Below are 53,514 nucleotides of genomic sequence, written 5' to 3'. Positions count from 1 at the left end.
TGTCTAACTTTTAGGGGTCACTTCAAAGTTTGTGCTCTTTTTATTTTGTAGGAATGAAGAAAACAGATATAGCTGCGATAAGACCTGCAAAGGAGAATAAGTAAAAATTCCATGCTAAGTCATATTGCATTGTCATAATAATACCGACGAGAATAGGGCCAGAAATTGCACCAACTCGGCCAAGTCCCAGTCCCCAGCCTAAGGAGGTAGCTCGGATATGTGATGGGAAGTATTGTGTTACATATGCATTTAATATTTGAGTAATACCGACTGATCCAATACCAGCAAGGCCAATTAAAAGATAAATGATTGTAACAGATGGTTTAATTGTTAATAGTCCGATACATATGGCTGCCATAAGATAAGAGATGCTAATAACAATTTTTGCTCCTATACGATCAGCAATTGCTCCAGCGAATAATGCGCCGATAGCTGCGGTAATATTTAGTATAAGTAGGAATGACAGACTAGATCCAAGAGGATATCCCGCCTGACGCATCATCTGTGGTAACCAAGTGTTTAAACCGTATATTAGAAACATTCCCATTATATAAGTGATCCAAAAAAGTAGCGTTGCTTTTATGTATTCTTTTGAGAATAAAGTGAAAAATCCATTTTCCTTTTGTATAGTAGATGGGGCTTGATGAGTTTTATTTTTTACATGAAATTCAATTTGAAAACGATTAAGAATTTGGTTCACTTCTTCTTGGCGATTACGTGATAATAAAAATTGAATGGACTCAGGTAAATAGCGAATAATGAAAGGAATAAGGAGTAGTGGAATTATTCCGATACCAAACATAATTCTCCATCCGAAATCTTCTAACATAAACATAGACAAAATAGCACCTAACACGATACCTAAAGGATAGCCCGTAAACATAAGAGCATAAATAAAAGATTGCCTTTTTGGGGGGGAATATTCAACAGTAAGTGCTGAAGCCGTTGGGATAACACCGCCTAATCCGATTCCTCCTATAAATCGAGACAATCCAAATAACTCAGGAGAAGGAGCGATAGCCGCTAAACCCATTGTGATAGAAAAAAGTGCTAAACAGCATATAAGCGTCCATTTACGCCCAATTAGATCTGTAATCGTTCCAACTAGAATAGCTCCAATAAACATCCCAAATAAAGCATAGCTTGCAATTGTACCAGCATGCGCTGGTGATAGCGCCCAGCTTTTGTCTTCTAGGAGCTTTGGTAGAACGGCACCGTAAATACCTAAATCATATCCATCAGCTAAAATGGCTAGCCAACAAATAAAAACAACAAGTTTTGTAATAGAGCTTGAAAAGATAGTTTCTGTAGATTCTAGATGAGGTGGAGCTGAAGGTTGCATAATATTCACCCCTTTTAATTTGTAGATGAATATATTATTTTATTTAATGTTAATATTTTCCTTCTTGGTGTCGAAATTTATCTGAAAAAGTTTTATTACAAATAAAGAAGTTCAACAGTAATTCTGTTGAACTTCTTTATTTGTTTACTCATTATCAACTCGTTTTAACGGTTGATCTGCTGGACCTTCAAGAACGTCTCCCTCAATTGAAAAACGAGAACCATGGCAAGGGCAATCCCAAGTACAATCACCATTATTCCATTCAACTTCACAGCCGAGATGTGTACAAGTTGTATCGACGATATGTAATTTACCTTCTTTGTCCTTATAAGCACCTGCTCGTTTACCGTTAACATGTACGACAGATCCTTCACCAACTTCGAGATCTTCTGGCTTACGTAATGCGGTTTCAATCTTTCCTTCAATTAAATGTTTCGCAACATCAATGTTCTGGGAGAGGAACATTTTTATATCTGGATTTGCATGGAAGCGTGATGGTGCATATAGTTCTTTATAGGGACTGTGGACTTTTAGGATGGAGTCCTTCAGTAGGTGAGCGGCAGCAGTTCCAGTTGTCATTCCCCATTTGCGATATCCAGTTGCAACAAATATATTTGGATTCCTTTCGTTAATATGTCCGATATAAGGGAGTTTGTCTAGAGTAATTAAATCTTGTGCTGACCATCTATAAGGAACTTCATCTACTCCAAAAGTTGCTTCAGCAAAAGAGTAGAGTGCTTCATAATGAAGCATCGTATTTATTCCTTGTCCTGTTTTATGACTTTCCCCACCAATCAAAATCAATTTTTCTCCATTATCTGTTATATAGCGTAAGGAGCGTTTTGGATCATCAATACTTAAATACATGCCACCTGGATAATCCGTTTTTGCTTTTATTGCAAGAGCGTAGGAGCGTTCTGCATACATTCTCGTAAAGAAAAAGCTATTCGCATCATAAAAAGGAAAATGTGAACAAGAGACGACATATTCACAAGTGATATGATGGCCATCCTTTGTAATTATTTGTGGATAATCCCCTTTTTCGACATCCATAGCTGTTGTTTGTTCATAAAATTTGCCGCCCATCTCCACAAACTTTTCTAAAAGTGTTTTCAAATAAAGGAGGGGATGGAATTGTGCTTGATTTTTCATGACAAGTGCAGATTGTACTGGAATAGGAATTGATAGAGATTGAACGTAGTCACAAGGTATATTTAATTTTTGATAAGCTTCATATTCTTTCGATAAATTTCTTAATCCATTATCAGTAGTTGTATATAAATATGAATCTTCATTTGAGAAATTACAGTCGATTTTATATGTTTGAACAGTTTCATTTATGAATTGTAGAGCCTGATTATTTGATTCATAGTAAAGCCCGGCCTTTTCTACACCGAAATGAGTTATTAATTCATCATAAATAAGATCATGTTGTGCTGTTACTTTCGCTGTTGTATGTCCAGTCGTCCCGTGTAAAATACGACCAGAATCAATTAAAACAACATCGATGCCTTCTTTTGCAAGTAAATAGGCAGTAGTAATACCTGTAATACCAGCACCGATAATAGCAACTTTCGTCTTTATATTTTCGGATAAACGAGGGAAAGTAGGAAACTGAGTAGATTCAATCCAATAAGATAGCGGCAGTTGTGGAAATGTATCACTTGTCATTGCAGAAACCTCCTGATTTTAGAACAATTTTCCTTTTAATATTTCCATATTATATGAAATTCATGTGTGTTGTTTTAGAAGTAGTCTATTTTTATTAAAAGAGGTTATAAATTATTTTAATATAATTAATTAGGTGGGGCATTATGAAGAAGTAGGATTTATATAAAACTAAATTTAAGTGATTCTGTTTGTTGATTACATAGGGAGTTATTGAATGAGATAGAATCTATGGCGTTTAAGGAAATGTCTATATATAGTGGGTAAATCCTTATGAAATCTATACATTTTCTTTAGTGAAATAAAGTATGATTATAAAAGTATAACCAACTTTTATTACTAGGTCATAAAAGTTGTTGACAATATAGAAATTCTATTGTTATGATTCATCATGTGGAAAGGTTGATAGAGAGTAAAAAGAGAAATGTTTTTCATTGATAATAAAAGCGAAAAATAAGTGACGATAGAGTGAGTATATTTTCCTTATAATAGATGCTTTTTGGATCATCTAGTAAAATCAATCTGGAAGCAAGAATTGATATATGTAAGTTGCGCAAGGCGCGGCATAAGAAAGGGGCAAAAGGATGAAGGAGCTTCATACGTTTGGGTGGTATGCAGCACGTGTATCACCACATTTGCCGAAAAAAGCATTTAAACCAGTGCCTACTCGTTTATTTGGTGGACTGGCTTATTTGCTTGTGGCATTGGCGGGGTTAATATCGATTGGTGTATTTGAATTGAATGTGTGGGCGAATCTAGGAATTGCGATTGTTCTTGGATTATGTTTTGCTTCACTTGGATTTTTAGGGCATGAAATTTTACATGGAACTGTTGTAAGAAAGGCATGGCTTCGTGACTTCTTAGGCGCGATTGCATTTATGCCATTATCAACAGGGCCAAAGCTTTGGAGAAAGTGGCATAATGCAACGCATCATGTTCATACACAGCATGAAGAGAATGATCCGGATGCATGGCCGACACTTGAGAAACTTAAGAAGAGTAAGTTTTTGAGTTGGGTATATCGTATGCCTCTACATGTACGTTCATTCTTTAGTTTTCTGTCACTAACAATTCAATTTACATTGCATTCGACTCGAATGTTCTTTCATTTTATAAAAGAGTTCAAGTCATCCAATCAAAAATCTGTATGGCTTCAACTTCTTTTGCCTTGGACAGTTTGGATTAGTTTATTGTTTATTATGGGACCTGGAAAATGGTTATTTGCATATGTCATTCCGTTGTTGATTGCTAACTTTATTGTAATGGCATATATCGCAACAAATCACCGCTTAAATCCAATTGTTCCAGTAAATGATCCGTTAGCAAACTGTTTGTCAGTAACAGTGCCGCGCTGGGTAGACGTTTTACATTTCAATTTCTCATATCATACAGAACACCATCTGTTTCCTGCTATGAGCTCTAAATACTATCCGTTAGTAAAAGAGAAGATTAAAGAAATGTGGCCGGAACGTTATCACGAAATGCCGATGACAAAAGCATTGGCAGCACTTTGGAATACACCACGTGTGTATTATCACGGAAGTGAATTAGTGGATCCGCATAGAGAGCATTTCTATGGTTCTTTAGGAAATGGACTAGATCCTCATAATATTTCATATCGTGAGGAACATATAGAGGAAGACGAGAGTATTAAAAAAGTAAATCAGTAAAAATTAATATATTTTTGCAGTGAAAAAGCAAGCCATCTCAGGCTTGCTTTTTCTTATAAAGAAACTTCCTTTTTGTTCTTTTTATGGACTTGGAAGGAGTTAGTTTCTTTTCGTTGTAATCGTTTTTCTAAAAGATTAACAAAATAAGTAAATAGAAGAACAAGTACGAGATAGTATGCACCAACGATTATGTAAGTATCTAATTGTTGGAAGTTACCTGCTGCAATTGATAAACCAGATCCCCATAATTCGGACAGTCCTACGTAAGCGACAAGTGAAGAGTCTTTTAATCCGATAATAAATTGGTTTCCTAGAGGAGGAAGAGACAGACGAAATGCTTGTGGTAATATAATCCGGCGCATAGCTAAAGGGTAAGGCATACCTAAAGAGCGAGCTGCTTCTAATTGTCCCCGGTCAACGGATTGAATAGATCCACGGAAAATTTCCGTAATATATGCACCGTTATGAATTGCTAAAGCGATTGCTCCTGCCCAAAAAGGGGTAAAAACAACAACGGATGTAATCCCAAAATAGAGAATAGCGATTTGAACAATTAAAGGTGTACCACGAATAATAGCAATATAGATATGAGCAATGCTATTTAAAACTTTGTTATTCGAAATTCGAAAGAAAGCGAATAATAATCCAATTAATGAACCGAGTACTAGGGAAGTTAATGTTAATTGTAATGTGACAATAGTAGCTTTTAAGAGTGTGGGATAGGAAGAGATAAAAATTTCAAACATGCGTTTCACCTCATATTGTATAGATTTTAGTAGAGAATGAAATGCCCCACATAAAATGAACACTTAATCAGTGGGGCACTGTTTATGAATCTTTTGAATGGCTAACTTACTTACTTCGTTTTTTCCTCTTCACCAAGAATATTACGCCCGAACCATTTTTTACTGATCTTTTCATACGTACCATCTTTAATGATTTCATCTAACGCTTTATTTACTTTCTCAACCATTTCTTTATCATCTTTGCGAATAGCAATTCCCATTTCATCAAGATTTAATGGTTTTCCGGCTTCTTTTATATTCGATTTTCCTTCTTTTATCATACGTAGACCAACCATTTGATCCGTAATTACTGCGTCAACACGCCCAGGCTCTAAATCCATAAGAGCAGTAATATCACTGTCATATTCTGTGATTTGATCTGTATATTTTGCAACAAGATTTTTAAAGGTACTAGCTTTTACAACACCAATTTTCTTACCCTTTAAATCTTCTGGAGAAGAGATAGCGGTATTCTTTTTAGCCACAAAAATTTGGGCGCCAGAGCGATAGTACGGATTTGAGAAACTAACAGCTTTTAAGCGCTCCTCTGTAATTGCCATACTACCCAGTATTACATCATATTTCTTCGCTTGAAGACCTTGAATTAGCGTTTCCCATGGGTTTGTAACTGGCGTAGCCTTCATGTTCATCTTTTTAGCAAGAGCTTCACCGATTTCTACATCAAAGCCGACAAGTTTGCCGTCATTTTCTTTATAGTTAAAAGGTTTGTATAATCCACTCATCGCATAGCGAAATTCTTTTTCACCATTTGATGAAGTAGTAGAGCTTTCTTTGCTACAAGCTCCTAGTATGAAGGATGTACATAGTGTAATGCTCGCAACAATGGTTAATAGTTTTCTTTTCATAAAACCCCTCCTATATATTGATCATACGGATGGTTTTAAGTATGTTGTTGAAATATTTTATTTGGATGATTAGTTGTGCACCGTATGAATGTATTCCTTTTCGTTTGAAACAGAAGTTACATTATAAAACGTTGCGTAAAAATTGTTTTGCCCGTTCATGTGATGGAGCTGAAAAGAATTGTGCTGGCGGAGCATCTTCTACAATCTTTCCATCGTCCATAAAGATGACGCGATCAGCTACATCTCTTGCGAAATTCATTTCATGAGTAACAATAACCATTGTCATCCCTTCTTCAGCAAGTTCTTTCATAACTTGCAATACTTCTCCAACAAGTTCAGGGTCTAAAGCTGAGGTAGGCTCATCAAATAGCATAATCTTAGGGCTCATTGCAAGAGCTCGTGCAATGGCAATGCGCTGTTTTTGACCGCCTGAAAGAAGATGAGGAGTTACATCCGCTTTATCTTGAAGGCCGACTTTTTGGAGAAGTTGATTTCCAATATCTTTTGCATTTGCTTTCTCTAATTTTTTTACGTGAATAGGTGCTTCTATGATGTTTTCTAGTGAGGTCATATGAGGAAAGAGGTTAAAGTGCTGAAAAACCATACCGACATTTTCACGGACTTTATTTAAATTTGAATGCTTTGGATCAATCCGCTCACCTTGTAAGTGAATTTCGCCTTCATCGTACATTTCTAAAAAGTTAAGACAGCGAAGTAATGTACTTTTACCAGAACCACTGGCACCAATTAAAACAACAACTTCTTTTTCTTTTACTTCTAAATCAATTCCTTTTAACACATCAAGTGAACCGAATGATTTTACTAGATTTCGAACTTGAATCATACAAAACCCCCAGTTAAAAATATATTTTACAAATGTTGCCCCTTATTTCTGTTATTAGTCATAAATTGTCAGAATCCTTTATTTTTTTCGTGCAATTTGATATTCAAAGAAATAATAATTTTTAAAATCTCTATATCCTTCTATAATGAAAATATGGATAATAATATATAGGTAGTATTTATATTGCTTATAAAAAGGGGGAAAGAGAAGATGGAAAAAGAAAGGAAAACATTTTCTTTTGGATTACGTACACAACTTATGCTATTCACTACAGTTTTAGCTTTCATTACATATTCAACAAGTATATTTTTTATTTACGTGATATACGATTATTTTCAAAGTTATGTAAGTCAAACTGTATATAATATTATCGTTATGCTATTAGGGGTAGTATGGTCTGGAATTTTAGCATATGGAGCAGCTGTATTTTTAATTAAACCGCTTCGAAAGTTAGAGGAGGCGGCAAGAAAAGCAGCTGAGGGTGATATTCGTGAAGATGTTCCATTACCGAAGACAGATGATGAAATTAAATCTTTAAGTGTTGCATTTAATATGATGTTAGGAAACTTAAGGGGCATGGTAAAAAATATTGATACAACATTTTCGTATACAAATAATCAAGTACAGCAGATTAGAAAACAAACAGGCGAAGCAACGAAACAAGCACAGGGTGTATCTGAGACACTTGCAGAGATTTCTTCAGGCGCTGAGCAATCAGCGGCATCAATTCAAGCGATTGTTTCTGCTGTTGATACAACGACGTCTATTGCAAGTGAAGTAGAAGAAAAAGCGAAGCAGTCTGATACGTTGTCTTCAGAAATGGTTCAAGCTTTAGGGCATAGTACTCGTGTCTTTACGTCTTTAATTCACGGTATTCAAACATTGGCAAAAGAAAATGAAGATTCAATGCAAAATGTACAGAAGTTAGAAGAACGAATGAAACAAGTAGAACATATTGTGTCTGTTGTGAGTGCGATTGCTAGCCAAACGAATTTATTAGCACTAAATGCTTCTATTGAGGCAGCTCGCGCAGGAGAGCATGGAAGAGGCTTTGCGGTTGTTGCGGAAGAAGTACGGAAACTTGCTGATGAAAGTGATCATTCTGCAAGAAACATATCGCAGTTATTACGGAATATGCAAGATGAAGTACAACAAGTTGCAATGAAAATGACAGAACAAGTGAAAATAGCTAAAGAAGAGGCGAAGCGTGGGGAAGCTACGGAATTAATTTTAAAAGAAATGTCATCAAGTGTTATGGAAGTAGCCGATGCAACTCAGCAAATTAGTAGTTATATGAATGAACAAGTGAGCCACATTCATCAAACAGGAGCACAAACAAAAGCTGTAGCAGCAATTGCTGAAGAAACTTCAGCTGGTTCACAAGAAGTGGCGCGTGTGACGCTACAACAGTCTAAAAATATGATAGTAATCGATCAATTATTAAAGGATTTAGAGAAGCAAGCAACCGATTTGAAACAAACAATTGAACGATTTTCAATGTAAAAGGAAGAACAGAATGCTGTTCTTCTCTTTTTTATTTAGTTTGATTTAATATTTACAGTTAAACTATGAACGTTTCCGCAACATTCTTTTCTCTCCCTTTCGGATGAAAATTATAGCGAGCTATAATATTAAAAGGGGTGTCTTTTATGAGAAAAGAAAAAAGACAACGGTTAATTAAACAATTTGTAAAGGAGTATGAAATAGATAAGCAAGAAAGATTAGTAGAATTGTTAGCAAAAAAAGATGTATTAGTAACACAAGCTACGGTTTCTCGCGATATTCGTGAGTTAAACTTAACGAAGGTACCTTCTCAAGAAGGATTAATGATATATAAAGTTTTCTCAGAAGAGCATTTACAAACTGATATAAAGTTAAAGAAAAAATTACGAGAGGTTGTTGTAAAAATTGATTGTGTAGATCAATTAATGGTTATTAAAACATTACCTGGTAATGCACATGTTATTGGTGTTTTATTTGATGAATTAGATTGGAAAGAAAAAATAGGATGTATATGTGGAAATGATACATGCCTTATAATTTCACAGTCGAAATCAGATAGGGAGATTATAGAAGAAAGGTTAAATTTAATTATTTAGATGCAAAAATCCTGTTTTTAATTTTATTAAAAACAGGATTTTTGTTTAAATACGGAAGTTAAATATTCAACATATATGCGTAATATATGTGTTTTTTATTGAAAAAGCGAGAGAGTTTGTTATAAAAATACAAATTCGTATGATTTTAAAAAAATAACTTGTTTAATATTTCACAATGATAATGTGGATGATTTCACAAAGATGAAAGTGCAGAGCATTTATTATGTACTTGTAAGACATCAAACATATTTAAAAGGAGGTACAACAAATGAAACATCCGATACATGTTACTTCAGAAATTGGGGAATTACAAACGGTTTTATTAAAACGACCTGGTAAAGAAGTGGAAAACTTGACGCCAGATTATTTGCAGCAATTATTATTTGACGATATTCCATACTTACCAATTATTCAAAAAGAGCATGATTATTTTGCACAAACGTTACGCAATCGGGGTGTTGAAGTTCTTTATTTAGAAAAACTAGCCGCTGAGGCGTTAGTAGACAAAAAACTTCGAGAAGAATTTGTTGATCGTATTTTAAAAGAAGGACAGGCCGACGTAAATGTTGCACATCAAACTTTAAAAGAATATTTACTTTCCTTTTCAAATGAAGAATTAATTCAAAAAATTATGGGCGGTGTACGGAAAAGCGAAATTGAAACAAGTAAGAAGACACATTTATATGAATTAATGGAAGATCATTATCCGTTTTACTTAGATCCAATGCCTAATTTATATTTTACTCGTGATCCAGCAGCTAGCGTGGGCGATGGCTTAACGATAAATAAGATGAGAGAACCAGCGCGTAGACGTGAATCATTATTCATGGAGTACATCATTAAATATCATCCAAGATTTGCAAAACATAATGTACCAATCTGGTTAGATCGTGATTATAAATTTCCAATTGAAGGTGGCGACGAGCTAATTTTAAATGAAGAAACAATTGCAATTGGAGTATCTGCTCGTACTTCAGCTAAAGCAATTGAACGTTTAGCTAAAAATCTCTTTAGCCGACAAAATAAAATTAAGAAAGTGTTAGCAATAGAAATTCCAAAATGCCGAGCATTTATGCATTTAGATACAGTATTTACAATGGTTGATTATGACAAGTTTACAATTCACCCAGCCATTCAAGGGCCAAAAGGGAATATGAATATTTATATTTTAGAAAAAGGATCAGATGAGGAAACTCTTAAAATTACACATCGTACTTCTTTAATGGAAGCATTAAAAGAGGTATTAGGCTTAAGTGAATTAGTTCTTATTCCATGTGGAGGAGGAGATGTAATTGCTTCTGCTCGTGAACAATGGAATGATGGCTCGAACACATTAGCAATCGCACCAGGTGTAGTTGTTACATATGATCGCAACTATGTATCCAATACGTTATTACGGGAACACGGTATAGAAGTGATTGAGGTGCTAAGTTCAGAATTATCTCGTGGTCGTGGGGGTCCACGTTGCATGAGTATGCCAATTGTTCGTAAAGATATTTAGTATAAATAACGGAGAAAGTAGGGATGAAGCATGTTAATGACTAGACCAAATTTAAAAGGAAGAAGCTTTCTAGCAGAAAAAGATTTTACACAAGAAGAATTGTTATATTTTCTAGATTTAGCAGCAGAATTAAAAGAGAAAAAGAAAAATGGTATCCCGCATCATTATTTAGAAGATAAGAATGTAGCGCTCTTATTTGAAAAAACCTCCACTCGTACGCGCTGTGCATTTACGGTAGCATGTACAGATTTAGGGGCGAATCCTGAATATTTAGGGAAAGGTGATATTCAGCTTGGGAAAAAAGAATCCGTAGAGGATACAGCAAAAGTGTTAGGGCGTATGTTTGACGGAATTGAGTTTCGTGGATTTAATCATGAGACTGTAGAATCTTTAGCACAAAATTCTGGTGTGCCAGTTTGGAATGGATTAACAGACATGTGGCATCCAACACAAACACTAGCAGATTTATTAACAATTAGAGAACATGTAGGGAAATTGAAAAATGTGAAGCTCGTTTACGTTGGAGATGGACGAAATAATGTTGCTAATAGCTTACTAGTTGGTGGAGCAATCGTTGGAATGGATGTACGTATTTGTACACCGGAATCTTTATGGCCTGCACAAGAAGTAATTGATTTAGCAAAAAAATATAATGAACAGGTAATGATAACAAGTAATGTGGAAGAAGCTGTTGCGAATGCAGATGTAATTTATACAGATGTATGGGTGTCTATGGGGGAAGAAGAAAAATTTGCTGAACGTGTCGAGTTATTGAAACCTTATCAAGTAAATATGAAAATGATTAAAGAAACAGGGAATGAAAACGTGATTTTCTTACATTGTTTACCTGCATTTCATGATGTTGAAACGATGTATGGCGAAGAAGTTTATGAGAAATATGGGTTGAAAGAAATGGAGGTAACTGACGAAGTATTCCGCAGTAAACATTCAAAAGTATTTGATCAAGCTGAAAATAGAATGCATACAATTAAAGCGGTTATGGCAGCTACTTTAGGAAACATGGAGTAAAGAAGAAAGGGAGTCTTCCTTTCTTCTTTCTCCTCCTTTAGACACTATCATTCACTATTGCTTTTGTATTGTTATTGCAATTAAAGAGAGGTGAGTGGAATGGGTGAAGATAAGAAATTAGGGTTGTTTACACTAACGGCTCTTGTAGTTGGGTCTATGATTGGCGGTGGAGCCTTTAATTTAGCGAGTGATATGGCAAAAGGTGCTGGAGCTGGAGCCATTATTATTGGCTGGGTTATAACAGGAATTGGGATGATTGCACTTGGATTATCTTTTCAAAATCTAACTGTAAAACGGCCAGATTTAGATGGTGGTATTTTTAGCTATGCAAAAGCAGGGTTTGGTAATTTTATGGGATTTAATAGTGCGTGGGGATACTGGCTATCTGCTTGGCTTGGGAATGTAGCTTACGGTACATTATTATTTTCTTCATTAGGATATTTCTTCCCGATCTTTGAAGGCGGTCAAAATGTAGAATCCATTATTGGTGCAAGCGTATTATTGTGGTGTGTTCACATGTTAATTTTACGTGGAGTTCAATCAGCAGCACTTGTGAATTTAGTAACTACAATCGCAAAATTAGTACCTGTATTTGTATTTATTGTCATAGGAATCTTTGCGTTTCATATTGATACGTTCTTAGATGGATTTTGGGGGCAAACTGGTTCTTTTTCATGGGGAGCAGTTGGCAGCCAAGTTAAAAGTACAATGCTTGTAACTCTATGGGTATTTATTGGGGTAGAAGGGGCTGTTGTTTTATCCAGTCGAGCAAAAAATAGAAGTGATGTAGGGAAAGCAACGGTTATTGGCTTAATTGGTACACTTATCATTTACATTTTAATCACATTATTGTCTCTTGGACTTATGCAGCAAGCAGATATTGCTGGTTTGAAAAATCCGGCTATGGCTTATTTATTTGAAAGTGTTGTTGGAAAATGGGGTGCTATTTTTATTAATTTAGGTTTGGTTATCTCTGTATTAGGTGCTTGGTTAGGTTGGACTTTGCTCGCTTCTGAAATTCCATATTTAGCGGCTAAAGATGGAGTATTTCCAAAATGGTTCGCAAAAGAAAATAAAAATAAGGCTCCAGTAAATTCATTATGGATAACAAATGGTTTAATTCAAATATTCTTGTTAACATTCGTCGTTTCTGATCAGGCGTATAACTTTGCATTCTCTTTAGCATCTTCAGCCATTTTAATCCCATATGCTTTTTCAGCATTTTATCAACTGAAGCATAGCTTAAAATCTGAAGAAGTAGATCGAAATAAAAATATAATAATTGGTTTGATAGCAAGTATTTATGGCGTGTGGTTAGTTTATGCAGCTGGTTTAGAGTATTTATTATTAACAATGACTTTATATGCGCCAGGTATTTTTATTTTTTACAATGTTCAAAAGCAAAAGAGTTCGAAGCAAATATTTACTCGAGTGGAATTAGCATCATCCGTAGCAATTGGTGCTTTAGCATTCTTTGCGATTTATGGATTAATTACAGGCAGTATTACTTTATAAAGCGCTGTGAAAGCGAAATCAACTGGAGGGCTGGAATATGGCACGAAGAAAAATTGTAGTGGCACTAGGAGGAAATGCGATACAGTCTGGAGAAGCTACTGCGGGAGCGCAGCAAGAAGCGTTGGAAAAAACGGCAGAACAACTTGTGAAAATAATGGAAAATGATGTGGATATAGTAATTGCGCATGGAAATGGCCCACAAGTGGGGAATATTTTATTACAGCAAAAAGCTGCAGAAACGGAAAAGACACCTGCAATGCCATTAGATACTTGTGGGGCAATGAGCCAAGGGATGATTGGATATTGGATGGAAAATGCGATTGAAAAGGCATTGAAAAAACGGAATATACAAAAAGATGTAGCAACGGTTATAACACGCGTTGTTGTGGATAAAAAAGATGAGGCATTTAAAAATCCAACTAAACCAATTGGTCCTTTTTATACAGAAGAAGAGGCCAGAAGATTAATGGATGAAACAAAAGCAGTGTTTAAAGAAGATGCTGGTAGAGGATGGAGACGTGTTGTTCCATCACCGAAGCCTGTAAGTATTCATGAACATAAAGTTATTAATTCTTTGGTCGAAGATGGAAACATAGTGATAGCTGTTGGCGGAGGGGGAATTCCAGTAATTGATTCCGAAGAAGGGTTAAAAGGAACTGAAGCGGTTATCGATAAAGATTTCGCTGCGCAGAAATTAGCAGAATTAGTAGATGCCGATACGCTCGTTATTTTAACTGCAGTTGATCATGTGTATGTAAATTATAATCAACCGAATCAAAAAAAATTAGAGCATGTCACAGTGAATCAACTAGAAGAATATATGGAAGAAAAACAATTTGCTGCGGGAAGCATGCTTCCAAAAATTGAAGCTGCGATTAATTTTGTTAATACAAATCCAAAAAGAAAAACAATTATTACGTCTTTAGAAAAAGTATATGAAGCACTAGAAGAAAAAGCTGGTACTATTATTTCAAAACAGAATGTATGCATGTATGTTTAAATTATTATGTACGCTACTTAGTAGTAAAAAAAGAATGAGGTTAATAACTTCATTCTTTTTATTTATTAATATTTTTTGTACTCATTGTTCATAAAGTTTTCATGATGAAATCTGAATATATAAGTTAATTATGATAAAATTCAAATTGAATACGCTTTCTTGATTTTTCGCTCCAACATACAGCAAGAGAGAGGGAATTTTATGAATAGACGGAACGTAGTTAAGGACTTAAAGCAGTTCGAATTATTTGCTCATTTAACAGAAAAAAAATTGAAAGGCTTAACAGAGTTTGTTTATTGGCGAACTTATAAAAAAGGTCAATTTTTATTTTTAGAAGGAGATTCAAGGGAAAGAATCTACTTCATGTTAGATGGTTTTGTAAAGTTAGAGCGGGTTAATCAAAATGGGAACTTATTATACGATGACTATGTAAAGCGGTATTCTATTTTTCCTTATGGTGGTATGTTTACAGACAGAGGATATAACTATACAGCAGAAGCAATGACGGATGTGGAAGTATATTATATTCCAACGGTAATTTTTGAAGATATGGTAAAATCCAGCAGAACGCAATTGATGTACGTTGTTCAGCAATTATCATCTATATTAAAATTGAACGAAAATCGAGTGCAAAATATTACAATTCCTAATGCACAAGATCGTGTTATCCAAACGTTAAATTATTTAATGCAGGATTTAGGAGAACAGAGTGGGGAAAAGATTGTAATTTCATGTCCGCTTACAACAATTGAAATATCCAAAATATCTGGAACATCTCGAGAGACAGTTAGCAGCGTATTAAAACAATTAAAAAATGATAGCATTGTTACAATTTTAGATAAAAAAATTACAATACATGATCCAACATATTTTGAAGAAATCTCTATGTGAAAATGGTATATTGATTTTTTAATTCATAATGTATATTAATAAGGTTCTTTATATATTTATAAGGAACTTTTTTACGTTATCCTCTATAAAAAGATTGTATAGTATGGTAATAATAGCTAAAATCGATAATAAAAAACAAAGTGAAGGGGAGAAAGAATGATTCGTATTGAGTATGATCGATTAGTAGCTATTTGTTACAGTATAGGGGTTTTGTTATTATTAAAAATTCCAAATGATAATGAATTAATTGGGGAAAAATTATTCAATGTCTATAAGGTTCCGATACATACGTATGTTTATATGGATTATAAAGTCTCAAATATATTGATTGTTTCTTTCACACTACATGTAATTGCATTTATATTATTTTTAAAATGGCTAGGAAAAAAGGAGTCTAGTACATTTAGAAAAATGAATAAGATAAAAGTAGTAGGCATTAGTATATTGATTTTAATGATGCCGTTTATTTTAAATAACATCATCCAAACATTGAATAAAACATGGTACTACGCAGGAAAAACAGGGGTAGAAGCAATAGAATATAAAAAAGAAGATAGCCAGTGTAGGATGGAGAAAAATGGAGAGGGTATCGAACCAAAGTGCATTGTTACTTTAAAAAATTATCGTAATCATTCACAAGCATTAAAAGTTGTTTTATATGATAATGCAAATGAGAATTCAAAAGGTTATCCAGTACCGAAACCAGTCTATTTACAAAAACATGAGACAAAGCAATTCGAATTTCAAGTTCCTGTTTCTTATAATAGAGGTATTGAAAAAGATAAAGTACCAAATATTAAATTACATTCATTGCATGAAAATGATACGAAATACAATTAATCTGTAAGTAAAAGTTTATGAGTAGGAGCAAGAATTTGAAACGATATAGAAAATCAACTTGAATCATCCAACATACTGTGAGGTAACGGCATATTGGATGATTTTTTTATGTTATCCCCTTGTTTCATGTATGAAAAGGAGGAATACTTTGTTGGAAATGAAAAACATCACAAGGATCATACATGGTTTTCACCTTACGCAATCTGTGAAAGTTAGAGCCATAATAACTAGTTTGCCAATTTTTAATGTCGATATCGGGCCAGTTCACATAGTCACCTAGTGTATAAGGATCTAAGCTTTCTCGTAAATCTTTAACCCAGCGTATATTTCGATTTTCTTCATCATCGTATTTCCAAGAGGTAATGTATTCTTGAGCAATAATTGCTTTACGATGAAAATAAGCCGTTTCATTCGGCTGAATATTTTCAACAGCACCTATGAGCGATTGATGCCAAATACTAGCATCTTTATTTGGGGCATGAGAAAGAAAGTATTGCATGAGTTGAATGCCTTTAAGGGGAATAGGTTTATAGACATAGGAACCAGAGCGCTTGAAATTTTCAGGGATGTTACCGCCATTAAAAAATTCAACAGCCTTTATATAAGGAACTTCTTCTATAAAGAGAGAGGGGCTACCAGTTTCAAGAAGAGGGGATAATAGGGAATGGAGTTCAGAGGGAGAACCGACAAACTCGCCTTGTGCTTCGATTTTATTTTGTTGCTTGGCGAATAATTCGATCGATGAAGTGAGACGTTCATCTATATAAGGTGCCCAGTTTTGCCACGCTTGAAATGCAGCAATAAAGTCTTCCCATTCCCATGTAATTGAGAAAATTGATACATTTTTTATCGGGTGGACTCGAAAAGTTAAGGAGGTGACAATTCCGAAGTTTCCACCACCGCCACCACGGCATGCCCAAAAAAGGTTAGAATTTTCTTGTTCATTTGCACGAATGAGTTTTGCACCAAATTTTCCACACGCTTGTACCATTTCCACTTCCATTAGTTGATCACATGTTAATCCAAATAAGCGCGAAAGCATACCAATACCACCGCCAAGTGCTAATCCAACAATTCCGACGCTTGCACTTGTACCAGCAGGAATTGTAACACCGTAATTCCAAAGCTCTTTATAAACAGTGCCAAGATTTGCACCAGCCTCAATTGTTGCTGTTAATTTATCTGTATTAACAGTAATGCGATGCATTTCACTCACATCAATAATAAGTCCTCTATTTAAAAGAGAAAAATTTTCATAGCTATGACGTCCGCTTCTTAACCGAAATGGTATATGACGTTCACGTGCCCATTTTAAGGCGTTACAGACATCCTTGTTATTTTGACAAAAAACAATAATACAAGGGAGTTTTGGAATACTTAAATTTAAATTCATTCGGGCTACGTCGTAGTCAGGATCTGTGGGAACAACGATACGACCTGTTAATTTTGTTTGCTTCAATTTATTACTCCTTTCTAAAATAATCAGAGCTTTTTATTAATATATGAAAAATATCTGTAATACGCGTGGACAAGGAGAGGTGAAGAATGAGATTTACCTTTGTGAGAAATAAATAAAGCATAAGAATAAAGAATCTACATAGAGTTCAATGAAAACAGTTGCAAACTGTTCATATTTTGTTATGATAGTGTTACGAAAACGTTTGCATAAAATTTCCGATGGGATGCAAAAGGAGAGAAGGACTATGAATAAGACATGGTGGAAAGAAGCGGTTGCTTATCAAATTTATCCACGAAGCTTTATGGATTCAAATGGTGATGGTATTGGAGATTTACAAGGTATTATTGCAAAACTGGATTATTTAAAAGATTTAGGTATAGATGTAATTTGGATTTGTCCAATGTATAAGTCACCTAATGATGATAATGGTTATGATATTAGTGATTATCAAGATATTATGGATGAGTTTGGTACAATGGCAGACTTTGATGCTTTACTAGATGAAGTTCATAAGCGTGATATGAAGCTTATTATTGATTTAGTTATTAATCATACGAGTGATGAACATCCATGGTTTATTGAATCACGTTCATCTAAAGATAATCCGAAGCGTGATTGGTATATTTGGCATGATGGTAAAGATGGTGCGGAGCCAAACAACTGGGAAAGTATTTTTAATGGTTCGGCATGGGAATATGATGAAGAAACAGAACAATATTATTTACATTTATTCTCACGTAAACAACCAGATTTGAACTGGGAGAATAAAGAAGTTCGCGAAGTACTATATGATACGGTTAATTGGTGGCTTGATAAAGGTATTGATGGTTTCCGCGTTGATGCGATCAGTCATATTAAAAAAGAAGAAGGCCTCAAGGATATGCCAAATCCAAAAGAGTTAAAATATGTGCCATCTTTTGATAAACATATGAATGTGAAAGGTATTCAACCTTTATTAGAAGAGCTAAAAGAAAGTACATTCTCTAAGTACGATATTATGACTGTTGGTGAAGCAAATGGCGTTAAGATTGAAGATGCTGAGCTTTGGGTTGGAGAAGAGCAAGGTAAGTTCAATATGGTATTCCAGTTTGAACATTTAAGTTTATGGGATGCAGAGAAGAAGAAAGACCTTGATGTTGTAGGATTGAAAAAAGTATTAACGAAATGGCAAAAAGGATTAGAAAATAAAGGATGGAACGCTTTATATATTGAGAATCACGATAAGCCACGTATCGTTTCAACATGGGGAGATGATAAACAATATTGGCGTGAAAGTGCAGCAGCTCTAGGAGCGATGTATTTCTTTATGCATGGTACACCGTTTATTTATCAAGGACAAGAAATTGGTATGACAAATGTTCAGTTACCAAATATTGAAGATTACGATGATGTAGCAATTAAAAATTTATATCGCGAGAAAATTGCAGAGGGCGTACCACATCAAGATATGATGGAGATTATATGGGCTTCTTGCCGCGATAATTCACGTACACCTATGCAATGGAATGATGAGGTGAATGCTGGTTTCACAACAAGTACACCTTGGTTTAGCATGAATCCAAATTACAAAGAAATTAATGTTGAAAAGCAAAAAAATGAAGAAAAGTCTATTTTCAATTTCTATAAGAAAATGATTGCCCTGAAAAAAGAGCACGATGTACTGAACTATGGTACGTACGATTTACTTTTAGAAGACGACCCACAAATTTATGCATATACACGTACATTACAGGATGAAAAAGTCATTGTAATTAGTAATATCTCAAAAGAGGAAGCTGTGTATAATGAGGGTTCATTTGCACTAGAACGCAAACGTTTGCTTTTAAATAACTATGAAGTTGCGGAACATGAAGAAGTAACAACAATTGCTTTAAAACCTTATGAAACAAGGGTTTATCGCATTTCATAATAAAAAAGGATGCTCTTTGAGCATCTTTTTTTATGAAAAAAAATAAATTTCTATTGCAAAGTGAAAACGCTTTTATTAAAATAGATTTATGAAAACGGTTGCGTAAAGATAAAAATAAAGTAACATAAGGAATCGTTTTCATAAAGGGAACAGAAATTATAATTTAAATCATTATGTTGTTATAAATAAAGGGGAGGAAGAACAGATGAAAATTACGTCTTTTGATTTTTGGCAAAAGTTCGGGAAAGCGTTATTAGTTGTTGTAGCCGTAATGCCAGCAGCTGGTTTAATGATTTCCATCGGTAAGTTAATTGGTATGTCTGCTGGGGATATTAACGCAGTTCACACAATCGCTCGCGTAATGGAAGACATCGGTTGGGCAATCATTACAAATCTACACATTTTATTCGCAGTAGCAATTGGGGGATCTTGGGCGAAGGATCGTGCAGGTGGTGCATTTGCAGCACTATTAGCATTCGTCTTAACAAACCGAATTACAGGAGCTATATTTGGCGTAAACGCTCAAATGTTAGCGGATTCAAAAGCGACAGTTTCTTCAGTAATAGCAGGAGATTTACTTGTAAAAGATTACTTTACTTCTGTACTTGGTGCACCAGCATTAAACATGGGAGTTTTCGTGGGGATTATCACAGGTTTCTTAGGAGCTAATCTATATAACAAATATTATAACTATAATAAACTGCCACAGGCATTAGCATTCTTTAATGGAAAACGATTTGTACCATTCGTTGTAATTCTTTGGTCTACAGTTACTGCGATTGTATTATCACTTCTATGGCCATTCATCCAAAGTGGGTTAAATGAATTTGGTCGCTGGATTGCAGCTTCAAAAGATAGTGCACCAGTTGTTGCACCGTTTGTATATGGAACGTTAGAGCGTTTATTATTACCATTTGGTTTACACCATATGTTAACGATTCCGATGAACTATACAGAGCTAGGCGGAACATATACGATGCTAACTGGTTCAAAAGTTGGACAAGTTGTAGCAGGACAAGATCCATTATGGCTTGCATGGATTACAGATTTAAATAATTTATTAGCAAATGGAGATACGAAGGCATATAACGATTTATTAAATAACGTTGTACCAGCTCGTTTCAAAGCTGGACAAGTTATCGGCTCAACAGCAGCGTTAATGGGGATTGCATTTGCGATGTTCCGTAACGTTGATAAAGAAAAGCGTGCAAAATATAAACCAATGTTTTTATCAGCAGCATTAGCAGTATTCTTAACAGGTGTAACAGAACCAATTGAATTCATGTTCATGTTTATTGCTCCAGTATTATATGTTGTATATGCTATTACAACAGGACTTGCATTCGCGCTAGCTGATTTAATTAACTTACGTGTTCATGCATTTGGATTTATTGAGTTAATTACTCGTACACCAATGATGGTTAACGCAGGTTTAACAAGAGACTTAATCAACTTTGTTATTGTTTCATTAGTGTTCTTCGGTCTTAACTTTACACTATTTAATTTCTTAATTAAAAAATTCAATTTACCAACACCAGGGCGTGCAGGTAACTATATTGATAATGAAGATGAGGCATCAGAAGGAACAGGAAATGTACAAGACGGTTCATTAGCAACAAAAGTTATCGATTTATTAGGTGGAAAAGAAAATATTGCTGACGTAGATGCTTGTATGACACGCTTACGTGTAACAGTAAAAGACTTAGATGTTGTTGCACCAGAAGCACAGTGGAAACAAAATGGTGCTTTAGGGCTTATTGTAAAAGATAAAGGTGTACAAGCGGTATATGGTCCGAAAGCTGACGTATTAAAGTCAGACATTCAAGATATGTTAGGTGCGTAATAATATGAAATTGCTAACTTTAAACTGTCATTCTTGGCAAGAAGAGAATCAAATAGAAAAGATACAATACCTTGCTAAAGTAATTCAAGAAGAAGAGTACGATGTCATCGCATTGCAAGAAGTAAGTCAGTCCATACAAGCTGAAAATGTATGCGGTAACAAGAAAGAAGATAATTTTGGACTTTTACTATTAGAAGAGTTAAAAGCGCTACATGTAAAAGATTACAATATTACTTGGGATTTCTCTCATATTGGTTATGACGTGTATGAAGAAGGATTAGCGATTATAACGAAGCATAATATTATAAAAGAAGATACGTTCTTCATTTCAGAAAACGAGGATACAACGTATTGGAAAACGCGTAAAATTGTAAGTACAACAATTGCTTATAATGGTAAGAATATAACGTTTTACTCTTGCCATCTCGGTTGGTGGAATGATGAAGAAGAGTCATTCGAAGGTCAAGTCGATCGTTTGATGGAGCGTGTAGATAGCAATAAGCTCGCCTTCTTAATGGGGGATTTTAATAACAATGCTCGCTTGGAAGGCGAAGGTTATGAGTATATGATGCAAAAAGGGTTGTATGACACATATGAATTAGCAATAGAGAAGGATGAAGGAACGACTGTCCAAGGCGAGATTGCTGGTTGGGATGAAAATAAACATAATTTGCGAATCGATCTAATATTGTGTAACCAAAGTAAAAAAGTTCATTCTTCAAAAGTTATTTTTAATGGTACAAACAGAAATGTAATTTCAGATCATTTCGGTGTAGAGGTTCAATTGGATATATAATAGAAGAAATCCTCACAGAGAATAAAAGCTGTGAGGATTTTTTTTAGGAATACAAGTATTTCCAAGAGAAAATACTTGTATTTTTTATGACATTTCATATATATTTGTTATTATTGAATGTAAAACCGATTTGGTCATTTTGTATTCATACTTTGACTCACTTCGTTATATAATAAAGTAAGTGAAAGTTAATGGGAAAAAATAGTACGTTTTTGGTTAATACACGATGTAGAAAGTGATATAATTGCAAAATGCATGTATCATTTTCTAAAGAAGGAAAAATATATAATTAGGTGATAACTTCTATGAAACAGATTTGGCGTATTTATAAGACAGATTTACGGAATGTAGCCAAACATTGGGCTGCAATTGTTATTGTTTTAGGATTAATGATTTTACCATCGTTATATGCATGGTTTAACATTAAAGCTTCTTGGGATCCGTATGGAAATACAAAAGAGGTTCCCATTGCAGTTTCTAACCAAGATGCAGGTTCTAATTTAAGAGGGAAAGATATTAATATCGGGAAAGAGATTGTAGACTCCCTTAAGAAAAACAAAAATCTTGGCTGGAAATTTGTAGATGAAAAACAAGCAATTTACGGAGTTGAGCGTGGGGATTATTATGCAAGTATTACGATTCCAAAAGACTTCTCTGAAAAAATTGCAACTGTTCTGGATGAAAATCCTAAAAAACCAGAACTGGATTACTATGTGAATGAAAAAGTAAACGCGATTGCACCGAAGATTACAGCAAAAGGTGCATCAGGTATTACAGAAGAAATTAGTAAAAACTTTGTAAAAACAGCAAACGGTGAGATTTTTAAAATTTTCAATGACCTTGGAATCGATTTAGAAACAAATTTACCAAGTATCGAAAAAGTAAAAGATCTTGTATTTAAGTTAGAAGCGCAGTTCCCAGAAATGAATACACTCATGGATAAGGCATTAGATGATGCAACTCGAGCAGAAGATGTTGTGAAAGTAGCGCAAAAAGATTTACCTGTTGTAGAGAGTGTAATAAATGATGGGCAGGAAGCATTGGCGAATTTAGATAAGTTCTTTGCAAGACAAGATCAAACATTAAAAAATGCTCCAGGGACGATAAGAAATGATTTAGTGGCAGCAAAAGGCGTTATGGATAGTGCAGCTGCATTTACTGACTTTTTAATGAATCCAGGTGTAGAACTAAATATTCCTGACTTGTCTGGAATGAATGGATTACCTGAATTCCCAGCGAGACCAGATCTTTCTAAGTTGAATAGTGATGGTTATAAGAGTATAGCGCAAAATATTAATCAAACAGTAAATAATGTTTTAAGTTCATCACGTGCAGGAACAGCTTATGGGAAAAGTGTTTTAAATGGATTGCAAAATGGTCAGTTTGATCCAGAACAAGCAAAGAAAGATTTAAATGCGGTATCAGAACGATTACAAACTGGTACAGATGGTATTTCATATCTTATTAATTTCTTTACTGAACTTCAAAAATCGGCGACTACTGATTTTGGTCAAAGCTTTTTCCAAGGGCGAGTGAATCACTTAACTAATGTTAAAAAAGGTATGGAAAATGCAAATAACGGTATTAAAGATATTGTAAATGTTATTGGCAAAGGACAAGAAGTAAAGAAAGATGTAACAGATGTAGCGAATCAAAAATTAGATGCAGCAAATGGATTAATTGATCAAGCTGAAAAAGATTATAATGAAACGTTTGTAGCAGATTATAAAAAAGCAGTTAGCACAGTCGATCAAGCCAAAGTTGATGCAAATGCAGTATATGATAATGCAAAAGCAGATTACGATAAAGTAAAAAATGGTATTGAGGGTGCAAAAGCAGATTTACAGAAAGCAAAAGAAGATGTACAAAATAGAGGTATTAACGGTTTAGATTCAACGAAAGTAGCTTTAAATAGCTTAAATGGTCAATTCCAATCTGGAATCGGTTTAATTGATGATATGATTCCAGTTCTAGAAAGTACAAATAAGGTTTTAGCGGATGTAAATAGTGATAAAAACCTTAATAATGGAATCGCAAAATTAAACAAAGCGAAAAGCAGCTTACAAAAAGGTGTAGAGGCAACGAATAAGGGAATTACACTTCTTAACAATGGCCAGAAACCTACAAAAGATGTAATTGAAAGTATTAACAATGCTGCGAAGGGCGGATCAGCTCAATTAACAGATGTATTATCGACGTATGATTCAGAAATTGTACCTAATTTCAATACAGCAATTGCTCGTACAAAAGAGATGTCGAAAAATACAACTCAAATTTTAAATGATGCAGACAAAAAGCTTCCAGATGTTAAAAAATTACTAGAAGATTCATCAAAAGGCTTAGTAGACGGTAGAAAGAAATTAGTAGACATTAAAGCTGAAATGCCGGAGACTGAGAAAAAGATTAAAGACTTAGCAAATAAAATTCGTGATTTTGAATCTGAAGAAGATATAAAAGACATCATACGCTTATTGAAAAACGATGTTGAAAAGCAAAGTGATTACTTTGCGAATCCAGTAAATTTAAAAGAGAATAAATTATTTGCGATGCCGAACTACGGTTCAGCGATGTCACCATTCTATACAGTGCTTGCACTATGGGTAGGCGCATTATTAATGGTTTCATTATTAACGGTAGAAGTGCATGAAGAGGGCGCGAATTATAAGAGCCATGAAATTTACTTCGGACGTTTATTAACATTCTTAACGATAGGTCTTTCACAAGCGTTTATCGTATCGATGGGAGATATATTCTTACTCGGTACGTACGTAGTCGATAAGTTCTGGTTTGTATTATTTAGTTTATTTATTGGTGGAGTCTTCGTTTGTATCGTATACTCACTCGTTTCTATTTTCGGAAACGTTGGGAAATCGATGGCGATCATTTTACTTGTATTGCAAGTAGCAGGGTCGGGCGGAACATTCCCAATTCAAATGACACCGAAATTCTTCCAAGCAATTTATCCGTTCTTACCGTTCACATACGCAATTAGTGCAATTCGTGAAACGGTTGGCGGAATGCTTTGGGATATCGTAATAAGAGACTTACTTGTGTTAAGTGTTTTCGTAGTAGTTATGATCGTTGCTGCGTTATTACTGAAAACACCAATTAACAAATCAAGTGAAAAATTTGTTGAGAATGCAAAAGGAAGTAAAATTATTCATTAAGAAAAAGGTTCCTACCGAGAGCGGTAGGAACCTTTTTGTTTAATCGAACTTTAATTTTTTTAATGCGTCTGCGAACGGGTTGTTTAATGGTTCTTCTTCTTTTTTCTGTTGTTTCATATATTTTTGAACGTCACGTTTATCAGCTTTGTTTCCAGATTCTTTTTTACGTCGCTCTTGGAATGTTGATAATTTCTCGCGATAGCCACATTTACATGCAAAGATTTGACCTGCACCTTCACCACGTAATTCTAATTTCTTCTTACATTGCGGACAGCGAGCGTTTGTTGTACGAGATACATTTTTACGATGACCACATTCACGATCTTGGCATACGAGCATTTTTCCCTTTTTGCCGTTTACTTCTAGCATTGGTTTGCCGCAGTCTGGACAAGACTTCGTTGAAATGTTGTCATGTTTATATTTTTTATCACTCGATTTAATTTCAGAAACAATTTCTTTCGTATAGTTCTTCATTTCCGAAATGAATACTTCTTTCTTGAGTTTTCCTTTTGCAATTGCCTCAAGTTTTTGTTCCCACTCACCAGTTAGTGTAGGTGATTTTAATTCTTCTGGTACTAAATCAAGTAATTGACGACCTTTTGATGTAATGTGAATATCTTTACCACGTTTTTCAATTAAGAAAGAGTTGAAAAGTTTGTCGATAATATCTGCACGTGTCGCTACAGTACCTAATCCACCAGTTGACTTTAACGTATCAGCAAGTTGTTTATTTTGAGTATCCATATATTTTGTAGGATTCTCCATTGCTGAAAGTAAAGTTGCTTCATTAAAGCGTGCAGGTGCTTTCGTTTGACCTGATGTTTGCATAATTAACTTTACAGTTAATGTATCGCCCTTTTCAATGCGAGGTAGAAGCTGCTCCTTTACGTCATCAGTTACATCATCGTCTTCAAATCGATTTTCGTATACTTCCTTCCAACCAGCATGTAAAATTGTTTTTCCGCGTGCAATGAACGTTTCACTACCAACTTTAGTACGTAATGTTAGTTGCTCGTATTCGAATGCTGGGAATAAAACAGCTAAGAAACGTTTTACAACTAAATCATAAATTTTGCGTTCTTTATCTGTGAATGCTGAGAAGTTAACGTATCCTTCTGTTGGAATAATCGCATGATGATCGCTTACTTTACTATCATCAACAAATGATTTGTTAGGTTTGATAGGCTTTTGTAATACTTTATGTGCGAAGGGACGGTATTCTCCAACACCACATGCTTTTAGACGTTCTGGAAGTGTTCCAACGATATCAGATGAAATGTAGCGTGAATCTGTACGAGGGTACGTTAGCACTTTATGCTGTTCATACAATTTCTGCATAATATTTAATGTTTCTTTGGCAGAGTAACCGAACTTTTTATTTGCATCACGTTGCAATTCAGTTAAATCGTAAAGACCAGGAGAGAATGATTTCTTCTGTTTCTTATCAATTTCCACAACAGTAGTATTTTGTTTATCTAAACTTTTTACAATACCATCAATTTTTTCTTTATTAAAACTACGGCTATTGCCATTTGTATCTTGCCAAGTAAGTTTGAGTTTCTCCATTGTTTGAGCTTCGATGCCGTAGTAAGTTTGTGCTTTGAAGTTCTTTATTTCATCCTCACGACTAGCGATCATAGCAACAGTAGGAGTTTGCACACGGCCGCAATTTAACTGGGCATTAAAGCGAGTTGTTAAAGCGCGAGTTGCATTAAGACCGATATACCAGTCAGCTTCTGAACGTGCAACTGCTGAAGCGTATAAATTGTCATAGGCTTTACCTGGTTTTAAATTTGCAAAACCATCTTTAATTGCTTTATCGGTTACAGAAGAAATCCATAAACGTTTGATTGGTTTATTTAGCTTAACTTTATCGATAATCCAGCGTGCGACTAATTCCCCTTCACGTCCAGCGTCTGTTGCTACAATAATTTCATTTACATCTTTTCTAAGTAGCTGACTTTTTACAGCATTAAATTGTTTACCAGTTTGTTTAATAACCGTTAATTTCAAACGCTCCGGTAGCATCGGTAAATCTTCTAAATTCCACTGTTTATATTTCACATCATAGCTTTCTGGATCTGCTAATGTAACGAGATGACCTAAAGCCCAAGTTACAATATATTTACTACCCTCAAGATAGCCGTTTCCTTTTTTATCACACTTCAGTACACGAGCAATATCTCGTGCAACGGAAGGTTTTTCAGCGATTACAACGCTTTTTGACATATTAAAAACATCCTTTCAAATTTCCATAAGTTAAATATAGCATACATCTTCTTGAGATTCAGTTTCGCTCCATATTTGAGCTGTTTTTAATGGAATGAACAAAACCCCCACTGATTAAAGTTTCACTTTATCCCGCATTAACGGGCAGTAAGATCCCCACCTCAAAATTCAACGAAAGCAAATAAGTTAGGTGGGGGAACAACTGCCCGTAAAAGCCTTCACTTTATCAGTTGCTCCTATATTAAATAGAAAAGTAAAGAACTTGTTATTTTACTAGAATAAGAGTAGACTTTGAAGTAGATGAATAAGAAACACATGGGAGTTTGTGGATACAAACTGAGAGGATGACTACTAGTCCGTCATTGACCATTTGAACCTGTTGGATAATGCCAGCGTAGGGAGAGTGTAAAAGCACATGTTCAGGCACTTTGCGTACGCGCAAAGTGTCTTTTTGTGTATCTCCCATCATTATAGTTAGGAGATGAAAAGGATGAATATGAAAGAAATTAGTAAAGTAGTGGATTTGGTGAGAGAATCTAATCCGTTAGTTCATAATATTACAAATGTTGTTGTAACAAATTTTACTGCTAACGGTTTGTTGGCACTTGGGGCATCGCCTGTAATGGCGTATGCAAAAGAGGAAGTAGCAGAAATGGCTAGCATTGCTGGAGCGTTAGTATTAAATATGGGGACACTTCGTCCTGAGGAAGTAGAAGCGATGTTACTCGCTGGTAAATCAGCAAATGTGAACAATGTGCCAGTACTATTTGATCCAGTTGGTGCAGGAGCAACTTCGTATCGAACAGAAGTTGCGAGACATATTCCGGCTGAAATCGATTTAGCAATTATCCGCGGAAATGCGGCTGAAATAGCAAACGTTATTAATGAGAAATGGGAAATTAAAGGGGTAGACGCTGGTACTGGAAATGGAAATGTTGTAAGTATTGCAAGGCAGGCAGCAGATGAACTAAATACAGTTGCGGTCATTACTGGAAAAGAAGATGTTGTTACAGATGGAGAGCGAACTGTTCTTATTCGAAATGGTCATCCTATTTTAACAAAAGTTACGGGAACAGGGTGTTTACTAACTTCGGTAATAGGAGCATTTGTAGCAGTTGAAAAAGATTATGTAAAAGCAGCAGTAGCCGCATTAACGTTTTATGGTGTAGCTGCAGAACTGGCAGCTGCTAAAACAGTAGAAAAAGGGCCAGGTAGTTTCCAAATTGAATTTTTAAATCAATTAGCGAATACAACTTCAGCTGATATGGAGAAGTATGGGAAGATTGAGGAGTTAGAGTAAGGGGGATGAAACACATGATGCGCATTGAAACAAAGAAAATGTCTAACCTATTACAAGTGTATTTTATTATGGGAAGCAATAACTGCACGAAGGATCCTTTAACTGTATTGAAAGAAGCGTTAGATGGTGGAGTGACACTTTTTCAATTTCGTGAAAAGGGGGAAGGTTCTTTAATTGGAGAGGATAGAGTGCGTTTTGCAAAAGAATTGCAGACTCTTTGTAAGGAATATAGTGTTCCTTTCATTGTAAATGATGATGTAGAATTAGCCATTGAATTAGATGCAGATGGTGTTCATGTAGGACAAGATGATGAAGGAATTACATCTGTTCGTGAAAAAATGGGAGATAAAATTATCGGTGTATCTGCTCATACAATTGAAGAAGCACGCTTTGCAATCGAACATGGAGCAGATTATTTAGGCGTTGGACCTATTTTCCCAACGAGTACGAAAAAAGATACGAAAGCGGTTCAAGGAACGAAAGGATTAGCTTATTTTAGAGAACAAGGAATTACAGTGCCAATCGTTGGTATTGGCGGGATTACAATTGAAAATACAGCGGCAGTTATAGAGGCGGGTGCGGAAGGTGTTTCAGTTATTTCAGCAATTAGTTTAGCTGAATCTGCGTATGAAAGTACGAGAAAATTAGCTGAAGAAGTAAAGAGAAGTTTGTAGGGAAGGACGTGTAGTATTTTAAGTGCTACATGGAGAAATGGACTGCCCCAAATTTTAAACAAACGTTTGATTAAAAAAGCACAAACCTTTTTAAATAAAGGTTTGTGCTTTTTCTTTAAAACATAATAGAAATTAAAAGCATTCCAATGCCGATAGAAGTAAATGTTGCGATTAAACCTGGAATCATAAAGCTATGATTTAATACGTATTTACCGATACCTGTTGTACCAGTACGGTCAAAGTTAATGGCAGCAACGATTGTTCCATAGTTTGGAATGAAGAAATATCCGTTTACTGCAGGGAACATCGCAATCAGTAGTGCTGGTGGAATACCAAGGGATAGTCCAAGTGGCATTAAGGCACGTACTGTTGCTGCTTGGCTGTACAGTAAAATAGATAGAATGAATAGCGCGATGGCAAATAGCCAAGGTGCACTTGTTACTAAATGCTGAATGGATCCTTGAATCATATTTAAGTTTCCGTTAAAGAAAGTATCTCCCATCCAAGCGATACCGAAAATAGCAACAACTGCTGTTGCCCCTGCTTTAAAGACGTTACCAGACACAATGCTTTCTACATTTGGTTTACAGAAAATAATAATAAGAGCCGCGATAGTTAACATAACCATCTCAATTGTGTTCGGCATGGAAAGACGAGCTAACTTCCCATCAACTATCCATCCTGGACGAAGTGCTTCAAATGAACCAAGAAGTACAACAAGGAAGGTTCCAACTAGGAAAAGGATAACTGATAATTTGGCGCCTTTTACACCTACAAATTCTTTTTTCTCTTCAAGTTTAGGAATCATTCCTTCGTTTAATCGTTTTAAGTATTCAGGGTCTTCATTTAATTCTTTTCCCATCTTACTAGCAACGAATGCTGCTAACATACAAGCAATGAAAGTAGAAGGGATACTTACTTTTAAAATATCTAATAAGGTAATTTTATAGTCAGCGAACATTGCTAAAAGAGCAACTGTGGCAGCTGAAATCGGACTAGCTGTAATTGCTTGCTGAGAAGCGATTACGGCAATCGACATTGGGCGTTCCGGTCTAATCCCTGATTCACGAGAGACTTCTGCAATAACAGGAAGTACAGAATAGGCAACGTGACCAGTACCTGCACATAGTGTGAATAAATAAGTAACAATTGGAGCAAAAAAAGTAATACGCTTTGGATTTTTTCGCAATGCTTTTTCAGCTAGATGAACAAGATAGTCCATTCCTCCAGCAGCTTGCAAAGCACCAGCAGCTGTAATTACTGCCAAAATCATGAGCATTACATCAATAGGAGGCGCGGTCGGTTGTAAGTGGAAGACAAAAACGAGTATTGCCATACCAACTCCACCCATTACTCCTAAACCAACTCCGCCTAGGCGTGCACCAATAAAAATACAGAGTAACAAGGTAAGAAATTGTAGCCAAAACATGATAAACTACCTCCGAAATTCATTAATTAAGATATATTCGAATAGTTTAATTTGAATGAAAATTAAATAAATACCCGAAGAAATCCTTGTTATTTATACATTTTTTATTATATAACACAAAAAAAGTAACATTCACGTACTTTTTGAAATTATTTCGAAAAAGCAATGCGTTAAAAATTTGTATTTATATCTCTAAATAAGTAGACATTTTGATTTATATGTTGTAATCTTTGAAAGAGAATAAATTAATTCTCATAGAACTCCCATATCGTTCAACTCGTTCAGCGAGAAAGGCAAACTGATGGAAACATGAGGACGCAAAACTACAGGAGCTAAGGTCGAAAGGCTATGCTAGCCAGTTACCGGACGGATAGGGTTGGTCTTGGCCAATGCTTTTACATTGGCTTTTTTTTATTCTCGAATATATTGAGAAACATTTTCAAACAAAATATTCGTATATTTTGTTTTTTTGTTATGTTAATTAAGGAAGGTGGATATTAATGAAAAAGTATTGGCATAAGTTAACGTTTCTTCAAAAGAACGTCTTATTAACCGTACTAGTTATTTTGACGCTTGTTGGAAGTATGGGCGCGTTAAGTTTCAACATGTTTCAAAATAGTATGATGTCTTTATTTGAAAGACAGTCTATTGAAACAGGAGATACTGTAATAAATCAATTAGACGCAGAATTAGTGAAAGATCTTGCGAAAGATCCTACAGCCCAAAAGGAGAAGAAGGAAAAGTTAAAAGAGCAATTAGATGAAGTGACAAAAGATTTAAAAAGTGTTGGACAAACGTATATTACGGGAGCAAAACCCAATGACAAACGAGAATTACAAATCGTTGGTTTGACTACAGAGTTAACAAATGCAGTACCTGTAAAGCCGGGTGACTATTATGAACAACCAGCTCATTGGATGAAGGCATACGATAAAGTGATAGATACGAAAAAGGCACAAATGACAGAAGTATATGAAGATGAACTAGGCTCATGGGTGACAATATTAGAGCCCATTACGGATGGAGAAAAAAATATTGTCGCAATTGTTGCGGCAGATGTAGATGCTTCTGTTATTCCAGATACAAAGAAGAAATTTATGATGCAAGGTTTACTATTCATTTGTATTTCATTAGCTATTGCGACTGTTATTCAATTCTTTATTGTTCGTAATTCGTTAGCCCCATTAAAAGACCTAAGAGAGGGATTACGTAAAGTTGGTGAGGGTGATTTAAGTATTAAATTAAAAGAAAGACCAGATGACATTGGTATTATTAATACTTATTTCAATGCAACGATTGAGAAGTTTAAAGGAATTATAGATAAAGTAAAACAAACTGCAGAGCAAGTTTCTTCTTCATCACAAGAATTATCGGCAAGCACTGAGGAAAACAGTATGGCAGTTCAAGAAATTGCAGGTTCCATGGAAGGTTTAAGAGTAGGAGCACAGTCTCAAGAAACTTCAGTACAACAATGCTTAGGAATTGTGCACGGAATGGAAAATAAGGTGGAAGAGATAACTGGGGCTGCGAAACTGGTTGCGGTTGCCTCAGAAGGTATGGAGCAACATTCAATTGAAGGTAATGAAGTAATTGGACAAATTATTAATCAAATGAATTTAATCCAAAATGCAGTAAAAGATTTATCTTCGATTATTTATTCATTGGAAACAAGATCGAAGGAAATTAGTGATATCGTAACCGTAATTACAGGTATTTCAAATCAAACCAATTTACTTGCGTTAAATGCTTCTATTGAAGCTTCACGTGCTGGAGCTGCTGGAAGAGGATTTGCAGTGGTCGCTGATGAAGTACGTAAATTAGCTGAGCAAACTGAAACGTCAGCGAAAGATATAGCTAAATTAATTGGGGAAACACAAGCTGAAGCAGAAGAGGCTGTAGTTTCAATGCAAAAAGGTTCAAAAGAAGTAGAATCTGGAATTACTCTTGTTCAAAGTAGTGGTGCGTTCTTCGAGAAAATTTCAAAATCAGCACATTCTGTTACGGACCAAGTTAAGGCGGTTTCTAGCAACTCAGGTGATATTTTGCAAAATAGCCAAAATATCGTTCAAGTTGTAAATGAACTATCACATATTGCAAATACGTATGCGAATAGTAGTGGTAATATTGAAGAGAGTATGAAAGAACAGGAAATGTCAGTACAAGATATTGCAGAATTAGCTACTTCTTTAAGCTGGCTTGCACAGGAGCTGCAAGAGTTAATTGGGGAATTTAAAAGTTAATAGAATAATATAAGGTGTAGATTTAATCTACACCTTAATCTTTTTTTAAAATGAATAATTATATATTTATATCTAATGATATACGGTTGTGATTTTAATCATTGGTGGAACATGTCCTCCAATGATCAAAGTTTCATTTTTATATTATGGAGAGTGAGAGGATTCAGTATGAGTATTTTCTTAAAACGTTCATATGTGGAGAGATATGAACAATTTTCGCAACAAAATTATGAACCGTTTATGATACCAAAGGATATTCAAGTAAATGAATATACTCAAATGAAAATTAAGGATATACAAGCGTTTGAACGAAATAAATTAGATTTAATCGCAGCTACTTTTGTATGGCTATATCATGTTAGTAATGAAAAACGTATAGTGATACCTTATTACATGAGACAGAGTAGTTATCCGTTATGTATTACAATTGAACAAGAACTTTCTTATGAAGAGCTAAGGATAGAAATTAATGATCAAATCATGCAGTTAGAAAGTATGGAAGAAGAACGGAAGATATTGTTACAATATGATGAAGAAAAATGGGGGAAACCTGCAGTTACAGTAGGAAAAGAAAATAGAAATAGTCAATTAAACTTTATTGAATTAAAGGATAGTTGTTTTGAAGTTTCTTATAATGAAAAGCAATTGAAAGAAGAAACAGCACTTCGCTATATAAAGCAAATTCAGTATGTAATTCAGCAAGGTATAAAAAAAGAGACGCAATGTGTTGTAGATATGAATATTATTACAGAAGAAGAATTAGTGATATATAAAGAAATAAATGACACAGAAGTGCTATACCCGAATAAAAGTATTGCGGATATGTTTTGTGAAACAGTAAGGAAATTTTCAAAGCGTATAGCTTTATCTTCGGTGGAGGGAACATTAACATATGAACAACTAAATAAAAAAAGTAATAAAATTGCTCACATGTTATTACATCATGGGGTGAAACAAGGTGATTATGTCGGTATCTTTATGAAGCGAAGTATTGATACGGTAGTCAGTATATTAGCAGTTTTAAAAACAGGTGCAGCTTATATTCCGATTGACCCAGATTATCCAGCAAATCGAGTGCAATATATTATCGAGGATAGCCAATCAAAATTAGTTTTAACGAAAGAAGCGAAAGTACCGTTTGAGGATATTCGAGAATTATCTCTTTACGATATTGAACAATTTTCAGAAATAGATGTGAACGTGGCAATTGATCTTGATGATATCGCATATATGATCTATACATCCGGTTCTACGGGAAATCCGAAAGGAACAATGCTTGCGCACCGCGGAGTAGTGAATTTATGTACATGGATGCAAAGGCATTATGAATTAAGTGAAGAAGATATTTTCGCGCAGTTCCCTTCATTTAGTTTTGACGCATCTATTTGGGAGTTATTCGCGTCATTATTCTGCGGTGGAAATATATATGTGTTATTGGATGAACAAAGGCTTTCGGTAGAAGCTTTTGCAAATGCAATTTATAAAGCAAAGGCAACATCTATTTTAGGCTTAGCTACAATTTTCCTACAACAAGTAGCAACATATCTTCCAGATGAAAGTAAGTATAAGCTCGATTCATTAAAGAGGATTGCAGTTGGTGGAGAAATGCTTACTGCTGAAGTGGTAAAACTATGGCGAGAGAGAATTGGTACTCACGTTCAGTTAAATAACGCGTATGGCCCGACAGAATGTACAATTACAACAACGACATATCCAATTCCAGCGGAGTTAAACGATCAACTTGCTAGTATCCCAATCGGGAAGCCAGCGGATAATTATAAAGTTTGGATATTAAATGACAATATGAAAGTTTGTCCAATTGGTATTCCAGGAGAATTATATATAGAGTCAGTAGGTTTAGCAAAAGGTTACTTTAATAAGCCGGAAAAAACAGAGGAAGTATTTATTCCACATCATGAAAAACATGATAGTAAGATATATAAAACAGGTGATATTGTTAAAATATTGGAAGACGGAAATATTGAGTTTTTACATCGTAAAGACAATCAAGTGAAAATTAGAGGACATCGAATTGAATTGGGTGAAATCCAAAACACAATTGCAAAATATGAAATGGTAAAAGATGCAGCTGTATTTACGAAGAAAGGTGAAGAAGGTAGTCATTACTTAGTTGCTTTCTATACAACTAGTAATGAAGTTGCTATGGAAACTTTAATACATGATTTAAGAGAACGATTACCAGATTATATGGTACCGTCTAAATTAATTTATATTAATGAACTGCCACTTACACCGAATAAAAAGGTTGATTTGAAGCGATTAGCACAACTAGAAGCAGACTATGAACCACTTCGTTTACAAGAATATATTGCACCATCTACCGAAGCGGAAGAAAAAATAGCGAAAGCTTGGATTGATGTATTAGGAATCTCAAAAATTGGTGTTCATGATGATTTCTTTACAATCGGTGGGCATTCATTGAAAGTATTGCGAGTTTTAACTTTGTTGAAAGAAGACTTTCCGTATTTAACAATTCAAGACTTCTTCCAGGAACGAACGATATATGGGTTAGCACAAATTCAAAGAGAATTAAAAGTTGAGGAAGAAGAAGTATTCCATGAATATAAAGTTATACATGAGCCAGATCCAATTTCCCGTATAAATGAAGTGACAGACAGCAAAGTTTCAAATATCTTTTTAACGGGAGCTACAGGTTATTTAGGTTCACATATATTGTATGAATTATTAAAAGATACAACAGCACATATTTATTGCTTAGTAAGACCGACGCAAGATATACAACAAAGAATTGTTAATACATTAACAAATTACTTTAAAGATATAAGTCAAGAATGGTTGCAACGCATAACAGCAGTACCTGGTGATCTTGGGGCAGAGTATCTTGGTATGGATGAGGATAAATTTAAATTTATTCACTCCAAAGTTGATACGGTGATTCATTGCGGTGCAGATGTAAGACATTTTGGAGATGTAGCCCAGTTTGAAAATGTGAATGTGCAAGGAACGAGTCGTATGTTAGCCCTAGCGGAAGAAGGAGCATCATTCCACTTTATTTCAACAATTGGTATTCCGATAGAATTAGCAATAGAGCAATGGGACACATATGTGGAAACAGGTGATTTTAATTACGATGTAGAGTTAGAGAATGTGTATTCTGATAGCAAATTACAGGCAGAAAACCTTGTTCGTAAAGCGATACAAGAGGGTGTCCGTGGAAATATTTATCGTGCAGGTAACTTAGCGTGTCATTCAGAGACAGGTGTATTCCAACAAAATATCGAAGGAAACGCATTCTATCGTCTTATTAAAGCGATGCTACTTATTGGACAAGCTCCTAATGTGAAATGGGGAATCGATTTCACACCAATTGATTTTGCTAGTAAATCAATTGTAACGTATGTACAAGATTCACAAATAGATGGAGAAACGTTGCACATCTGTCATCCACATCAAATTGAGTTTGAACAATTTATACAGCTAATTGGAGAGTGTGGATACAATCTTGAAATGGTTCCACTTTCAGAATATGTAAATACCGGACTTGAATTAGCGAAGGGAAATGAAGTAGTAGCTGAGTTAATTGCTTCTCAAGTTGCAGGAGATGGAGCGCAGCAATCTGAAATTGTAATGGGTACACGTAGAACGAATGAATGGATTAAGAAAAAAGAATTGATAGTACCAGCAATCAATAAAGAATTTATACAGCAGTTATTAGCTCATGGTGAAAAAGTTGGATATTTTCCAAAAATAATGAAATGATTATGCATGCTTTTGTTTGTTCAATAAAATAAATCATGCTACAATGAAAACGAATTAAGGACCGGGGAGCCAATTGGCTGAGAGGATGTAAGTAAACATCGACCCTCAACCTGATCTGGATAATGCCAGCGTAGGGAGTTACTTAAAGTGATGTAGCATATGTTATTCTATAATAACTTGCATACAAGGCTTTCCTACGCAGTAGGAAAGCCTTTTCTTATTTTTGAAATTTAATTTTATAAGGGGGATTTTATTATGTCACAACAAGTTACAATGTCATTTTCAGTAGTACCACAAGCGAAAACGAAAGATGTATATTCTGTTGTCGATAAAGCAATTGAAGTTGTGCAACAATCGGGAGTTCGTTATGAAGTAGGGGCAATGGAAACAACTTTGGAAGGAGAATTAGATGTACTTCTTGATGTCGTTAAACGTGCGCAACAAGCTTGCGTCGATGCTGGAGCAGAAGAAGTGATTACTTCTATTAAAATCCATTATCGTCCAAGCACTGGTGTAACAATAGATGAAAAGGTTTGGAAGTACCGTGATGAATATGAAAAACCAGAAGCAATCTAAACTTATTACAACTATTTGGCTTATCCTTCTCATTGCAATATGGGAAGGATCTGTTTCATTATTTAAAATCGAACCGTGGATTTTACCAAAGCCTTCTGCCATTGTTCAAGAATTAATTGGGATGAAAGATTTACTATTACCAAATACGATGCAAACACTGCAGGAAGTTATAATTGGACTATTCTTTGCAATTTTATTGGGGACGAGCATCGCAATTATTATGGACGTTATACCGTTATTTCGTATTTTAATAAATCCATTGCTCGTTATTTCGCAAACAATTCCAATCGTTGTACTTGCACCGCTATTTATTATTTGGTTTGGATATGGGATGTTGCCAAAAGTAATGGTCGTAATACTCGTTTGTTTCTTCCCAATTGCGCTTAGTATTTTAGAAGGTTTTCAAACAGTAGATAAAAACATGTTGAAGCTGTTACAAACAATGAAGGCGACAAAGTGGCAAGTTTACCAGAAAGTAAAATTTCCAGCAGTGCTCCCATACTTTTTCTCAGGTTTAAAAATTGCAGTTACATATAGCGTAATGGGGGCAATTATCGGAGAATGGCTCGGTGCAAGTGAAGGATTAGGGGTTATGCTTACGAGGGCTACAAAATCCTTTTTGACTGCCCGAGTATTTGGTGTTGCAGCAATCATCGTTATGGTGACATTATGCCTGTATTTTATCGTAGAGTTTATGGCAAGAATAACAGCACCATGGATATATAGAAAGGACGGCAGAAAATGAAAAAAGGTTTAAAAGTTATGTTAGCTGCCTTATTAGCAGTAGGTGTGGCTGGATGTAATCCGGCGAAGAAAGAAGAAAGCGCAAGTAAAGATCAAAAAGTAAAAGTAGTATTAGATTGGTTTCCAAATACGAATCATACTGGCTTATATGTAGCGCAAGCGAAAGAGTATTACAAAAAGCAAGGATTAGATGTAGAAATTATTCAACCAGGTGACAATGTAACAGCAGAGCAAATGATAGCATCAGGAAAAGCTGACTTCGCAATAAGCGCACAAGAAAATGTAACGTTAGCTCGTGTGGAAGGGATCCCTGTTGTGTCTGTAGGCGCGATTATTCAGCATAACACTTCAGCTTTTGCATCGCTTAAGAAAGATAATATGACGTCACCGAAAGCTTTTGAAGGTAAACGTTATGGCGGCTGGGGAGGACCAGCGGAAGAAGCGACATTAAAGACGATTATGGATAAGCATCAAGCTGATTTTAATAAAGTTGAAAAAATTATCTTAGGACAAACAGATTTCTTTAAATCAATCGGCCGTGATGCAGATTTCGAATGGATTTATTACGGTTGGGATGGTATTGAAGCGAAGCGTCAAGGAAAAGAGTTAAATACGATTATGGTGAAGGACTTAGATCCAGCGCTTGATTTCTATAGTCCTGTTATTATTACGAGTGAAAAACATACGAAGCAAGATAAAGACTTTGTGAAAAAGTTTATGAGTGCAACGACAGAAGGTTATAATTTTGCAATTAAGGAACCGAAAGAAGCTGCTGATCTTCTAATTAAAGCTGTTCCAGATGTAAATAAAGATTTAGTTGAAGAAAGCCAGAAATGGTTAAGTACGAAGTATCAAGATGATGCTAAAGCATGGGGAGTACAGAAGGAAGAAATTTGGACGAATTACATGAATTTCTTATATGATAACAAAGTTATTAAAAAGAAAATCGATGTAAAAGATGCTTTTACAAATGAATTCCTTCCAAGTGAAAAATGAGCGGATTACAAATGAAAAATATAGTGAAATCTTTCGATGGAAAGAATGTATTAGAGAATATTAGTGCCTCTATACAAGAGGGAGAGTTTGTTTCTTTTGTAGGCCCGAGTGGTTGCGGGAAAAGCACATTATTAAATATGATTGCAAATGTTGAAAATCCAACAAGTGGGAACGTAACATATAACGATAAGCAAGTACAAGAGCAAGATGTTGTTAGTTATATGCCACAACAAGATTTATTACTACCGTGGAGATCGGCTTTGCAAAATATCGTTCTACCATTGGAAATCGAAGGGAAACCGAAAAAACAAAGACTAACAGAAGGAATGGAAGCATTAAAGCAGTTTGAGTTAGATGAATATGCAAATCATTATCCAGACGAATTGTCTGGTGGTATGCGCCAAAGAATTAGTTTTCTTCGCACATATTTATGTGAAAAGCCAATTATGTTACTTGATGAGCCTTTTGGAAAGTTAGATGCATTTACAAAAATGGAAGTACACAGTTGGCTTTTAAACTCTTGGCACCAAGAGAAGCAAACAATCGTTATGGTTACACATGACTTGGATGAGGCAATCTTGCTTTCGGATCGCGTATTTATTTTATCTCAAAGACCAGCATCAATAGTTGGCGAGGTACAAGTGAAATTACCTAGGCCGAGAACGATGGATATGTTAACATCACTCGAGTTAAAAAAGGATAAGGAAGAGATTTTAAGTGTGTTAGCTCCTTATATGAAAAAATAGAAAAAGCCTTTTAACAGTTTTTGATATAATTACTGTTAAGGGGTTTTTTTTTAGAATATGAAAAAATGGAGAAGGAACAAAAGGAAAAATAGAGAATAGAATATAACAGAGTAGTTTATACTCTTAATATAACAAATGTTAAAGGAGTGAAAGGATAAAATGACTTTATCAACTGTTCTTCAAATGGTTTTAGCTTGATATGGGAGAAGTCTGCCTATTTTTTAAGATTAAGCTAAATTGAAGACAGCAGGTAAAGAACCTTAATCCTTTTTTACGATAATATGTAATGGGTAAGGTGTATTCACCTTACCCATTTTTATATGCATAATTAAATAAGGCTTCATACTGTTGGTCTCTCTATTTAGCTTATGGACGATAAGTAAAGGAGAGAAAAAAATGAGTATATTAACAGTAGAAAATTTAAATCATTCGTATGGTGAGAAAACCATCTTATATAATGCATGCTTTCGATTATTAAAGGGGGAGCATGTTGGGTTAGTAGGGAAAAATGGGATTGGAAAATCAACACTGTTAAGAATTTTAACAGGAGAACTTATACATGATGATGGGAACATTGAATGGTTTCCACATGTGAAGGTTGGATTTTTGCAGCAGCATATAGATTTACAAGAAGGGACAACAATTGAAGGATACTTTCAAAGTGCATTTTCTAACTTGTATGCGATTGAATACGAAATGTTAAAAATTGCAGAAGAGATGGCTGGAGCAGTAGAAGTAGAAGTAGAAAAATTGTTAGTAAGGTATGGAGAGTTACAAACTATATTGGAAAACTCTAATTTCTATCAAATTCATACAGAAATTGAAGAAGTAGCAATTGGTTTAGGATTGTTTGAAATAGGATTGGAAAAGGATGTTTCAAAGTTAAGTGGAGGACAGCGGACAAAGCTATTACTAGGAAAGCTTCTTCTAGAAAAAGCTGATGTTTTATTGCTAGATGAACCAACAAACTATTTAGATACAGCACATATAGAATGGTTGCAATCGTACTTGAAACTGTACGAAAAAGCTTATATTATCATTTCGCATGACGAAGTATTTTTGAACAATATTACGAATGTCATTTACCATCTAGAAGAACGAAAAGTTAAGCGGTATGTAGGGGATTATGAAAAGTTTTTACAAAGTTATCAATTGCAAAGGAAACAATTACAATCGGCGTATGTGAAACAACAAAAAGAAATTGCTCAGTTAGAAACATTTATTCAAAAAAATAAAATTCGAAAAGCAAAACAGGCAAAAAGTCGAGAGAAAGTATTAGAGAAAATGCAAAGGGTTGAAAAGGTAAATAATGTGCCTCAGTCCCGTTTTGCTTTTACTGTTTATAATGAACCAGTAAGTCGTATATTACAGGCTGAGAAACTAAGAGTGGGTTATAGTGAGCCGTTATTTCCAGACTTGAATTTACAAGTGAAGAAAGGAGACAAGATAGCTATTGTTGGTCATAATGGTATTGGAAAAACGACAATATTAAAAACGTTATTAGGTCAAATAAAGCCGCTAAGCAGCTCAATTTTTGTTGGGGACCGAGTGAGTCCAGCTTATTTTGCACAGGAAGAGTTTGCTTCAGAAATAACACCATTAGAGAAAGTTTGGGCAGAACGACCAGATATGACAAAGAAAGAAGTGCGCCAAGCATTAGCGAAGTGTGGATTGAAAGAAGAACACGTATTAAAACCTATTCGTTTATTAAGCGGTGGAGAGCAAACGAAAGTGCGTTTATGTGAACTTATCGTAACGAAAAGCAATGTTTTAATTTTAGACGAACCGACTAATCATTTGGATGTAGAAACTAAGATGGCTTTACAGGAAGCGTTACAACAATACACAGGAACAGTTTTAATTGTCTCACATGAACCTTCTTTCTATGAATCGTGGATAACAAAAGTATGGAATATAGAAGATTGGAATGCTGAACAATATGAATAAAGAAAAGGCATTAGCTTTTATGAGCTAATGCTTTTTCTTTGTGATTAACATGATTTTCGAGAACTCTTACATGAGAATTGTATGAAGAAGCACTCTTATGGTGCGCTTATAAGCGTGCTTTTTCTTTTGTTATATTTATAATAATACGAAAGCCTTTCCCTAACAGGTGACTATCTTTCTTTGTATATATAGATAGCTCGAAATGGAATGAAAATAATTCCTATATGTAAAGGATAATGTGGATATTATAGGAAGACAATAGAAATTAAAGGAAATTCATGTAAAATTCAAATGAACTTCATATAAACTTCATATTAGAAACTAGATATAATTATAATAGGTTAATATGATATTTTGATTTTTCATAAAATTAAAAGTTTGAATTTAGGAGGTATTGCTCAAACCTAAATTCAAACTTTAGTGAAATAATTAATGGATATTACGTCTAGTTTTCGCTAATGACGGCATTTAAAAGTTCGGCAGGATTACCCGTTCCTGCACCACCAATTGTAATAGATCCACCAGGAGGAATTTCGCCATTCCATCCTGCGTTCGTAATTACATAATGATTATTTGTTTTACTACTAATTTTAGAATCCCAAACTTGTGTTAAATTGCCGCTATAATCAAATTCTAATTTCCAATTTTTAATAGGAGTCGTTCCGTTATTTTTAATTATAATCGAGAAGTTATAACCGCTTCCCCAATTCGAAGTGACTGAAAATGTAGCAGTGCCATTTCCATCAGGAGGTGTTGTATTAGCTTCATCCGTTTTGACGGTAAGAGTGGTAGGGTGTGATTTATTTCCAGCAGCATCTTTAGCAATTACTGAAAATGCGTATTCAGTATTAGGTTTTAAGTTTTTAATTGTAATGCTATTGGTTGTTGTACTCCATTTCTCTTCTCCAGCAGTAATTTCATATTCCGTAACTGCTACGTTATCAGTAGATGCAGTCCAGTTTAATTGAACTGAGTTTGAATTTTTATTCGTAACTACAATGTTTTTAACATTCGTTGGTGGCTCAGTATCTTTTTGACTAATAGGTCCACCAAGTAATTCTTTTACTAGCGTATCAAGTAATTTTGGACCACTACAACTATATTTTGGACTTGTACGGCAATCCCCGCTTAGTTCCCAAAACATTGCTCCACTTAAACCTTTCGTCTTTATATAGTCTGTTTTATATTTCATAGATTCATTGTCATCGTAGCTAATAAATGTGCCTGTAGTCGTATTATATAAGTAAGGGACTTTAGCTGTGTCATTCCAGTAGCGTACAAAACCATTTTTATTAACGTAATTGGCTGCTAAATCACCGTAATCATACACACCTGTGTCACCGGTAGAATAATCATCCCAAGTACCTTTAGAAGCAAGTTTCCCATCACTACCTGGTTTGCAAGGTTGATATTGTCCGTTATTTTCTTTTCCACAACTTTTCCAGCCACGTCCGTAAAAGGGTACGCCTAATACTAGTTTATCGACTGGAACACCTTCATTTGTATAAACATTTATAGCGCCATCTACGTAAAAATTCGTATTTGCTGCTGGGTCATTTGGATCCTTATATAGAGCTGCATTATGATTAGAAGTAGCTTCCCATCCGCCGTGGAAATCATATGTCATAATATTAATCCAATCGAGTATTTGAGAAATTTTCTTTAGCTCTGTATGATCAGCGTAGCGTTGGCTTGCACCTGAAGCGATTGTTAGTAAATATTGTTTGCCATCTTCAGTACCTGCTTTATTCAAAGCATTTCGGACGTCTTGAAGAAGAAGAGTGAAATTTTGTTTATCTTCAGGACGATAACTACCACCAGGAATCGTTTCAACGCCCGGATATTCCCAGTCTAAATCTACGCCATCAAACCCATATGCGCGAAGAAAAGCTACTGTAGATTCAGCAAATACTTTTCTTGTTTTTTCATCAGCGGCCATATCAGAAAAGCGGTTAGACCAAGTCCAGCCACCAACGGAAATAATTGTTTTTAAGTGAGGATATTTAGCTTTTAATCGTTTTAGTTCTCCGAAATTTCCGCAACGGGCATATTTATCGCAATCTTCCCAAGTTGTCCCTGAGCCAGGATACGATTTGGTAACATCAGCCCATGGTTCCCCGAGTACGAGAGTACCATTAGGAACCTCTTTATTTTGCAATGGTACACCAGATTCTTTACAGTTCCACGTTTGTTTATTTGGATTATCAGGATGAGTAGAAGGGTTTCCATGTTTTCCATTCCAACAAATATCCGCGAAAGCATAGTTAAGGTGAGTAAGTTTTGATGCATCAATGTCAGCAACTTGATAATTACGTCCGTAAACGCCCCACGAAGGAAAGTACCCAACAATTTTTTGACTTTGCTTTGGTGAATCTGCTAATGCGAGATTTGGAGTAATAAAATTTGTGAGAAAAAGAGGTAAGAAAAGTAGTAGAGATAGTAATAGCAGTGTAAATTTTTGAGACCTCATAGCCATTTCTCCTTTCAAAATAAAAGATATATTTAAAGGCATACGCCAATAAATCAAAATGAATCTAGACGTATGAAACGTCTAGATAAAATGATCAGACATCACGAAGTCTATACAAGGGAACTGGGGGTGATTAAATCGTAACAAATGTAAGATTTAGTGTAAACGCTTTATTCAGTTGTAAAAGACTTTCTCAATACAAAAAGGCTTGAATACAAACTATATATGAAAACGAAAGATCGGTATGGGAGGAAATAGCTCATTATAAATAAATTTGAGAAAAAATTGTATGGAGCCAATTATTAAAGACGTAGAAAGATAAGGAAATATCATGTAAAATAATAGTAAAAATATGTAAAGGAGGGAATGGTGTGGATGTGTTTTTGAACATTGCTGAAGAAAAAATTCGAAAAGCAATACGGAATGGTGATCTTGATTATCTTCCGGGAAAAGGAAAACCACTACAATTAGAAGATTTTTCAATGGTACCTCCAGAACTTAGAATGAGCTATAAAATTTTAAAAAATGCGGGAATGATTCCACCAGAAATGGAACTACAAAAAGATATATTAAAAATAGAGGATCTAATTGCTTGCTGTTATGATGAAGAAGAGAGAAAGAAATTAAGAGAAGAGTTAACAGTAAAAACGCTTCGTTTTCAGCAGGTAATGGAAAAGAGAAAGATTAAAGATAGTTCAGCTTTTCGTATGTATCAAGACAAAGTATTTCGTAAATTACGCTAAGAGGGATAAGATGACTACATTTAAAACGATAGAAGAATTAGCGACCTATATCGAAGAACAACAATTGGTACTTCTGTTTATTAAAACGGAAAATTGTGGTGTTTGTGATGTTATGGTAAGAAAAGTAAATTGCGTATTAGAGAATTATGATTACGTAGAGAAAATAGAGATATTACTACAAGACATGCAAGAGATTGCGGGGCGATATGCCGTATTTACAGGACCGACAATTTTATTATTTTATAATGGAAAAGAGATCCTTCGAGAATCGCGCTTCATTTCACTTGAAAATCTAGAGAGAACCATTCAATTATTCGAGGAATAAGGGAGGCTTTTATATGGAATTTATTATTGTCATACTATTATTTGTTGTAGTTGGAATAATCGTAACAGCAGTTCGATCGAACAAAAAGAAGGTAAATCTTACAAAACAAAATAACATTCATAATTCATCTAACAGCTCATCACCATTATTTTTCTTTGCTGGATCTGATAATGATAGCTCGCATGATGGTGGTTCACATGATTGTGGAGGGTCTTTTGGGGGAGATAGCGGAGGAAGCTGCGGTGGCGGCGGTGGTGATTGATGAAAATGCGCCTTATATAGGCGTATTTCTTTTTAAACAAACGTTTGATTAGTCGGCTTACATATGCATAAACACAGTTAAACAAACGTTTGATTAATATTTTTAACATACTAAGGGGAATGGAAATGAAAAGGGAACCGAAAGTGAAAAATAAGGGGAAAGTAGTGTTGTTTTTATTAGCTGCGGGAGGTGTAATTCTTGTTAAATTAGCATTTAAATTTGGAACAATACATATGATTCGAACTTGGTTTGAAAGTACGTTTTCTTAAATAAGGAATATAGCCTCTTGCGATAGAGGTTTTTGATTTGTTATCATTAGACTGAACGGTCGGTTTAAAGAGGTGTGAATATGAGAAGAAGCGCAGAAGAGATAAAGAAAGAAATTGCATATAAAGCAGAAAGTCTATTTTCACAGAAGGGCTATGCAGCTACATCTATGGAAGAGATTTGTGAAATTACAGAGCGAAGTAAAGGAAGCATTTATTATCACTTTAAAAGTAAAGAAGAATTATTTTTATTTGTAGTGAAACAGCATACGTATGATTGGGTTGAAAAATGGAATGAAAAAGAGAAGTTGTATAGCACTAGTACTGAAAAACTATATGGTCTCGCGGAATATCATGTAGAGGACATACAGCAACCAATTTCAAATGCAATAGAGGAATTCTCTATGAGCCAAGTTGTAAGTAAAGAGATTCTGGATGAACTGTTAGCTTTAACTAGAGAATCATATGTTATGTTTGAGAAATTAATTGAAGCAGGTATACAGTCTGGAGAGTTCCGTGAAGATAATGCTCGTGATCTTATGTATATTGTGAACGGATTATTATCAGGGCTTGGAGTACTTTACTACGAGTTAGATTATAAAGAGCTGAAACGTATTTATAAAAAGGCAATAGATGTATTGTTAAAAGGAATGGCAGCTGAATAATAAGTCAGTTGCTTTTCTTACAAAATAAATTAGACCGAACGGTCGGTTTATGGAAGGAGAATGAAAGTGAAAGCTTTATTTAAAAACCGAGCATTTATGCTCGTTATGGCATCTGATATTTTACAACAATTTGCAATTTGGATTAGAAATATGGCTCTTTTATATTTCATAATGGAGCGGACAAATAATGAGCCAGTTTCAGTGTCTCTATTATCTGTCATGGAGTATGCACCTATCTTTATTTTCTCGTTCATTGGTGGTGCATTAGCAGATCGTTGGAATCCGAAAAGAACAATGGTTGCTGGAGATGTGTTAAGTGTACTGTCTATTATAGGAATTGTCGTATTGTTAAAATTTGATTATTGGCAGGCTATATTTTTTGCAACACTCATTTCCGCGATTGTAGGGCAGTTTTCTCAGCCGTCATCGTCGCGTATATTTAAGCGCTATGTAAAGGAAGAAGAGGTAGCAAATGCGATTGCATTTAATCAAACATTACAGTCCTTATTTATGATTTTTGGGCCAGTTGTAGGATCAATTGTGTATACACAACTTGGCTTATTTACATCACTATATAGCTTAATCATTCTATTTTTGTTATCGGCTATCATCCTTTCATTTTTACCAAAATGGGTTGAACAAGAGCAAGTGGCAAGAGATTCATTAAAAAATGATATAAAAGAAGGATGGAAATACGTTCTTCACACGAAAAATTTACGTATGATTACGATCACTTTTACAATTATGGGTTTAGCTGTTGGATTAACGAATCCATTAGAAGTATTCCTTGTAATTGAACGTTTAGGCATGGAAAAAGAAGCTGTTCAATATTTAGCGGCAGCTGACGGAATAGGTATGTTAATCGGTGGTATTGTTGCTGCAGTTTTCGCTTCAAAAGTGAATCCGAAAAAGATGTTTGTATTCGGTATGAGTATATTAGCGATGTCATTTTTAGTAGAAGGGCTATCTACATCATTTTGGATTACTAGTTTCATGAGATTTGGAACAGGTATTTGTTTAGCTTGTGTTAATATCGTTGTCGGTACGCTTATGATTCAACTTGTACCAGAAAATATGGTTGGAAGAGTAAATGGGACGATTTTACCACTGTTTATGGGGGCAATGTTAATTGGAACTTCACTAGCTGGAGGATTAAAGGAACTAACTTCACTAGTTACTGTGTTTTGTATAGCGATGGCACTTATTTTATTAGCGATAGGGCCAGTTCTACGTATGCAAATAAAGAAAGAAGCTGTCGCTAATAAAGAGGAACTAACAAATTCGTTAGCTTCGAAATAACTATTTTAAGGGAGCAAAATTGCTCTCTTTTTTTTGAGGAACTTTTGACAACTATATGAGCCAATTATATACTGATGTTGTAAAAACGATTTTACAAGTTAGGAGCAATGGTGTGAAAAATCAAATCTATGAATTACGCACTGGAAATAATATTTCACAAGGCGCATTAGCTGATAAATGCAAGGTTTCTAGACAAACGATAAATGCAATTGAGAATAATAAATATGATCCAAGCTTAGCGTTAGCATTCCGTTTAGCTGAAGTATTAGGAACAACTGTTGATAAATTATTTTTGTACAAGCAGTAGAGTCGTTCATTATAAGGCGCACCGTTAAAAATAAAAAAGATCCTCTTCTTATGAGAAGAGGATCTTTTCTTATAGCGTTTTAGTCTTTGGACTAGGTGGTGTAACGGATGTATTATTTTCTGGAACTCTAGTGAGTAAGAATCCACCGATAATAAACAATACAATAATACTAAGAACACCAGCGTTTGTTTTTCCTGTTAATTGCGTTGTAACACCGACTAATACCGGGCCCATAATTGCGGCGAACTTACCAAAGATATTATAAAATCCGAAGAACTCATTAGCAGATTCTTTTGGTACTAGTTTTGCAAAGTATGAACGACTTAGTGCTTGAATACCACCTTGAGATGTAGCAACTAACATTGCTAAAATCCAAAAATCAAGTGTCGTTTTTAAGAAATAAGCATATGTGCAAATAATGATATAAATAATGATACCGACATATAACATTTTTTTACCAGTAAATGTTTCAGATAGTTTTCCATATAGTAACGCAAATGGACAAGCGACAATTTGTGTTACAAATAATATGATTAATAGATTCGTTGCACTAATACCGAGATCGGTTCCGTAAGCTGTAGACATAGTAATAATTGTATCGACTCCGTCAATATAGAAAAAGTAAGCAATTAGAAACATAAATACAGTTTTATATTCTTTAATATTTTTAAAAGTATCAGCAAGACGTTTGAAGCTCATTTTAATAGGTCTTGGATGACGCTCAATATAGTGTGTTTGCTCTACGTTTTTAAGCATTGGAATTGTAAATAACCCCCACCAAAGAGCAGTTATCGCGAATGAAATTTGACTAGCAATGCCAACTGATAAAGGGATAGTTCCTTTTTGAGCAAGAATAATAAGAGCGATACAACCGATAAAAGGAATAGTACTCCCAATATAGCCTAAAGCGAAACCTCTTGTAGAAATTCGATCCATTCTATCTTCAGAAGTGACATCTACTAAAAATGCATCATAAAAAATGTTTGCCCCAGCAAAACCAACTAATGCGAGCATATAGCATCCTAATAATAAGTACCATTGAGATGTTGGAACGACTGCTAACATACTTGTAAATACGATACCAAGTCCAAAGAAGAATGTGAAAAATCGTTTTTTAAATCCTTTATAATCAGCAACTGTGCCGAGAATAGGAGCAAGTATAGAAATTAAAAGTGTAGCGAACGAGTTTGCATATCCCCAATATGCTGTTGAAGTTGCACCAGATAGCCCGGCTTCTTTTGCAGCTGCTTTAAAGTAAATTGGAAATAATGCAGTTGTAATGACGAGCGAATATACCGAGTTCGCCCAATCGTATAATATCCAGCTTTTTTCTTGTCTGGACATTTTTTTCATATAGTGTTCCCCCTTAAATTTGTTCTACTAACAGTGTACAAAAATAAAAATTATAAAAAGAGAAACAGTGATGATTTTTACAGAACTTTTACATATATACACAGTTCTTTACAATTGGAGTAAATCCTCTACAATTGATCCGTCTGTTTCGCCTAAGTGTAAACCGAGTAGTCTAGCGATAGTTGGACCTTCATCAATAAGTCTCATATACGGGACGGTAACGCCGGTTTTTATTCCTTTTCCAGCAGCGATAAAAATTGTTTCATAGTTAGGTTTTGTTGGAGAGTATCCATGCGTACCAAATGTATATTTTTTACTAGGCGTAACATCTTTTTCAGTAATTTCTTTTATAAAATCTCCTGTATAGTTTTCAGTGAAATAATACCCCTCTTGCGCTTCTAACATAAATAAACAATTACCATCTGCACCGCAGTCTTTCGCAGCTTCATCATGAAGTATAAATTCAATTCCATTCTGTTTATTTTGCAGCAGTTCTTCAAGGAGTAGTTGTACTTCTCGAATTGTATCCGTATCATTTTTGTCTTTCACATATATATAGGCAGACCCGTCGCAACTTTGACAATAGGCCTTCCAATCTACTAATAGCCCTTTTTTATTTATAGATACGAGGCCTTTTTGTTGGAATAGCACATTTAATTGAATTGCTTTGTTTTCACTTAAAGCGCTATGGTCACCAAGAGCGATAATTGTACTCTCTTCGTATAGGTCACTGTCTTTTAAAGTTTGAATAATTTTCCCTAGCCGCTCATCATGTCTATGAATTGCAGCTATTGTTTCGTTAGATTCAAAGCCATGATAATGTCTTTGCGTGTCTAAATCAGTGAAATGTACGAACATAACATTAGGCTTTTTCGTCTGAATGGTGTGTACAGCAGAGGCGAGGACGAAATCATCCAGCTCTGGTTGTGATAAACCATTTCTTATATGGCCGAAACGACGATTTAAATCTAATTGGTATAGTGGGCTACCGCTAAATAAGGAAACTAACACTTGATTTTGCCACGGTCTATTGGGGAAAATTTCTGGTAAATTGTAATCAATGTTTGCTCTCCCAGTAACAGGCCATAGAAGGGCAGCTGTCGTTAAATTTGCTTTACGCGCTTCATCATACAATGTTGTTCCTTTTATCGATTTTCGGTACCAATGCCAATCAGGTGATTCACGTCCTGGTTGAAGTAACGTATTACTAACAACACCGTGCTTGTTAGGGTAATTACCGGTTACGATTGTTGAGTGGCTTGGATATGTTACAGAAGGATAAATTGGTTCTACTTTTTCGACAACCGTGCCCTTTTTTATTAGAGATTGGAAATGAGGTAGTTTTTGTAGTATAGGAAAATCTAAAGCTGATAAACAGTCGAATGATAAAATAATGACACGATTCGTTAATGCTTTATCCATAAAGTAATCCTCCTAATTATATAAAACCTATTCTTATATATTACTATTAATACCTAGTAATAAAAATATGTTTTCGAATAAAATTTATTGTTTATTTTCAGAAAAATTAAACATATAATAAGTATAAGGGAATCTACGGACGGAGGGAATAGTATGGACTGGTTAGATGGATTCGGTATATTTTACATCATTGGTGGCATCACAATTCTCCTTGTATTTGCTATTTCATATTTACTAAAGAAACGTTTTCCAGACAAACAGTTTGATATTATATTTGCACTGATTGTAATACTTCTTTGCTTAGCATCATTTCCTGTTACCATGATGGTTATTGGTGGGTGGGAAGGAATGGGATATGGATTTATTGGTTTCTTCGTTCTACTAGGTACACTTATTGGTATGATTGCACATCAACTTGTAAAAATCTCTCGAAAAAGCTACGTATAAAACTGTAAAAAATGAAAAGAATATATAATAATAAGAAAATTAGCTATTGTTTTAAAAAAGAATTTGTATTATGATAATCAACAAATTTATTTCGTTATAACGATGAAAAAGGACTAGTACATATTCAACCTTTTTAGTAGAGAGAGAATCCGCCAGGCTGAAAGATTCTTAAAAAGGCAATATAGAACCTGCCTTTGAGTTCTGCATATGCAGCGGGAATTTCCCGTTATCAAAAAGAGAGCATGCGCAATTTTTGTGCATGAATCAGGGTGGTAACGCCGGCAAAGCTCGGTCCCTATTTAGGGACGCGGGCTTTTTTGTATTTTCTAGAAGGAGGAAGACTGACTATGGCAAAAGAACAAGTGCAAGCCATTACGAAGATGGAAGAGGACTTTGCGCAGTGGTATACCGATATTGTAAAAAAAGCCGAACTTGTTGATTATTCAAGTGTAAAAGGGTGCATGATTTTACGTCCGTATGGTTATGCCTTATGGGAGAATATGCAGAAGGTGATGGATGAGAAGTTAAAAGAAACTGGCCATGAAAATGTATATATGCCAATGTTTATCCCAGAGAGTTTATTGCAAAAAGAGAAGGATCATGTTGAAGGATTTGCTCCTGAAGTAGCATGGGTTACGCATGGCGGGGATGAAAAGTTAGCGGAAAGACTTTGTGTACGTCCTACATCTGAAACTTTATTCTGTGAGCACTTTTCAAAAATTGTGCAATCCTATAATGATTTGCCAAAGTTATATAATCAGTGGTGTTCAGTAGTTCGTTGGGAGAAGACAACTAGACCATTCCTTCGTACGACTGAATTTTTATGGCAAGAGGGTCATACAATCCATGAAACGGCAGAAGAATCGCAGGCTGAAACATTAAATATTTTAAACTTATATGCTTCTTTCTGTGAGGATTATTTAGCGATACCAGTTATTAAAGGACAAAAAACAGAAAAAGAGAAGTTTGCTGGAGCAAAGGAAACTTATACAATTGAAAGTTTAATGCATGATGGAAAAGCGCTTCAAACAGGAACCTCTCATAACTTTGGGACGAATTTCTCAGAAGCATTTGATATTAAGTTTTTAGATCGTAACGGTAAATGGCAATATGTGCACCAAACATCTTGGGGTGTATCAACAAGAATGATAGGCGGGCTAATAATGGTTCATAGCGATAATAATGGACTTGTAATGCCACCAAAAGTCGCTCCAGTGCAAGTTGTTATTGTACCAATTGCTCAGCATAAAGAAGGAGTTTTAGCAAAAGCAACAGAGTTACAAGGACATATTCAAAAGGTTGCACGAGTAAAAATAGATGCTAGTAATAAAACGCCTGGTTGGAAATTTAATGAGTATGAAATGAAGGGTATTCCAATTCGATTAGAAGTTGGCCCTAAAGATATTGAAAAGAATCAAGTTGTACTTGTAAGAAGAGATACGAAGGAAAAAGAGTTTGTACCGATGGATCAATTAGAAGAACGTATTCCAGCATTACTTGAAGAAATTCATAGTTCTTTATTTAATAAAGCAAAAGCATTTCGCGATGAGAATACGTATGCTGTGACAAATTTCGAAGAGATGAAAAAAGTAGCTGACGAAAAGCAAGGCTTTATTAAAGCAATGTGGTGCGGGGAATTGGCTTGTGAAGAGAAACTAAAAGAAGAAGTGGGAGTATCATCACGTTGTATGCCTTTTGAGCAAGAGCATTTAGCTGAAGAATGTATTTGTTGTGGTAAAGAAGCTAAACAAATGGTGTATTGGGGAAAAGCGTATTAATACTCTTTTGATAGGTGATAAAAAGGACTTTAGGCTGCATAATAAAATGCAATCCAAAGCCCTTTTTAGTTTTATACAGTATTTCATGTATTCTTTAGATGGAAGGATGTTGTTCTTATTTTACGTTTTTACGACGAATAAACAGTAACATACCAATTAGGAATGTTGAAAGACCCATTAAAATAGATATAGGGTAATGCGTTGCAGTATTAGGTAATTTATCACCTTGTTTTTTTGTATTATCTTTTACATTACCACCTTGAGAACCGTTGTCCTTCTGAGAATTGCTATCGCCTTTAACACGATTGCCACCTTGAGAGCCGTTGCCACC

At 34.9% G+C, this 53,514-nt stretch carries 43 protein-coding genes, 3 riboswitches and 1 other annotated feature; of the genes, 31 read left to right on the top strand and 12 right to left on the bottom strand.

The features are described 5' to 3' along the window. Positions 1–40 precede the first annotated feature (40 nt). Positions 41–1,342 carry an aromatic acid/H+ symport family MFS transporter gene (locus RT27_RS23755; protein WP_043937746.1) on the bottom strand — a complete coding sequence of 434 codons (1,302 nt, stop codon included), beginning with the start codon at positions 1,340–1,342 and terminating at the stop codon, positions 41–43. 144 nt (positions 1,343–1,486) lie between these two features. Then, positions 1,487–3,013, bottom strand: coding sequence for an FAD-dependent oxidoreductase (locus RT27_RS23750; protein ID WP_029441496.1), 1,527 nt, complete (start codon positions 3,011–3,013; stop codon positions 1,487–1,489). A 581-nt stretch (positions 3,014–3,594) separates the two neighbouring features. Here RT27_RS23750 and RT27_RS23745 point away from each other — a divergent pair. Then, positions 3,595–4,680 (top strand): acyl-CoA desaturase, encoded by a 1,086-nt coding sequence (locus RT27_RS23745; protein ID WP_000661219.1) that lies wholly within the window; start codon positions 3,595–3,597, stop codon positions 4,678–4,680. Between the two features lie 53 nt (positions 4,681–4,733). Here the strand turns inward: RT27_RS23745 and RT27_RS23740 are convergent, their stop codons facing one another. The 3 genes from RT27_RS23740 to RT27_RS23730 all read right to left on the bottom strand — a co-directional run bounded on the left by RT27_RS23740 (position 4,734) and on the right by RT27_RS23730 (position 7,175). Beyond that, on the bottom strand, positions 4,734–5,489 hold the full coding sequence (locus RT27_RS23740; protein ID WP_140163721.1) for an amino acid ABC transporter permease: 756 nt from the start codon (positions 5,487–5,489) through the stop codon (positions 4,734–4,736). Positions 5,490–5,536: 47 nt separating this feature from the next. Further along, complete coding sequence (locus tag RT27_RS23735; RefSeq protein ID WP_000823754.1) at positions 5,537–6,331, bottom strand: ABC transporter substrate-binding protein; 795 nt, start codon at positions 6,329–6,331, stop codon at positions 5,537–5,539. Positions 6,332–6,452: 121 nt separating this feature from the next. Next, complete coding sequence (locus RT27_RS23730; RefSeq protein ID WP_000616921.1) at positions 6,453–7,175, bottom strand: amino acid ABC transporter ATP-binding protein; 723 nt, start codon at positions 7,173–7,175, stop codon at positions 6,453–6,455. 210 nt (positions 7,176–7,385) lie between these two features. On the opposite strand from RT27_RS23730, the gene RT27_RS23725 reads away from it, so the two are divergent. The 8 genes from RT27_RS23725 to RT27_RS23690 all read left to right on the top strand — a co-directional run bounded on the left by RT27_RS23725 (position 7,386) and on the right by RT27_RS23690 (position 16,050). Beyond that, entirely contained in the window at positions 7,386–8,678 is a 1,293-nt protein-coding gene (locus tag RT27_RS23725) for a methyl-accepting chemotaxis protein (RefSeq protein WP_029441497.1), read from the top strand. A 146-nt stretch (positions 8,679–8,824) separates the two neighbouring features. After that, the gene (gene argR, locus RT27_RS23720) at positions 8,825–9,274 is read left to right on the top strand and encodes an arginine repressor (RefSeq protein ID WP_029441498.1); all 450 of its coding nucleotides are present in this window, start codon (positions 8,825–8,827) and stop codon (positions 9,272–9,274) included. 268 nt (positions 9,275–9,542) lie between these two features. Beyond that, positions 9,543–10,775: an arginine deiminase gene (gene arcA / locus RT27_RS23715; protein WP_000682344.1), complete on the top strand. Its 1,233-nt coding sequence runs from the start codon at positions 9,543–9,545 to the stop codon at positions 10,773–10,775. Between the two features lie 30 nt (positions 10,776–10,805). Then, complete coding sequence (argF, locus tag RT27_RS23710; protein ID WP_016083685.1) at positions 10,806–11,804, top strand: ornithine carbamoyltransferase; 999 nt, start codon at positions 10,806–10,808, stop codon at positions 11,802–11,804. Between the two features lie 99 nt (positions 11,805–11,903). After that, positions 11,904–13,319 (top strand): arginine-ornithine antiporter, encoded by a 1,416-nt coding sequence (gene arcD / locus RT27_RS23705; RefSeq protein WP_000503413.1) that lies wholly within the window; start codon positions 11,904–11,906, stop codon positions 13,317–13,319. A gap of 37 nt (positions 13,320–13,356) precedes the next feature. Next, positions 13,357–14,319: a carbamate kinase gene (arcC, locus tag RT27_RS23700; protein WP_043937744.1), complete on the top strand. Its 963-nt coding sequence runs from the start codon at positions 13,357–13,359 to the stop codon at positions 14,317–14,319. A gap of 201 nt (positions 14,320–14,520) precedes the next feature. Next, positions 14,521–15,210 carry a Crp/Fnr family transcriptional regulator gene (locus RT27_RS23695; protein WP_001081905.1) on the top strand — a complete coding sequence of 230 codons (690 nt, stop codon included), beginning with the start codon at positions 14,521–14,523 and terminating at the stop codon, positions 15,208–15,210. A 156-nt stretch (positions 15,211–15,366) separates the two neighbouring features. Further along, positions 15,367–16,050, top strand: a complete 684-nt coding sequence (locus RT27_RS23690; RefSeq protein WP_029441501.1) for a hypothetical protein — start codon at positions 15,367–15,369, stop codon at positions 16,048–16,050. Between the two features lie 124 nt (positions 16,051–16,174). On the opposite strand, the gene RT27_RS23685 is transcribed toward RT27_RS23690, so the two are convergent. Then, positions 16,175–17,509, bottom strand: coding sequence for an FAD-binding oxidoreductase (locus tag RT27_RS23685; RefSeq protein ID WP_043937742.1), 1,335 nt, complete (start codon positions 17,507–17,509; stop codon positions 16,175–16,177). Positions 17,510–17,753: 244 nt separating this feature from the next. Between RT27_RS23685 and RT27_RS23680 the strand changes: the two genes are divergently transcribed. From RT27_RS23680 to RT27_RS23665, 4 genes are all read left to right on the top strand, one after another. After that, positions 17,754–19,418, top strand: a complete 1,665-nt coding sequence (locus tag RT27_RS23680) for an alpha-glucosidase (RefSeq protein WP_043937740.1) — start codon at positions 17,754–17,756, stop codon at positions 19,416–19,418. 205 nt (positions 19,419–19,623) lie between these two features. Continuing rightward, positions 19,624–21,261, top strand: coding sequence for a PTS transporter subunit IIBC (locus tag RT27_RS23675; protein WP_016117098.1), 1,638 nt, complete (start codon positions 19,624–19,626; stop codon positions 21,259–21,261). A gap of 4 nt (positions 21,262–21,265) precedes the next feature. Next, complete coding sequence (locus tag RT27_RS23670) at positions 21,266–22,057, top strand: endonuclease/exonuclease/phosphatase family protein (protein WP_029441504.1); 792 nt, start codon at positions 21,266–21,268, stop codon at positions 22,055–22,057. Positions 22,058–22,362: 305 nt separating this feature from the next. Continuing rightward, positions 22,363–25,224, top strand: coding sequence for a YhgE/Pip domain-containing protein (locus RT27_RS23665; RefSeq protein WP_043937737.1), 2,862 nt, complete (start codon positions 22,363–22,365; stop codon positions 25,222–25,224). Positions 25,225–25,263: 39 nt separating this feature from the next. On the opposite strand, the gene topB is transcribed toward RT27_RS23665, so the two are convergent. Further along, positions 25,264–27,453: a DNA topoisomerase III gene (gene topB, locus RT27_RS23660; RefSeq protein ID WP_043937735.1), complete on the bottom strand. Its 2,190-nt coding sequence runs from the start codon at positions 27,451–27,453 to the stop codon at positions 25,264–25,266. A 305-nt stretch (positions 27,454–27,758) separates the two neighbouring features. After that, a riboswitch (TPP riboswitch) is annotated at positions 27,759–27,871 on the top strand. 72 nt (positions 27,872–27,943) lie between these two features. Here topB and thiM point away from each other — a divergent pair. Together thiM and thiE are read left to right on the top strand one after the other, a co-directional pair. Next, positions 27,944–28,753, top strand: a complete 810-nt coding sequence (gene thiM / locus RT27_RS23655) for a hydroxyethylthiazole kinase (protein ID WP_029441507.1) — start codon at positions 27,944–27,946, stop codon at positions 28,751–28,753. Between the two features lie 14 nt (positions 28,754–28,767). Then, entirely contained in the window at positions 28,768–29,427 is a 660-nt protein-coding gene (gene thiE, locus RT27_RS23650; RefSeq protein WP_016083676.1) for a thiamine phosphate synthase, read from the top strand. Between the two features lie 115 nt (positions 29,428–29,542). Here thiE and RT27_RS23645 read toward each other — a convergent pair whose 3' ends face one another. Further along, on the bottom strand, positions 29,543–30,856 hold the full coding sequence (locus RT27_RS23645) for an anaerobic C4-dicarboxylate transporter (protein ID WP_043937733.1): 1,314 nt from the start codon (positions 30,854–30,856) through the stop codon (positions 29,543–29,545). 282 nt (positions 30,857–31,138) lie between these two features. Beyond that, a riboswitch (cyclic di-GMP riboswitch) is annotated at positions 31,139–31,223 on the top strand. 133 nt (positions 31,224–31,356) lie between these two features. Between RT27_RS23645 and RT27_RS23640 the strand changes: the two genes are divergently transcribed. The 7 genes from RT27_RS23640 to RT27_RS23610 all read left to right on the top strand — a co-directional run bounded on the left by RT27_RS23640 (position 31,357) and on the right by RT27_RS23610 (position 41,846). Continuing rightward, positions 31,357–33,096, top strand: coding sequence for a methyl-accepting chemotaxis protein (locus RT27_RS23640; RefSeq protein ID WP_016083674.1), 1,740 nt, complete (start codon positions 31,357–31,359; stop codon positions 33,094–33,096). A gap of 168 nt (positions 33,097–33,264) precedes the next feature. Continuing rightward, complete coding sequence (locus RT27_RS23635; RefSeq protein WP_052497711.1) at positions 33,265–36,837, top strand: non-ribosomal peptide synthetase; 3,573 nt, start codon at positions 33,265–33,267, stop codon at positions 36,835–36,837. Between the two features lie 52 nt (positions 36,838–36,889). After that, positions 36,890–36,991: riboswitch (TPP riboswitch) on the top strand. Positions 36,992–37,092: 101 nt separating this feature from the next. Next, the gene (locus RT27_RS23630; protein ID WP_016083672.1) at positions 37,093–37,413 is read left to right on the top strand and encodes an MTH1187 family thiamine-binding protein; all 321 of its coding nucleotides are present in this window, start codon (positions 37,093–37,095) and stop codon (positions 37,411–37,413) included. Beyond that, a complete protein-coding gene (locus tag RT27_RS23625) occupies positions 37,385–38,158 on the top strand; it encodes an ABC transporter permease (protein WP_016083671.1) in 774 nt (257 codons plus the stop codon). The genes RT27_RS23630 and RT27_RS23625 overlap by 29 nt, the downstream gene beginning before the upstream one ends. Continuing rightward, positions 38,155–39,153, top strand: a complete 999-nt coding sequence (locus RT27_RS23620) for an ABC transporter substrate-binding protein (RefSeq protein ID WP_043937732.1) — start codon at positions 38,155–38,157, stop codon at positions 39,151–39,153. Before RT27_RS23625 ends, RT27_RS23620 begins: the two co-directional genes overlap by 4 nt. Then, positions 39,150–39,899, top strand: coding sequence for an ABC transporter ATP-binding protein (locus RT27_RS23615; RefSeq protein WP_043937731.1), 750 nt, complete (start codon positions 39,150–39,152; stop codon positions 39,897–39,899). The genes RT27_RS23620 and RT27_RS23615 overlap by 4 nt, the downstream gene beginning before the upstream one ends. Before the next feature lie 396 nt (positions 39,900–40,295). Beyond that, a complete protein-coding gene (locus RT27_RS23610) occupies positions 40,296–41,846 on the top strand; it encodes an ABC-F family ATP-binding cassette domain-containing protein (RefSeq protein WP_043937729.1) in 1,551 nt (516 codons plus the stop codon). A gap of 445 nt (positions 41,847–42,291) precedes the next feature. On the opposite strand, the gene RT27_RS23605 is transcribed toward RT27_RS23610, so the two are convergent. Beyond that, positions 42,292–44,316 carry a glycosyl hydrolase family 18 protein gene (locus tag RT27_RS23605; RefSeq protein WP_016083667.1) on the bottom strand — a complete coding sequence of 675 codons (2,025 nt, stop codon included), beginning with the start codon at positions 44,314–44,316 and terminating at the stop codon, positions 42,292–42,294. Between the two features lie 371 nt (positions 44,317–44,687). Here RT27_RS23605 and RT27_RS23600 point away from each other — a divergent pair, with 371 nt between their 5' ends. From RT27_RS23600 to RT27_RS23570, 7 genes are all read left to right on the top strand, one after another. Beyond that, positions 44,688–45,059, top strand: a complete 372-nt coding sequence (locus RT27_RS23600; protein ID WP_029441510.1) for a DUF1992 domain-containing protein — start codon at positions 44,688–44,690, stop codon at positions 45,057–45,059. 10 nt (positions 45,060–45,069) lie between these two features. Then, entirely contained in the window at positions 45,070–45,384 is a 315-nt protein-coding gene (locus RT27_RS23595) for a thioredoxin family protein (protein WP_029441511.1), read from the top strand. Positions 45,385–45,397: 13 nt separating this feature from the next. Then, a complete protein-coding gene (locus RT27_RS23590; protein WP_016083664.1) occupies positions 45,398–45,646 on the top strand; it encodes a hypothetical protein in 249 nt (82 codons plus the stop codon). A 125-nt stretch (positions 45,647–45,771) separates the two neighbouring features. Continuing rightward, entirely contained in the window at positions 45,772–45,915 is a 144-nt protein-coding gene (locus RT27_RS23585) for a hypothetical protein (RefSeq protein WP_000817985.1), read from the top strand. Between the two features lie 80 nt (positions 45,916–45,995). After that, positions 45,996–46,577 (top strand): TetR/AcrR family transcriptional regulator, encoded by a 582-nt coding sequence (locus RT27_RS23580; protein ID WP_001254447.1) that lies wholly within the window; start codon positions 45,996–45,998, stop codon positions 46,575–46,577. A 66-nt stretch (positions 46,578–46,643) separates the two neighbouring features. Further along, entirely contained in the window at positions 46,644–47,876 is a 1,233-nt protein-coding gene (locus tag RT27_RS23575) for an MFS transporter (protein WP_043937727.1), read from the top strand. Positions 47,877–47,931: 55 nt separating this feature from the next. Then, a complete protein-coding gene (locus RT27_RS23570; protein WP_080990732.1) occupies positions 47,932–48,183 on the top strand; it encodes a helix-turn-helix transcriptional regulator in 252 nt (83 codons plus the stop codon). Positions 48,184–48,252: 69 nt separating this feature from the next. On the opposite strand, the gene RT27_RS23565 is transcribed toward RT27_RS23570, so the two are convergent. Together RT27_RS23565 and RT27_RS23560 are read right to left on the bottom strand one after the other, a co-directional pair. After that, on the bottom strand, positions 48,253–49,536 hold the full coding sequence (locus RT27_RS23565; protein ID WP_000738820.1) for an MFS transporter: 1,284 nt from the start codon (positions 49,534–49,536) through the stop codon (positions 48,253–48,255). A 108-nt stretch (positions 49,537–49,644) separates the two neighbouring features. After that, positions 49,645–50,958: an ectonucleotide pyrophosphatase/phosphodiesterase gene (locus tag RT27_RS23560; protein WP_043937725.1), complete on the bottom strand. Its 1,314-nt coding sequence runs from the start codon at positions 50,956–50,958 to the stop codon at positions 49,645–49,647. A gap of 153 nt (positions 50,959–51,111) precedes the next feature. Between RT27_RS23560 and RT27_RS23555 the strand changes: the two genes are divergently transcribed. Then, the gene (locus RT27_RS23555) at positions 51,112–51,405 is read left to right on the top strand and encodes a YesK-like family protein (protein WP_000383860.1); all 294 of its coding nucleotides are present in this window, start codon (positions 51,112–51,114) and stop codon (positions 51,403–51,405) included. A 93-nt stretch (positions 51,406–51,498) separates the two neighbouring features. Continuing rightward, positions 51,499–51,705 (top strand) — a binding site (T-box leader). A gap of 47 nt (positions 51,706–51,752) precedes the next feature. Continuing rightward, the gene (proS, locus tag RT27_RS23550; RefSeq protein WP_016083661.1) at positions 51,753–53,183 is read left to right on the top strand and encodes a proline--tRNA ligase; all 1,431 of its coding nucleotides are present in this window, start codon (positions 51,753–51,755) and stop codon (positions 53,181–53,183) included. A 115-nt stretch (positions 53,184–53,298) separates the two neighbouring features. Here the strand turns inward: proS and RT27_RS23545 are convergent. Continuing rightward, the coding region (locus RT27_RS23545) for an LPXTG cell wall anchor domain-containing protein (RefSeq protein WP_043937724.1) at positions 53,299–53,514 on the bottom strand (216 nt) is incomplete at its 5' end.

It is taken from the genome of Bacillus sp. L_1B0_5 (assembly GCF_000836715.1).
GTDB classification, from domain to species: Bacteria; Bacillota; Bacilli; order Bacillales; family Bacillaceae_G; genus Bacillus_A; species Bacillus_A thuringiensis_S.
The sequence above is the reverse complement of the archived record's forward strand: the minus strand, read 5'-3'. Positions and strand labels throughout refer to the sequence as shown.

Bases quoted from the DNA above. Each gene is read 5' to 3' on its own strand.
- topB (WP_043937735.1), bottom strand. From the start codon at position 27,453: ATGTCAAAAAGCGTTGTAATCGCTGAAAAACCTTCCGTTGCACGAGAT.
- RT27_RS23645 (WP_043937733.1), bottom strand. From the start codon at position 30,856: ATGTTTTGGCTACAATTTCTTACCTTGTTACTCTGTATTTTTATTGGT.
- thiM (WP_029441507.1), top strand. From the start codon at position 27,944: ATGAATATGAAAGAAATTAGTAAAGTAGTGGATTTGGTGAGAGAATCT.
- RT27_RS23560 (WP_043937725.1), bottom strand. From the start codon at position 50,958: ATGGATAAAGCATTAACGAATCGTGTCATTATTTTATCATTCGACTGT.
- arcC (WP_043937744.1), top strand. From the start codon at position 13,357: ATGGCACGAAGAAAAATTGTAGTGGCACTAGGAGGAAATGCGATACAG.
- RT27_RS23570 (WP_080990732.1), top strand. From the start codon at position 47,932: ATGAGCCAATTATATACTGATGTTGTAAAAACGATTTTACAAGTTAGG.
- argF (WP_016083685.1), top strand. From the start codon at position 10,806: ATGTTAATGACTAGACCAAATTTAAAAGGAAGAAGCTTTCTAGCAGAA.
- RT27_RS23630 (WP_016083672.1), top strand. From the start codon at position 37,093: ATGTCACAACAAGTTACAATGTCATTTTCAGTAGTACCACAAGCGAAA.
- RT27_RS23590 (WP_016083664.1), top strand. From the start codon at position 45,398: ATGGAATTTATTATTGTCATACTATTATTTGTTGTAGTTGGAATAATC.
- RT27_RS23695 (WP_001081905.1), top strand. From the start codon at position 14,521: ATGAATAGACGGAACGTAGTTAAGGACTTAAAGCAGTTCGAATTATTT.
- RT27_RS23735 (WP_000823754.1), bottom strand. From the start codon at position 6,331: ATGAAAAGAAAACTATTAACCATTGTTGCGAGCATTACACTATGTACA.
- RT27_RS23750 (WP_029441496.1), bottom strand. From the start codon at position 3,013: ATGACAAGTGATACATTTCCACAACTGCCGCTATCTTATTGGATTGAA.
- RT27_RS23675 (WP_016117098.1), top strand. From the start codon at position 19,624: ATGAAAATTACGTCTTTTGATTTTTGGCAAAAGTTCGGGAAAGCGTTA.
- RT27_RS23610 (WP_043937729.1), top strand. From the start codon at position 40,296: ATGAGTATATTAACAGTAGAAAATTTAAATCATTCGTATGGTGAGAAA.
- RT27_RS23745 (WP_000661219.1), top strand. From the start codon at position 3,595: ATGAAGGAGCTTCATACGTTTGGGTGGTATGCAGCACGTGTATCACCA.
- argR (WP_029441498.1), top strand. From the start codon at position 8,825: ATGAGAAAAGAAAAAAGACAACGGTTAATTAAACAATTTGTAAAGGAG.
- RT27_RS23690 (WP_029441501.1), top strand. From the start codon at position 15,367: ATGATTCGTATTGAGTATGATCGATTAGTAGCTATTTGTTACAGTATA.
- thiE (WP_016083676.1), top strand. From the start codon at position 28,768: ATGATGCGCATTGAAACAAAGAAAATGTCTAACCTATTACAAGTGTAT.
- RT27_RS23555 (WP_000383860.1), top strand. From the start codon at position 51,112: ATGGACTGGTTAGATGGATTCGGTATATTTTACATCATTGGTGGCATC.
- RT27_RS23585 (WP_000817985.1), top strand. From the start codon at position 45,772: ATGAAAAGGGAACCGAAAGTGAAAAATAAGGGGAAAGTAGTGTTGTTT.
- RT27_RS23670 (WP_029441504.1), top strand. From the start codon at position 21,266: ATGAAATTGCTAACTTTAAACTGTCATTCTTGGCAAGAAGAGAATCAA.
- proS (WP_016083661.1), top strand. From the start codon at position 51,753: ATGGCAAAAGAACAAGTGCAAGCCATTACGAAGATGGAAGAGGACTTT.
- RT27_RS23565 (WP_000738820.1), bottom strand. From the start codon at position 49,536: ATGAAAAAAATGTCCAGACAAGAAAAAAGCTGGATATTATACGATTGG.
- RT27_RS23730 (WP_000616921.1), bottom strand. From the start codon at position 7,175: ATGATTCAAGTTCGAAATCTAGTAAAATCATTCGGTTCACTTGATGTG.
- RT27_RS23755 (WP_043937746.1), bottom strand. From the start codon at position 1,342: ATGCAACCTTCAGCTCCACCTCATCTAGAATCTACAGAAACTATCTTT.
- RT27_RS23640 (WP_016083674.1), top strand. From the start codon at position 31,357: ATGAAAAAGTATTGGCATAAGTTAACGTTTCTTCAAAAGAACGTCTTA.
- RT27_RS23580 (WP_001254447.1), top strand. From the start codon at position 45,996: ATGAGAAGAAGCGCAGAAGAGATAAAGAAAGAAATTGCATATAAAGCA.
- RT27_RS23615 (WP_043937731.1), top strand. From the start codon at position 39,150: ATGAGCGGATTACAAATGAAAAATATAGTGAAATCTTTCGATGGAAAG.
- RT27_RS23625 (WP_016083671.1), top strand. From the start codon at position 37,385: ATGAATATGAAAAACCAGAAGCAATCTAAACTTATTACAACTATTTGG.
- RT27_RS23605 (WP_016083667.1), bottom strand. From the start codon at position 44,316: ATGAGGTCTCAAAAATTTACACTGCTATTACTATCTCTACTACTTTTC.
- arcA (WP_000682344.1), top strand. From the start codon at position 9,543: ATGAAACATCCGATACATGTTACTTCAGAAATTGGGGAATTACAAACG.
- arcD (WP_000503413.1), top strand. From the start codon at position 11,904: ATGGGTGAAGATAAGAAATTAGGGTTGTTTACACTAACGGCTCTTGTA.
- RT27_RS23725 (WP_029441497.1), top strand. From the start codon at position 7,386: ATGGAAAAAGAAAGGAAAACATTTTCTTTTGGATTACGTACACAACTT.
- RT27_RS23595 (WP_029441511.1), top strand. From the start codon at position 45,070: ATGACTACATTTAAAACGATAGAAGAATTAGCGACCTATATCGAAGAA.
- RT27_RS23665 (WP_043937737.1), top strand. From the start codon at position 22,363: ATGAAACAGATTTGGCGTATTTATAAGACAGATTTACGGAATGTAGCC.
- RT27_RS23620 (WP_043937732.1), top strand. From the start codon at position 38,155: ATGAAAAAAGGTTTAAAAGTTATGTTAGCTGCCTTATTAGCAGTAGGT.
- RT27_RS23680 (WP_043937740.1), top strand. From the start codon at position 17,754: ATGAATAAGACATGGTGGAAAGAAGCGGTTGCTTATCAAATTTATCCA.
- RT27_RS23635 (WP_052497711.1), top strand. From the start codon at position 33,265: ATGAGTATTTTCTTAAAACGTTCATATGTGGAGAGATATGAACAATTT.